Here is a 57,671-nt window from a genome sequence, read left to right as displayed (position 1 = left end):
TATTGCCATATTCGGATATTTAGCATGGAAGAAAAACTTAAACAGAAGCCCGGAGACCTTATTAAGGTAGTGCTTTTTGGCCCGGAATCTACCGGAAAAACTACGCTGTCCCGACAACTTGCAGCGCATTACAAAACGCTATGGGTGCCCGAATACATGCGCGAGTACCTGCAGGACAAATGGGATCGTGGGCACAAAACCTGTGAACCCCAAGATATGCTTTCTATTGCCGAAGGGCAAATGCAATCGGAAAACCGAAAAAGCCGGGACGCTAAAAAAATATTGTTCTGTGACACAAACCTGCTCGAACTACAGGTGTATTCGGAAGTTTATTACGGCGAATGCCATCCGATGATCCGGGAATTTGCCTTACATAATACGTACGATCTATACTTTTTAACGTATATTGACGTTCCTTGGGAAGAGGACGATCTGAGAGACAAACCGGAAGAAAGAGAGCAGATGTTCCGGTATTTCGAAAAAACACTCAAAAAGCACCGCAGGCCGTATGTTGTTCTGAAGGGAGATAAAGAAAAACGGTTGCGATCTGCGATTGCCCATATCGAACATTTAATACGCAAAAAACAACTTAGCACTTAACAAAAAAATACCATGTTTACTGAAAAAGATCATCAATTACTACGGGAGAAAGGCATTACCGAAAAAGTGGTAATGCAGCAAATAGAAATCTTTAAAGAAGGTATTCCCTACGTAAACCTTCTGGAATCCGCCACAGTAAACAATGGCATAACATCAGTGTCGGAGGCAGAAAAACAACGGTTGATATCGGATTATGACACTAAAAAGGACAGTCTCGATGTTATGAAATTTGTTCCCGCATCGGGCGCAGCCACCCGCATGTTCCGGGCCCTGTTCCGGTTTGTGGAGAATTTCAACCCCGAACGGGATACTTTCAACACCTATATAAATCGGGAAAAGGCAGAAGCCATGCAAACGTTTTTTATCGGAGTGGAAAAACTTCCTTTTTACGATGAGGTGATGCAACGCTTAAGACAAAAAGATGAAGGTTTTGACCGTTTGTCCGATGACAGGCAAAAATACTTGTTTGTCAAAGAAATGCTTTCCGAAGACGGTTTTGATTATGGCTCCTTTCCTAAAGGACTTTTGCCTTTTCACAAATACAAGACACATAGCGCAACTGCTTTTGAGGAGCATTTATATGAAGCTGCGCTTTATAATGTCTCCAACGGTGTTGCAAAACTACATTTTACCATTTCGGACCAGCATGCCAGCAAATTCGATTCGGAATTCAACAGGATAGAAGATTATGTGGAGGAGAAAAGCGGGGCTGCATTCCATATTTCTTTTTCTTTCCAGAAAAAATCTACCGACACGATCGCTGTAACCCCGGATGACAAACCTTTCCGGAATGAAGACGGATCATTGTTGTTTCGTCCCGCAGGACACGGGGCATTGGTAGAGAACCTGAACGATCAGAATGCCGATATTATCTTTATCAAGAATATAGACAACGTTGTCGTATACCGGTACAAACACGAAATGGCAAACTATAAGAAAATGCTGGCCGGAATATTATTACAATGCCAGGAGAAAGTATTTGCCTATGCCCGGATGCTGAATGAGGAACAGGTAAGCGAAGAGCAGATTAACGAGATAAAAGATTTCCTGCACGAGAAGCTCAACACCCTCACGGCTCCCGACTTTTATAAGTACACCCGGGAATACCAGGTAGAACACCTGATGGAAAAACTCAACCGACCGATCCGCGTCTGCGGAATGGTAAGAAATGAAGGAGATCCCGGAGGTGGACCTTTTTGGATAAAAGATGAAGACGGAAAGGTCTCGTTACAGATTATCGAATCTGCACAAATAGATAAAAGTAGCAGACGACAAATGAAAATCCTCAACGGAGCAACTCATTTCAATCCGGTGGATATCGTATGTGGGGTGAAAAACTATAAAGGAGAAAAATACCATCTTCCCGACTTTGTGAATCCGAAACAGGCCTTTATCACCTCTAAAACCAAGGAGGGTAAAGAGTTAAAAGCCCTGGAACGTCCCGGATTGTGGAACGGAGGCATGGCCTTCTGGAACACCGTGTTCGTCGAAGTTCCTCTCATCACCTTCAATCCTGTAAAAACCGTAAACGATTTGCTGAAACCGGCACATCAGGTCAAAGGTGAAGCATAGCCTGTAAGATAACAGCACTCCAAATTAAAAAATCCCGCGCACCAACATCCCTGCTATCGCGGGATTTTTTAGCTCCGTACATGGTATATACAGGTTACTCTTTCAATACATAATAATCCCGGGGCACGCCAAAAGCATAAATCTGGTGTACACAGGCGCACTGACGAAGTTTTACCTCTTGATTTTCAGCCCGAAACTGTGTAATCATTACACAAGATTGTATAGCATTCCAAATAATTCCACATATACGCACCTTTTTTTGGTATATTCAAAATAATGTAAAACACTATAAAACAACCACTTAAAACATTAACGCAAATCCCATTCAAAAAAGGCATTATAATTTCATAATACAAAACATAAGAATTCAAAAAATATAATAAAAAGTATAATCTTAAAACTCAGTATTATGAAAAAGTTAGTTTTTGCTTCAGTATTAGCGTTAGGAAGTCTTACCACAATTACAGCAACCACTCCGGTGCTTCACGATGGTATCATGGATGTAGTTCTTCAAGAAGAATATACAGAAGTTTCTGCGGATGACGTACCCCAGGCCGTTAAAGATGCTTTGGCTGCTGATTTCCCGAATGCAACTTTAGATAAAGCTGCCGTAAACGAAAACAAAGAGTACAAACTCGATATTACTGTAGACGGTACTGCCGCTGTATTATATGCCAGCGAAGACGGAGAGTGGATCCAAAAGTAAGAAAACAAGTCCCCTCTATATATACACTTGATTTAGCTGAAAGAAAGGTCTCTTCTGCCTGTAGAGACCTTTCTTTTCTTTTTTGCAGCTATTACGTAAGGAGCGTATATAAAACCCAGGTATCGCACAATTTCATTTTCCCCATAACAGGCCATATACTATCGACCGCTCCCGTGTCTTATCAGCAAAAATACGGATGATAAAATTACCTATTATTATTTGGATCCACAGGTACATGTCATCACGAATTATGTATAAAAGTTACACATTGTCCCCTTCATTACACATCATTATATTACACACTGCCTGAATAACTATTTCCCCGACTGACAACAAGCGTTTATTTATCAGCGATTTACACATAAGCAAATGGTTTTAGCACAGATTGGCACTATAATTTCATATAGTATATCAGATTGCAATACAATACCTCACTATAAAAATGCAAAGAAAGTTTCAGATCGGAATGTGAGGTTGTGATCCACGAAAAAGATTGTTATGCATTAAAAAACGGCAGGTAATGCCAATAATAACGGTGAGTGGATACGAAAGGAATTTTGTATCCTAGATTAGGTTGGTTAGTAAAAGGGACCGCGGAGGCGGTCTCTTTTTTTTATTTTTTTAACAGACGAATCCTTTTAAGTGTTTACTTTTGTGGTTTAGCAGGTTAAGGTAAAAGCAAAAAGAACCGTGCACATTACCGATACATATATTAAAAATGTATCTTTAAGGCGGCGATACCCTGATGTTAGACTACTTAATATAATACTTGATGCCCAATATCCTTATTATAGAAGATGATGTGGCCTTTTGCAAGGTTCTCGAAAAATTTTTGACCAAAAACGGACATGATGTAGCCACCAGCTTTTCTGCTGCGGAAGCTAAAGGTAAAATAGCGGAAAAAACATTCGACCTTATCATCACGGATCTGCGTCTGCCCAATTATGACGGGCTCGACCTGCTTGGAGAAATAAAACAGGATTTTCCGGCTACCCCTGTCGTACTGATGACCGGATATGCAGATATTAATACGGCGGTAAAGGCCATGAAAAAAGGGGCCTCCGATTATATATCCAAACCCTTTAACCCGGACGAAGTTCTTATCATCATCAATAAAGCCTTAAAAGAATCACAGGAAATACCAGTAGCGAAAAAAGAAGTAGCAGCCGTTAAAGAAAAAGCAGCTGTACCCGATACGCAGGAAAAATTCGTACCCGGGATCAGTGCGGCATCCCGGAAACTCAACCAGTATATAGACCTGGTGGGCCCTACAGATATGTCGGTACTTATCATCGGAGAAAGTGGCACCGGAAAAGAGGTGGTAGCAAAAACCATTCACGATAAAAGCGCACGATCCGGAAAAAACTTTATCGCAGTCGACTGCGGTGCTATACCCAAAGAAATCGCTGCAAGTGAATTCTTCGGTCATGTCAAAGGATCGTTTACCGGGGCAGTTAATGATAAAATAGGGCATTTTGAAGCGGCTAACGGCGGAACGATATTCCTCGATGAAGTCGGGAACCTTTCTTATGAAAACCAGATACAACTGCTCCGTGCACTTCAGGAAAGAAAAATTAAACGTATAGGAAGCAGTAAAGAAATCAAGGTAGACATCAGGCTGATCGCTGCCACGAATGAAGACCTTCAGGCCGCAGTGCGTAAGGGGGATTTCCGGGAAGACCTTTATCACAGGCTGAACGAATTCTCGATTAATGTACCGAGTCTGTCCCAGCGAAAAGACGATCTCATTCTTTTTGCCGAGCATTTTCTTCAACTGGCCAATAAACAATTAGGCAAAAGTGTACTCGGGTTTTCCCCGGAAGTCACCGAAGCTTTTCAGCACTACAGCTGGCCGGGAAATATCAGGGAATTACAAAATGTGATTAAAAGAGCTACACTGCTCACACCATCCGACTACATCCAGAAAGATGCACTTCCGCAGGAGATTTTCAAACCGGAGAACCAGCGTATGGAGTACAACTTCTTTAAGACCGAAAGCGAAAAAGAAATGATTCTCAATGCACTGAGAGAAACTAACAATAATAAGAGTAAAGCGGCAGAATTACTGAAAATGAACAGAAAAACCCTGTACAACAAACTCAAGCTATACCATATCGAACTGTAATCAGGCATTGTTGATTTCTCTACGGAGCGCCTCCATCACGGCAGGGACTTTCTTTTTTAAGGCCTCTGCATATTCCTGTGGGTTTTTCGAAGAAGGTTCCTGATCGTATACCTCAAGATCTTCCAGAATTTCTGCGACTTCCCAGGCTTCTATCTGCTTGAACATAGACAGCATTTTGTGTGCGGTATGTTTGACACCTTCCATATCGCCGGCATCGAATTGCCCGATAATGTCCTCCATATTCTTTTCCGTAGCCTCCATAAAAGTCTGAAGGATTTCCTTAAGGGATTCCTCGTCGTTTTGCAAAAGCTTCCTCAGGGTTTCCAGGTTATACAGCGCCCCGTTATCCGGTGCCTGTGCTACCGGAAGCGTCGCTTGCAGATTTCCGGTATCCGGATCGTAATCTTCGAGCAGGTCGGAGATGAGCTTGATCAATGCCCCTGGTGCAAAGGGCTTTTGTATCACTGCCGAGAAGCCTGCTTTGGTGTATTCTTCGGCATTCAGATCTGCCCTTCCGGTTATGGCAACGACCGGTTTTTCACTTTTCTGGAAATTTTCTTCATTCCGCAGCGCTTCAAGAAAAGTAAACCCGTTCATTTCCGGCATCTGAATATCGGTAAGGATAATATCATATTCATTTGCCCGGATGTAAGGCAGGGCTTCCGATGCCTTGGAAAAGCCTTTTACTTTGCAAGATTGTTGCCTGAGCACCTCTGAAGTCAGACTCAACACCGATTCGTCGTCATCGATCAGAATAGCTTTTACTTTTTTTTGCAGGGAAGGAACGGTTACCTTTTCGGGAGCGACTTGCCGGGGATGCTCTTCGGGTATCTCCAAAGGTATTTTTAAAGTAAAAATACTCCCCTCTCCTTCCTGACTCCGCAATTCCAACGTACCGTGAAGCAGGGATGCCAGTTTTTTTGAGATCGTAAGCCCGAGCCCGGTACCCCCATACTTCTTTTCGATAGCACTTTCAGCCTGTGTAAATTCGTTAAAGATAATTTCCTGTTTATCCTTACGTATTCCTATACCCGTATCTTCCACTTCTATCCGCACCCTGTATGTCGCACCGTATTTTTCAAGAACATCTGCAGCTATACGAATGTGCCCTTTTTCCGTAAACTTATAAGCATTTCCGATAAGGTTGGTAAGGATCTGTTTAATACGGAAAGGATCGCCGATCAGATGGTGTTTCAACCGCTCATCGATCTCAATGATAAGATCTATAGTTTTGGCCACATACAAAGCACGGGTTCCTTCCGCCGTATCCGTGATAATATTTTCCAGCGAAAACAGCGTATTCTCTATTTTTATTTTTCCGGCTTCCAGCTTATTGTAATCCAGCAGGTCATCCACAAGGTTGCTCACATACTCCGACGCATTTTTAACACGCGATACGTATTGCCCTTGTTTTGTCGTGATCTCCGTATTATGAAGCAGATCCGTATATCCTATGATGGTACTCAACGGGGTCCGGAGATCGTGCCCCACCGTGTAAATAAGTTGCTCCCTGGTTCTTAAAAGCTGTTCGGTAGTACTTTTAGCACTTTCCAACTGCTTCCGGTACGATTGGCTTTTCCAGAAATCATTTAGTATCAGATAGGAAAAGAAAATGGTGAGTAGCAATCCCAAAACAGCAGCTATGGTAATCACCCTGATCGTATTCTTGAGGGCGAGGTCTCGCTGACGGTTTAATGCATTGGAGGTACTGATAATCTCTCCTTCGAAGGAAGATAATATTTCGCGTAGCTGTTGTGAAATCGTGATATCGTTACGCAGCAGTTCATTTTCTTTTACCGTAAGCGACTTTTTGATATTGGTCGTTTTCACCTTCAGATCTTTAAGTAATTCTTTGGATGCCGCGAGCACGGAATCAGCTATTTTCTGTCGTTTCTCTACATCCGAAGAATCTTCACGAATATTCTCGTTCAAAAGGTTGACTAGGTCCTGGATTACGTTTTTCTGGTAATCCTGTAAATGGTCCGGATCGGCAAAATCCTGTATCTCCAATTTATCCGAATCAGATTCTATTTTGGCAATCTGTGCAATAGCTTTTTCCAGCGAAACATCAGTTTCATCACTTCTTTTCAGCGCACGGAGTTCCCGTATGTTATCGACTTTCTTATCCAGGAGCTCTTTGACACGTTCCAACTGCCCTCTTTGGTTTTCGTCTTCTATCAGGGGTTTTAGCGAATCGATCTCCCGGAACAATGTAGCCGTTTCATCCATAAAAGCACTGAAATCTTCGGAAGACGAAGACTGTAGTGTCATCCGCGCAAGACTTTCCGTCTCATAAAGGTGAGCGATAAGCGAACTGGTAAACAGCAACTTTTTGCTCTCGAACGTATTGGCATTCTGGTTCCTGGTAAATATCTGAAACTCTGCATACACAAACCATCCCACGGCTACGATGAGAATGGCAAGTGCTATATAGCTGAGTAATACTTTAGAGGTGATAGAGCTTTTGCGCGTGTTCATAAAACAAAAATAAGGATTGTAAGAGAATCAAAAACAATGCAGGTATAAAACCCGGGAACAAAATTTATATTGTGCTTGAAAAGATCTTTATAACCTCTTGCTAACAATCGCTAAAAAAGCGGGAAAAATGAGGAAAATACAGTTTTACCTCGTAGCTTTGTACCCAGAAATATCTCAAAGGGGTGCTTAAACGCTGTCGGACCTTCTATCGGAAGAGAAAAGCAGAAGCAAGCTGAGATCATACCCATGGAACCTGGAACAGGTAATGCTGTTTAGGGAGGGCCGAACACCAAGCATATATCCGACGGATATATCAAGTTCGGGGACCAGCCGGTGCGGTGGAAAATATCTGATATTAACTAAAGTCCGTCCAAACGGAAAAGATAAACCGGTATTCTCTTCCGCATCAAAGCCACATGTCCCCAAAGCCCGAAAAAACCATTTTTAATTACGGAATAACAGCCCCTTTTATTCGTGCAAAACTGTTACGAATGAATATATTTTACGATTTTTCAAAACTTTACAGGTTTTACAGGGTCAGGAGTTTTACGGTCGCCATGCTCCTGATCTGCACTGTTTATGCCAGAGCTCAGGAAGAGCAGGAAAAAGATTCGACGGTATCCGAGCTTGTCTCTCTTGATGAAGTCCTTGTCTCTGCAGTACGCGTCACCTCACAAAACCCGGTGACCTTCAGCAATCTCAGCAAAACCGAAATTGCTCCGCGCAACCTCGGACAGGATATTCCGGTACTGATGAATTATCTGCCCTCGGTAGTCACTACTACCGATGCCGGTGCCGGAGTGGGGTATACCGGAATCCGGGTACGGGGTAGCGATGCAACCCGTGTGAATGTAACCATTAACGGTATCCCTTATAACGATTCGGAATCTCATGGAACGTTCTGGGTAAACATGCCCGACTTTGCTTCTTCCGTAGAGAACCTGCAGCTACAGCGTGGCGTAGGCACCTCGACCAACGGAGCAGGAGCTTTCGGCGCCAGTCTTAATATGCTCACCGATGCGGTATCGGAAAACTCCAGCGGAGAAATTTCCAGTTCGTACGGTAGTTTTAACACCCGCAAACATACCGTGAAATTCAGCACCGGAAAGCTGAATGACCATTTCGAAATGGCCGGAAGACTTTCCGTGATCCGTTCGGACGGGTATATCGACAGGGCCTCATCCGATCTCAAATCCTATTTCCTGCAAGGAGCTTATGTAAGTGACAATACATTGATCAAAGCACTCGTGTTCGGTGGCCACCAGACTACATACCAGGCCTGGAACGGGATTGATGCAGAAACCATGAAAACCAACAGAAGGTACAACTCGGCAGGAGCATATACCGACGACCAGGGCAATCCCCGTTTCTACGACAATGAAGTAGACGATTATGCACAGGACCACGCACAACTACACTGGAACCAGAAGCTTTCGGATAAGTGGAGTACAAACCTCGCATTCCATTACACCTATGGCCGCGGTTACTTTGAGCAATATCGCGAGGATAGCGCTTTCTCCGATTACGGCCTTACCCCGATCATTGCAGCCAACGACACCATAAACAGTACAGATCTCATCCGCAGAAAGTGGCTGGACAATGATTTTTACGGTACAACTTTCTCCGTACATTATGAAGAGAAAAATATGGACGTGATCGTCGGAGGTGCCTGGAATAAATATGAAGGAGATCATTTCGGAGAAATCATCTGGGCCCGTTACGCATCGCAAAGTGACATCCGTGACCGGTATTATGATGACACGTCTCTTAAAACAGATTTTAATGTCTACGCCAAGATCAACTATAAACTCGATGCGCACTGGAGCCTTTTCGGCGATCTTCAATACCGGACTATCCGTTACAAAGCCAATGGTGAAGAGACCGGATTGGTCAACGACAATTTCAATTTCTTCAATCCCAAGGCAGGAATCACCTATACACTCAACCCCAACCATAATTTTTACTTTTCATATGCAAGAGCCGGGCGGGAACCTAACAGGAACGACTACGAAGACGGTAATCCCCGACCGGAATACCTGAACGACTTCGAACTGGGTTGGCGTTACCTTTCGGACAAGCTGAAGCTCAACATAAACGGGTATTACATGCGCTACAAAGACCAGCTGGTACTTACCGGACAACTCAATGACGTAGGAGCACCCATTCGTGCTAACAGCGGAGACAGTTACCGCCTGGGACTGGAAGCAGATGCCACCATATACCTGTCCGATCAATGGGTAATACGCCCCAATGCGGCACTGAGCGATAACAGAAATATCGATTTTGTATTCCAGCGCGACGGAGTTTTAGAGGATCTCGGCAATACCAATATTGCCTTTTCTCCTAAAATAATTGCGGGAAATATCCTAACCTTTCTTCCGGCAGACGCGCTGCAGGTCTCTATTTTATCCAAGTATGTAGGAGAACAGTACATGGGAAATATCGATTCGAAAAACTCGAAACTCGACGATTATTTCATCAATGACTTCAATATCCAGTACGAAATAAAAATGAATACCATCTTTAAATCGATCGTCTTAAACGGGCTGGTCAATAATATCTTTGATGTCAAATACGTCTCTAACGGGTATTTTTACACCTCAGATAATGAGGTTTCACCCGGACAGTATGTTACAGAAGAAGGAGCCGGTTATTATCCACAGGCCGGGATCAACTTCCTTGTTGGTGCCACATTGAAGTTTTAACCACTTGTATTTGTATAAACGGATCGCCCGGAAAACCTTGTAGTTCCCGGGCGATCCGTTTTTCAGCATATTAATTATTGTAGACCCTTACGGTACTTCCGCTCACCTGGGTCTGATAAAACAGCAGATCGTACATTCTTTCTTCCGTATCCGGACGGTTGAGCATCTGCCCGTTAAAAAGATTATATTCATAATCCTCACAGGGACATATACAATTGGTACCACCTTTAATCTCCATCGTAGAGCAGTCATTCGGAGCGTGGTTGGGACAACTTGCTTCCCAGGCATAAAAACCACCCCCGGTATTAATGACTATAATACCACGAAGTCCTACGCTGGCGTTACCGATATATACAGCATTTCCCGGAGTGTTGAGACTGTTGTACAGCGGAAGGTTAAGGTTGATATCAAAACTGAACTCTGTTTCCAGCAGGTAAGGATTTCGTTCCCTCGATTTATCATCACATGCACTTAGAATAAAAATAATAAAGGCGGTAATCAGGTATATTTTTGTTTTCACAGGTATGTTTTTTCAAGTCCTTCGGAACTTATTATTATTTTGAAATACAATTGTTTAAGCATCTACAAAACGCTTTACCGGTGTAAAGGTAAATAGTTTATGCCAATAAAACGTTACAGCGCCCCTGCTATTGTTATAGAGGTGAATTTAAAGTTATCCAAAAATTTGTATATTTGCTTGAATCCTCTCTCTAAAAGGGGATTTTTTGTATTTAAATGATGAAGTTATGAGTAACGTATCTTATTACACGGCAGAAGGATTAAAGAAGTTAAGGGACGAGCTTGATCACCTTAAAAGTGTGGAAAGACCCAAAGCATCCCAAGCCATAGCGGATGCGAGAGATAAAGGGGATTTGTCCGAAAATGCAGAATATGATGCTGCAAAAGAGGCACAAGGCCTCCTTGAAATGAAGATCTCAAAGATGGAGGAAGTCGTGGCCAATGCCAGACTTATAGACGAATCGCAGTTGGATACTTCCAAAGTACTGGTATTGTCTACGGTAAAAATAAAAAACCAGACCAACGGTATGGAAATGAAATACACGCTGGTCGCAGAGAGTGAAGCAGACCTTAAAGCCGGTAAAATATCCGTAAGTTCTCCCATAGGAAAAGGTCTCCTTGGAAAAAAGGTAGGAGATACCGCCGAGATCCAGGTGCCTAACGGGGTACTAAAATTCAAAGTACTGGAGATTACCAGGTAGCAATTCCTTTACAGAAAAAACAAATCCTTTTTTGGCATGTTCAGGAAAGGATTTGTTATTTTTAGACCGCAGGAAGACTTCTCCTGCTATTAAAAACATAATATGGCAACAATTTTCACAAAGATCATTAACGGGGAAATTCCTTGTTATAAAGTAGCGGAAGACGATAACTATTTTGCTTTTCTCGATATCAATCCTAATGCCAAAGGGCATACACTCTGTATTCCGAAAAAAGAAACGGATAAGCTGTTCGACCTGGACGAAAAAGCCTATACCGGTCTTATGGCATTTTCGAGAACGGTAGCATTGGCCCTGGAAAAGGCCGTACCCTGTAAACGTGTAGGAGTCGCCGTAGTGGGCCTTGAAGTACCCCATGTACATGTACACCTGATTCCGCTCAACGAAATGAAAGAAATGACCTTTCAGCACAAAGTGTCTCTGGAGCAGGAAGAATTCGAAGCAATCGCTTCAAAAATAAGGGAACAATTATAACGATCTGTTGTCTAACGGACATAATGGATTACGGCAAAACCCCCTGCAACAGCCACTACTATAACAAAGAGTAATGCAAGGGATAGCCCTGATAACCTTAAAGAAGTAGGTGCCGGGCTTATGGTTTTGGAATAATATTCCAGAACACTCTCTATCTCATCTGTCCATTTTACCGGGTAAATCGTAGAATTACACTTACTGCAACGAAGCGTGTTGGATACTTCTGCGGTTACTTTTTTGAACCAGCGGTTTTCAATCTGTTTCTGGTAGAACGTCAGGGTAAGCCCCGTAGCGTTATAGCATTCCGGACAATTATTAGTCAGAGATGCTTCTTTGATTGTTATCTGTTTTTCCCCGGAGGACATCGTATCGGATATTTGTTATTTGATCTCTTTATTTAACGCTAAAAAGCTATTTTTAGCATAATCTGCATTGTTGTCCCCTTTCCCATATCGGAATGCAATACCCGTACCTTGCCTTCATGATAATCTTCGATAATACGCTGAACCAGTGACAATCCCAGTCCCCAGCCCCTTTTTTTGGTGGTAAAACCGGGTGAGAAAATAGTTTTGTACTGGCTTTTGGGAATTCCCTTTCCGGTATCCGTCACCCTGATCACAGCATTCTTTCCCGATCTTTTTATTTCGACACGTAAACTCCCTTTGCCCTTCATCGCATCTATAGCATTTTTAACAAGGTTTTCGATAGTCCAGCTAAACAATTGCCGGTTGATCTTTACCATAAGTGCTTCTTCCGGTGCAGAAAACTCGAAATTGACAAGCCTGGAACTCCTTTGCTTCAGGTAATCGAACGTCGTCCTGGTCTCTTCGATAACATCCAGTGGGGTAAGTACAGGAACTGACCCTATCTTGGAGAAACGATCTGTGATCGTTTGCAATCTTGTAATGTCTTTCTCTATTTCGGTTACAATCGTCGGATCCGTATCCTGTGTTTTCAGAATTTCTGCCCACCCTACGAGAGACGATAGCGGAGTTCCGATCTGGTGTGCGGTTTCTTTTGCCATTCCGGCCCATAACTTGTTCTGATCTGATATTTTCGAAGTCCGGTAGAACAGGATGATCACTGTAATAAATAGCAGAATTATGAGGATAAGGGCTATGGGATAATACTTGAGCTTGGTCAGTACTTCCGAGTTACCATAATACAGGGTGGCGAGCTTTTCGTTTTTATAACTGATCTCAAGCGGCTCATTTTCCCGCGAAAAATCCCGGATCTTCTTTTGTATCATATCCGGATCTTTAATCATCTTATCACTCATATTACCCGGAGTGATAATACCGTTTACATTGACAAGTATCATGGGGGTGCTCGTATTGTTGGTAAGCACTTTCAGAGGAAGTTCACCAAGATCTTTGTCGAGGTCCGAAGTCTGCAACAGCTCGGCCTGGGCAGAAGCCCATATCTGCATCTTTATACGCTCTTCTTCTTTGAAGCGTTGAAAAAAAGCATAAGTGTTCCATAAAATAAGCGAGACGACCAATACAGACATCCCTATAAGGATCCATTTGGCAATATTCGTATGTCTGGCTGCAGTTAAAGGCATTCGTCAAATATCGTTTAAGTTATAAAGCGAAAGCTACAAATTTATTGTTTATACGGCAGAAAGATTTCATATCTCTATAGGTTTAATTACTTTTGTTTCTATAAAACGCGGTATGTATTCTATAGAGCCTAAAGACATTTCCACGGCAAAATTTCACGGATTGTTACTGGGTGCGGTAGCTCCCAGGCCTATAGCATTTGCCAGTACCATGGATGCGGAGGGGAACCCCAATCTGTCTCCTTTCAGTTTTTTTAATGTGTTTGGCGCTAATCCCGCTACACTTATTTTTTCACCGAGCCTTCGGGTACGGGACGGCAGTAGCAAACATACGCTGCAAAATGTACAGGCCACCAAGGAAGTTGTGATCAATGTAGTGAATTACGATATCGTACAACAGGCATCGCTGTCCAGTACGGATTACCCTTCGAAGGTTAACGAATTTGTAAAATCCGGCCTCACTATGTTGCGTTCCGATCTCGTACAACCATACAGAGTTGCGGAGTCGCCTGTACAATTTGAGTGTAAAGTAAACCGGATTATAGCAACCGGAGCCGCAGGAGGCGCGGGAAACCTCGTTATTTGTGAGGTTATGAAAATGCATATCCGGGATGAGGTATTAAATGAGGAGGGACAGATCGACCAGTATAAAATAGATCTTGTGGCCCGTGCCGGTGGAAATTATTACTCCAGGGCCAGGGATGGTTTTTTTGAAATCCCGAAACCACTGGCTACACTGGGAATCGGAATAGACCAGATCCCGGAACATATCCGTAAGAGCAAGGTACTCACCGGAAATGATCTCGGTATGCTGGGCAATGTAGAGCGATTACCCTCCAGGGAAGAGACGGAAGAATTCGTCAGGAATTCTGTACGGATCAAAGGTGTACTCAGTTCGGATGATGAAATAAAAATACACAAACGGGCGCAAAAGTTCCTGAAAGATAATGATGTCATGTCGGCCTGGAAACTTTTGCTCGCCGAAAGATACGATCATACCGACAGTCATACACAGGAGGATTGAACGTGTATAAAGATTATGTAATACAGGTGAAATAACGATAAAAGAGAGTTTTAATTATGGAAGTTCAAGGAAGAATCAAACTTATCGACGAAACCAAAAGTTATGGTAGTAACGGATTCAGGAAGCGCGAAGTTGTTGTAACCACGGAAGAACAGTATCCGCAACACATACTTGTGGAATTCGTTCAGGACAAATGTGACCTGCTCAATAGCTTTCAGGTCGGACAACAGGTAAAAATAGGAATTAACCTCAGAGGCCGGGAATGGGTCAACCCACAGGGAGAGACCAAATATTTCAACTCTATCCAGGGATGGCGTATAGAGCCTGTACAGGCAGAACAATCAGCTCCGGGTATGCCCCCCGTACCTCCGGCAGATGCCTTTGAGCCGGCTAACGATTTTAACGAAGAAGAGCACGACGATCTGCCGTTCTAAGGCAATCCTTATGCAGCATAAAAAACCAATCCCGGGCCATGGCCCGGGATTGGTTTTTTATCATATTACAGTTATGAAAAATAATAGGAGTGAGGCCGAGGTCTCACTCCTGTTCCGGAACCCCTTAATTTGATCTGGGATATCCGGGGTTTTGGTCTAACCCGGGGTTATTGGCCAATTGTGTTGATGGTATAGGATATAGCTCCCTGTTCGGATCGTTGGTAGGATCATGGTCCCACCAGGAAGCCGTAACAAACTTATCAAAACGAATAAGGTCAGTGCGTCGCTTCCCTTCAAAGATAAATTCTCTACCCCGTTCGGCGAGAAACTCGTCCATAGTCAAAGAGGCTACAGTATACCTGGCAGCAGGCCAGTCTTCTTCAGAAAACGCCCGCTTTCTGCTTTCATTGACGAGATCCACGGCCTCCTGCGTAGCCATTCCACCGTTCTTACGCATCAGCGCTTCTGCCTTATTAAAGTAGATCTCGGTAAGGCGATACAGGATATAATGATTTTCCTGATAGTTCTCGTCATCTATAGTCCCGGACTTATACTTGTGAAAACGTGCTCCGCTATTTTCTTCTCCCTCTGCCATACTTCCTTCACTGGTAGTATCCCCTTCACTTTCTCTTCTGATACTGTTTACATACACAAAGGGCTGATCGTTCCACTCTTCTGTTCCCAGAATAGGTTCGGTAGTACCGTACTTGTATTGCGGACCAAATAAAAACCACTCCTCTTTTCTGAGATCATTTTCGGCATAGGCATCAAAAGCGGAAGGTATGACTACAAAGGCATTCCATCCTCCATATCCCACATTCAACACTTCCTTAATATTATCGTATCCCATAAAAAAACCACCCCAGCTAAAGGTATTCCCACCTTCACGACTGTAGGCTAACTGAAAAAGATTTTCGGATGCATTTTTATTGGTATTGGAAAAGGTTTCAAGCAGATCGTCAGCCAATTGAGGTGCTCCGTTTATACCACCCGCTTCTCCGCTTATAATTTTGTCACAGGCAGCGATACATTCGTCCCACATGGCAGTTCCTACCCATTTTTCCGCATTGAGATATAACTCAGCGAGCATGGCATAGCCCGCAGTGGCACTGACACGGCCTACCATGGCTTCCGAATACGTCTGTAGCTGAGGCACATAAGTTTCGAGTTCTTCCTTTATAAATTCAAAAACCTCTGCTCTGGGCTGTGTCTTAGGATTGAGTGGTTCTGCTACTTTGACCACAATAGGAACATTGCCCCACAACTCCATGATCTTCATGTAATGGAATGCGCGGAGCACATAAAGTTCGGCAAGATATGAATCCATTTCTGCCGGCGTTATATCGAGAACCGAAGGATCTTCTATCGCCGTCAGATCTTCCAGAGCAGCATTAATATACCCCACTCCTGTCCATAAAAGTGTCCAGGCAGACCGCATTCTTCCTTCATTGCTGGTCCAGGTATGATAGTGTTGCCTGAAATGGTCTCCTCCATCATATCCATGACGCCCTTTCTGAGGCCATGCCAGCTGATCTGACGATAATTCGGAATGATAATAGTAACCGTTTTGTCCGGTGGGCGCAATCCATGCTGCCATATGTGTCATAGGCCGAAGAACAGCCTGCTGAACCTCAAGTTTATTTTTGTAAAAATTGTTCGCATACAATTCACTATATGCCGTTTCATCAAGGTCCGTACAGCCATTTACTCCGTATAATAATAATCCGCTTGCGAACACTAATATTGCTTTTCTTATATATTTTTTCATCATCGTCTTTTTTAGAATCCTACATTTAAACCTATCGTCCAGGATTTGGTCCTGGGATAAAAACTCCTTCCGTCGATTCCAGTGTCAAATCCGGTATCCTGAAGTTCCGGATCTATACCACTGTATCCTGTAAATGTCGCTATGTTTCTTCCGGTTATATATACTTTCAGGTGGCGGATATAATCTGTTTTCAGACGAAAATTATATCCCAGGGTGATATTATCCAGTTTCACGAAATCTCCTTTTTCCAGGTAATAATCGGAATATTGCGGATCATCATCGAGCTGATTGTTTCTGGTAATAGCACTTTTCAACAGGTTGTTGGGCAGCCATTTCTTATTTCCGAAGTACATATCTTTGGTATTGAGGATATCATAATCGAACTTTCCACGGAAGAAGATAGTCAGATCGAAATTTTTGTATGAAAACGTATTATTCAAAGATGCCTGATATCTGGGTACCCCGTTACCTATTATGGTGAGGTCGTCGTCATTCATCTCGGAAGCCAGTCCTGTCGAGCCGTCTGCCTTATGGAATAACCATTTTCCGTCATCGGTGAATCCGGCGAAACGCTTTCCGTAAAAATTTCCCACAGCCCCACCTTCTTCGAGCCGGATAGCATTCCCGAGGTTCCCCGGAGAAGGGAGTCCCCCGTATTCGAGCCAGGAAGCTTTAAAAACATCATTGGAAAGGCGTTCGAGTTTATTGACCTGCGAATTGGCGGCCAGATCTACACTCCACCTGAAATCTTCTTTATAGATCGGCGTGGCCGAAATTACAAGTTCTACCCCGCTGTTCTTTACGGTTCCCACATTGGTATAGATTCTATCCCGGACAAACGCAGGCTGTTGTGCCAGATAATCATTCAGCAGATCTACGGTACGCCTGTTATAGACATCGACCGATCCGGAAATCCGGTTATCCAGCAAACCAAAGTCCACCCCGAAATTCCACTCTTTCTTTTCCTCCCATTTAAGATCCGGGTTGGGATTTCTGGCAGCACCATACGTCTGGTAGTACACACCTCCCTGCGGATAGACTCCGCCGGTACTCAACGTCACCAGAGATTGATAATTGGGTATCCCCTGATTTCCGGTAACTCCATATCCGACACGCAATTTCAGATTGCTGATCTCCGGAATACGCTGCATAAACTCTTCCTCTCCAATTGCCCATCCTACAGATGCCGCCGGGAAGTTTCCCCACTTATGGTTTTTACCGAAACGGGACGATCCTTCACGACGGAGGATAAACTGCGCAAAATACCGTTCTTTAAAAGAATAATTGATCCGGCCGAAAAAGGCGATGAGTGTATTATCTTCCTTGAAGCTTCCCATACCCGGACGTGGCAACTGGGTGTTGTTTATTGCCGATCCCGAACCCAGGTTCCAATCCAGAAAGCCATCAGTGGTAAACCCATTGTTATTTACATAGAAGTTTTCCGTGGTTTCGTACTGGTAGCTGTATCCGGCCAGGGCCCCGATACGGTGTCCTTCACCGAATTCCCTGTTGAAGTTAATCGTAGACTCGAATGTTTTAGCCCAATTCAGATAATTGAATTTAGAAGCGTAAGCCATTCCCTGGTACTCCGAATTCTCTCTTTGGTCCCAGTCTTCGGTCGAACGGTAATGACGTGTATTATACATATTCCTGACATACGAACCAAAAGCAGAAATATTAAGTCCGTCCGTAATATCAAATGTCAGACGGGCATCACCTGAAAAGGTCTGCTGATTCCGTTCCAGTACGCGATTAACCAGTCTGGACAGGGGATTATAATTATTATATCCCTGTGTTTCATAAAAGGTCCCATCCTCATTGTAAATGGGGGCTGTGGGATTTCGTTGAATAGCCTGCTCGAAATCACTTCCTGTAGTACGCACCCAATCTCCGCTGCCCGACAATTCATATCCGCCCCCCAGCAGATTTGCTTTATTAAAATTGGCTGCCATATTAACCTGAAGGCTCAGCCTGTCTTTTAATCCCTTCTGGTTAATATTTATACGTCCTCCGAATTGTTCTCTACCGTTTTCTTTAGCAATACCGTTGGCGTCATTATAGTACAGGGAAGCTCTGTAATTTGTTTTTGCACTCCCCCCGGAAGCCGAGAAATTATGGTATTGACTCAGGTTATTTTTGTCTATCAGTTCGTCATACAGATCTGTACTGTATCCGAAATCCTGATTCTCCGAGATAATTCCCTCTGATATGAGTTCCCGAAACTCGGAAGCACTGAGGTAATCCGGTTTCCGGTCTACGAACTCTCGCTGAAAGTAATTGTTATATTCATAAACCGGATCTCCACTACGGCCTTTTTTTGTGGTAATAAGTATAACCCCGGCATTCCCCCGTGTACCGTAAATAGCCGCAGCTGATCCGTCTTTTAAAACATCGATCGATTCGATATCATCCTGCTGCAGAAGATCCAGGTTTCCCCCCGGTATCCCGTCTATAACAATAAGAGGTGTACGGGTCCCGCGGAGTGAAGAAATACCCCTGAGCTGAATAGATGCCCCCGAATTGGGATTATTACCCTGAGTACGCGTAATATTAAGCCCCGCTACTTTTCCCTGTATGAGATCCATAGGCGAACGTACCCCTCCCTGATTAAAGTCTTTTGCTTTTACCGAAGCAACTGCTGAGGTCACTTCCTTTTTTTTCAAAGTACCATACCCCACTACAATAACTTCATCAAGAGACTGCGTGTCTTCTTCTAAAGTAACATTAATACTGGTCCTCCCGTCCAAACGCACATTCATATCCTTATACCCCACATAAGTGATAAGCAATGTTGCATCCTCCGGTACGTTAGTAAGGGTGTACTGTCCGTCAAAATCGGTTTGTGTCCCGTTGGTTGTACCTTTTACAAGGATATTCGCTCCGGGCAAAGGCCCGTCTGCATCCGATACGGTCCCAGAGACCGTAATCTGAGCCTGTACTGCTCCGATACCCCAAAAAAGGGTCAAAAAGAGCATAAACTCTCGCTTTAGAATTGTCTTCATAATACATTAGTTTTAGTTGAAAAATTGATAAATATCTAAGGAAAGAAATCGCTAAAACGTTTTAGCTGTAAAACATGACTCGAGGGGTCAGTCGGTTTTGTTCGGTAAAACATCAGAAATTAACATTTCCTTAAGGCTTAGCTATTTTACTAAAAAAATAACATATACCAAAAAATAAAGTATAATTAACAATTAAATACTAATAATTACACTATTTATTTACACATAACACACTTCGACTTGATGAATGTATTCCACTGTTCTTCCCGAAGATTCCTGCTCTATGTCACAAAGAAATAATGCCTAATATCATTAAAGAGCATGAAAAATTATAACGGGAATATATGATGTATCAACACAAAGAGTTCCTGTTACAAAAAAAAGCTGCCCTTTTCAGAACAGCTTTTACCAACCGCTTCGTAAAGGACACCCATCCTTACTTATGAAGCGGCCCGCAGATCTTGTAAAAAGAACCACCCCGATTGGATCAGGCGGGACATAAGAACGTGTCCTCTACAATGACCGGCGTATCCAAACAACCTGCTTTTATATTGTTTTCCGGAGCCGGTAGTACGTCCTTTTTTGTGATAACGAAAACAAATATAAAGAAAAACTAACCATATATCGTTACAACCAGGTGTGGAAAATTTAGGAATTTCCACCTGTACTATGGATAAACAATCTTTTAATAATCTTCTGGGTGGCTTTATCCGGCGTAAACGGGAGGAAAAGAAACTTACACAATCCCAGCTCGCCTCAAGGGTAGGGAATAACTCCCAGAATATCTCTGCTATAGAACGCGGAAAGGTAAGTCCTACGATGTTCTGGTGTAGTGAAATCCTTGCACCCGCACTTCACATGACCTCTGCAGAATTCTTTACGGAATTCGACAAGCACCGGCAGAACTATTGATTCTATGAAAATACGATAGCAAAAAGGCCGTTCCCAACAGAAACGACCTTCATACGAATACGTCTTATGGAGTTGTAATTGTGCTTAACTCACTATTTCCACACCGCTTTCTTTGATGGCTCCGAAACCACCCGAAACATCTGCAAAATTGTGAATACCCCTGCTCTTTAAAATCGAAGCCGCAATCATGGAACGGTATCCTCCTGCACAGTGAATATAGAATCGTTCTCCCTCCGGGAATTCGGACAAATAATCATTGATATAATCCAGGGGAGTAAGGTGTGCTTTGGCTATGTGGCCGGCTTCAAACTCTGTTTCTTTACGAACATCGAACACCTCCACGTTTTCCTTTTCCCGAATATCTTTAAACGTTTCCGGACTTACGGAAGTGACAGTATCATAAGGTCTTCCTTCATTTTTCCACGCTTCGAACCCACCTTCAAGAAAACCCAGCGTATGGTCAAAACCTACACGCGATAACCTGGTTACGGTTTCTTCTTCCCTTCCCCTCGGGGTCACCAACAGTATGGGTTGGCGGGTATCCATGATCAGGGCTCCCACCCATGGGGCAAAGCCGCCATCGATACCTATAAAAACCGATCTTGGAATATGTCCCTTTTCAAATTCGGACTGGTGTCTTACATCGAGTACCACCGCGCCGGTTTCATTGGCCATAGCTTCGAAATCGGCGGGATTCAAAGGGCTTGCTCCCCGTTTCAGCACCTCATCGATATGAGCATAACCTTCTTTGTTCATCCTTACATTATCCGGAAAGTACTGCGGTGGCGGTAATAATCCATCGGTCACCTCCCTGATAAATTCTTCGCGGGTCATGTCTTCCCGGAGCGCATAGTTTACTTTTCTCTGATGACCCAGTGTATCCACCGTTTCCTTCATCATATTTTTACCACAGGCCGACCCCGCTCCATGTCCGGGATACACGATTACCTCGTCGTGCAACGGCATTATTTTTTGACGAAGACTGTCATATAGCAATCCGGCCAGTTCCTCCTGAGTCATATGTGCCGCTTTTTGTGCCAGGTCCGGTCGGCCCACATCTCCCAGAAAAAGCGTATCACCGCTGAAAATAGCATAATCTTTCCCTTCTTTGTCCCGGAGAAGATAGGTTGTACTCTCCATGGTATGTCCCGGAGTGTGCAACACTACAATAGTAAGTTCGCCCAGCGAAAATTCCTGCTGATCACGGGCTACCACGGCGTCAAATTCAGGTTTTGCGGTAGGTCCGTACACAATAGGCGCCCCGGTTTCTCTGGAAAGCGTGAGGTGCCCGCTTACAAAATCTGCATGAAAATGGGTCTCGAAAATGTACTTGATCCTCGCACCGTTTTTTTCCGCCTTTTCTATGTACGGATGTACTTCGCGCAACGGATCTATAATAGCGACCTCACCTTTGCTTTCGATGTAATATGCGCCCTGGGCCAGGCAGCCTGTATATATTTGCTCTACTTTCATATGCACAAATTTAATAGGTTGTTTTTAGTTCTGTTTACAAATGTGTAAATTCTTCGATAAGGATATAAACCGCCATAACCAACACAAACCAGCCAAACCCTTTTTTGAGTTTTTTTCCGTCTGCCCTGCCCGAAAGATAGCTTCCTGCAAATATGCCCAATACAGAAATCCCCGTAAAGGTCAGAAGTAGTGTCCAGTCGATTTCCATAACGCCGACATCCCCGGCAAATCCTATGATGGAATTTATGGATATGATCAATAGCGAGGTCGCTACGGCCTTTTTCATAGGGAGCCTCGCGAACAAAACCAGCGCCGGAATAATAAGAAATCCCCCTCCGGCACCGACAAAACCGGCTACGACACCTACCAGAATGCCTTCGAGAAAAAGAATATGGTAATGGTAGTTGGAAACGTTGGTAATGATGTTCCGCTTCTTGTTGCGAAGCATAGACACGGAAGTAATCAGCATGATAACAGCAAAAAACACCATAATCAGGTGATCTTTGGTGATCGCTATACCGCTTATGGAAAACAGGTCGTGCGGAATAGAAGGCATTACAAACCTTCTCATAATATACACCACCACAAAGGCAGGAAAGGCAAAAACAAAAGCTGTCCGTACCTGTACCAGTTTTTTCTTCATATTAATGAAGGCCCCGATGAGCGAAGAAACCCCTACTACAAAAAGTGAATAACCGGTGGCTGTGGCAGGGTTAACCCCCATAAGATACACCAGGACAGGCACTGTGAGGATCGAACCTCCACCCCCGATAAGCCCGAGTACTACACCTATGACCAAAGCTCCTGCAAAACCCGATATTTGGATGATATCCATAACCTTTATACTTATCTTATGACGCAAAAGTAGGATATCCGGAAAAGGTAATCGGTAACAAAGGTTACACGACACTGATGCAAATGCACACGTTGCCGAATGATCACCACATAGAGAAGGCTGCGGTATTAGAGGTCTATCACCTTGATACTGTTCCGGAACAATTGTATTTTCCCCTGGTTTTCCAGTTTTTTAAGTAGCCTGGATATCACAACTCTGGATGTATTGAGGTCTTGTGCTATTTCCTGATGTGTAGTCTGTATCACATCGTCCCTGGTGATCATGGCCTTGTCCCGGAGATGACGAAGTAGACGCTCGTCCATTTTCAGGAAAGCGATAGAGTCTATAGTATCGAGCATTTCCATAAGCCTGTCATGATAACTTTGCAGGATAAACTGGCGCCAGCTCTTATACGTCGCCATCCAGTTTTCCATTTTTTCTACCGGGATCATGATCAATGTCGTATCGGTTTCCGCAACCGCCCTGATCTCACTTTTCGCCATTCCAACACAACACGAAAGGGTCATGGCACAGGTATCGCCACGTTCTATGAAATAAAGTACCAATTCATTGCCTTTTTCGTCTTCACGAAGAATCTTTATGGCGCCATCCAGAATCAGCGGCATTCCTTTTATAGGTTCGCCGATATCCATAAGCTGAAAGCCTTCGGGCACTTTTTTCAATTGCCCGACATTGCTTATTCCCTCTAAAAGAGCGGGTTCGAAGAGGTAACCGTAATTTTGCTTCAAGGCTTCTATCATTTCTCTAATATAGGCAATAATCGGGTTTTCCGGCCAATGATTTTTTATTTGAATGCACTGAAACCGGTGATGTCCGCCCCTGTAATCAACAGGTGTATGTCGTGAGTTCCTTCGTAGGTAATAACGCTTTCGAGGTTCATCATGTGCCGCATAATGCTGTACTCCCCCGTAATTCCCATACCTCCGAGTACCTGCCTTGCTTCCCGTGCTATTTTTATGGCAATATCCACATTGTTCCGTTTTGCCATAGAGATTTGCGCCGTGGTCGCTTTTCCTTCATTACGCAATACCCCCAACCTCCAGGCCAGGAGCTGAGCTTTGGTTATCTCCGTGATCATCTCGGCCAGTTTCTTTTGCTGTAACTGTGTGGCTCCAATAGGCTTCCCAAATTGTACACGTTCTTTTGCGTACCGCAACGCGGTGTCATAACAATCCATCGCCGCCCCTACAGCACCCCAGGCGATCCCGTAACGTGCGGAATCGAGACATCCCAAAGGTGCACCGAGACCACTTTTTCCGGGTAAGATATTCGCTTTGGGGACCTTTACATTATCGAAGATAAGCTCCCCGGTAGCCGATGCCCGCAAAGACCATTTGTGATGGGTTTCTGGTGTGGAAAATCCTTCCATACCCCGCTCTACGATAAGTCCGTGAATCCGCTCCTGCTCATCTTTGGCCCAGACAATGGCTATATCTGCAAAAGGTGCGTTGGATATCCATAATTTGGCCCCGTTGAGCAATACATGATCTCCTTTGTCCTTGAAGTTGGTTACCATACCGGCCGGATTGGAACCGAAATCGGGTTCGGTAAGGCCAAAGCACCCCATAAACTTACCCGAAGCCAGTTTGGGCAGGTACTTTTTGCGTTGTTCTTCTGTTCCGTATTTCCATATCGGGTACATCACCAGCGACGACTGGACCGAAGCTGTAGACCGTATCCCACTGTCCCCTCTTTCGATTTCCTGCATGATAAGCCCGTAACTGATCTGATCCAGTCCGGCACCACCGTACTTTTCAGGAATATAGGGACCAAAAGCACCTATCTCTGCCAAACCACCAAGGAGGTGCTTCGGAAACTCGGCACGTTGTGCATAGTCTTCTATGACGGGAGATACCTCACGTTTCACCCATTCCCGGGAGGCCGAACGTACCAGTTTGTGTTCTTCGGTCAACAGGTCATCGAGCTGATAATAATCCGGGGATTCAAAGCGGTCTGATCTCATGTTCTTCGTATTCAATTACCTTTTCAAATATATCTAATCAAATATAACATTACAAAGGTTTATTGTTATATTTTAAATATTCACTCCATGAACGTTTGAAAATCATCTTTAAACGATCCGTAAGATACAACAATAAAAAAGCACCTCCCGTATTCAACTTCGGGAAGTGCTTTCCGACTATTCAACTATTAAAATTTCTGTTATCTGTACAGGTCTTCGCTCGGGGTGTCAGACATATAAAAAGTGAGTTTTCCGCCACCAAGAAGGTCTTCGTGCCTGAGAAACGGTTTCTGAAGCTCCTCGCCGTTAAATTCAACCTTTTGTACAAATACATTTTCTTCGGACTGGTTTTCTGCGGTAATTTCGAGTATGTTACCATTTTCCAAATGAATATTGGCATGCTTGACTGCCGGGCTTCCGAGCGCATAATCCTGGGATCCCGGCGCTACCGGATAAAAGCCCAGCGCACTGAAAATATACCAGGCGCTCATTTGTCCGAAATCGTCATTTCCGCCGAGACCATCTTCCCCGGTCCGGTACATTTTTCTTAGGATCATACGGATCTTGTCCTGTGATTTCCAGGGTGCATCCGTCCAGTTATAGAGATACACGACATGGTGCGAAGGCTCGTTACCATGTACGTAATTACCGATAATCCCTTCCCGGGTAATATCTTCTGTTTTTTCGAAGTACTTATCAGGTAATTCCATAGTAAACAACGAATCGAGGCGTTCGGAAAAACGGGCTTTTCCTCCCATCATATCGATCATGGTTGTCGGATCGTGCGGTACATACAAACTGTAATTCCAGGAATTCCCTTCGATAAAACCCTGTCCGTGCGTATCGAGCGGATCGAATGCTTTCTTAAAGCTTCCATCGCTGAGCCGGGGACGCATAAAGCCTGAAGCTTTATCGAAAACATTTTTATAGTTTTCGGACCTTTTGATAAATTCACGATAAACATCTTCTTTTCCCAGCTTTTTTGCGGCCTGTGCTATTGCCCAGTCATCATAGGCATATTCCAGAGTCTTGGATACGGATGCCCCGTTTTTATCTTCGGGCACATATCCCATATCCATATAATACTGTAATCCGTCGTAATATCTTGTACGTGCGGTCTGCACACAAGCATCCAGGGCATGATCTGCATCAAACCCGGTAGTATTTCCCTTCACAATAGCATCGGCAATGACAGACACACTGTGATAACCTATCATACACCAATTCTCATTGGCATAATGAGACCATACGGGAAGCATAGGATGAACACTCTGATCGTAATGCGCAAGCATGGACTGTACCATATCGCTGTTTCTCCGGGATTGTACCAGGTTGAACAGAGGATGTAAGGCCCGATAGGTATCCCAAAGCGAAAAACTGGTGTAGTTAGTAAAATTATCGGCCTGATGAACATTCATGTCCAGACCACGATATTTACCATCGACATCCATATATTCGGTAGGTCCCAGGAAAGCGTGATACATGGCCGTGTAAAAATTGACCATGTCTTCTTCGGAAACTGTCTCTACTACCGCTTTGTTAAGCTCTGTATTCCACTTTTCTCGCCCCTCTTTCTTCACTTTTTCGAAATCCCAATGCGGGATTTCGGTTTGCATATTATTTAATGCCCCCTCCGTACTTACGGGAGAGATAGCAAACTTTATCTTCACTTTTTCGCCCTTACCGGTTTTGAAATCGAAGTAAGTACGGAGCTTTTCGCCTGCCATTTCGGGGAAATTCTCATCCTGATCAAACTTTCTCCAGAATCCCTTGTACACATTGTCATCATACTTTTCCTGTCCGTACTTTACGAAAGGTTTACTGAACGACATCGCAAAATACACTTTCCTCGTCCGTGCCCACCCGTTGGTTTGCCGGAAACCGGTAACGAGCGTATCATTTTCTACACGCACGAATGTCCAGACATTCTTCTCGTCATAATTATAGATTCCTGCCATAAGATCGAGCACGATATGGGCTTCGTCCGACTCCGGAAATGTGTACTGATGCATCCCTACCCGGCTACTGGCCGTAAGTTCGGCCCGGATATCGTAATCCTGAAGGAGTACACTGTAATACGCCGGTTCTGCTTTTTCCGTATCATGGGAAAATGAAGAGCGATAACCGCGCTCCGGTTTGTCGGCAGTTCCCGGGTTTAATTGCAGTTTTCCCACCGTAGGCATGATCAGGAAGTCTCCGAGGTCGGAATGCCCGGTGCCGCTGAAGTGGGTATGACTGAATCCTACAATTGTCTTATCATCGTACTGGTACCCGGCACAATATTTATATACATCCGGATTGTACTTCCCATCCACAGCATACGGAATGGTATCGGTGTCCGGACTGAGCTGCACGCTTCCGAAGGGTACGGTAGCACCCGGATAGGTATGGCCCATTTTGGCCGTACCGATCATAGGGTCGACATAGCGTGCGAGATCTGCCACAGGGAAATTTTTTTCTTTTTTTACCGTTCTTGTTTCCTGCTTTTCCGCACAGCCGGCGATAAGCAATGAAGCGACAGTAAAAAAACCTGCCCACCCCTTTACGGAAAAGGGAGCGGACAGGGATTCTTTTTTAATTCTCACGTTTCGCAACATAGGTTCGGTTTATTGATTGGAAAGAGAATACGGAACATCCGTCTTCTTCACCCCTCTCGATTTATTGGGAGTATCCGACATCTCCATATCGATGACAGCACCTTTCATAAGCGCTTTATGGCTCAGCCAGTTTTTGGTATATTCCTTACCGTCTATATGCACCGTGTTGATATAACGATTGGTATCGCTGTTGGACGGTGCACTAATAATGATCTCCTTACCATTTTCGAGGGTCATCGTTATTTTACGAAACAAAGGAGCTCCCATCACATACTCGTCCGTTGCAGGACAAACCGGATAGAATCCCATTGCGGAAAATACATACCATGCCGAGGTCTGACCGTTGTCCTCATCTCCGCAATATCCGTCGGGAGTAGGCCTGTACATCCTTTCCATCGTCTCCCGGACCCAGTACTGGGCTTTCCAGGGTTCTCCGGCATAATTGTAAAGATAGATCATGTGCTGTATAGGCTGGTTACCGTGTGCATACTGCCCCATATTAGCTACCTGCATTTCGCGGATTTCATGAATCACCCCACCGTAATAACTTTCGTCAAAAACAGGAGGGAGCGAAAATACCTTATCCAACTGTCCGGTGAACTCCTTATTGCCCCCCATAAGATCTATAAGCCCTTGCACATCGTGGAATACGGACCATGTATAATGCCAGCTGTTCCCTTCGGTGAAGGCGTCTCCCCATTTAAAAGGATTAAAAGGTGTCATAAATTTGCCATCCTTATTCTTACCGCGCATCAGCTTGGTTTCCGGATCGAACAGTTTTTTGTAATTAAGGCTTCTCTTTTTGTATAATTCTATTTCCTTTTTGGGTTTTCCAAGTGCCTTTCCCAACTGATATATCGTAAAATCATCGTAGGCATACTCCAGCGTTCTTGCCGCATTTTCATTGATTCCCACATCATAGGGCACATACCCGAGCTTGCTATAATAATCTACTCCGGCACGACCTACTGCCGTAAGCGGTCCCGCATTATTGGCACCGTGTATAAGTGCTTCGTAAAGGGTTTCTATATCATATTTGTGCTTACCGTCTATTTTCAGGTAAGCATCGGAGACTACGGATGCGGAATTGTTCCCGATCATCACATTACGGAGTCCGGGGCTGGCCCACTCCGGCAGCCATCCGCTCTCTTTGTAGGCATTGGCCAGACCTTCCTGCATCTGTGCATTGAGTTCGGGATACATCAGGTTGAGAAAGGGAAAAAGTGAACGGAACGTATCCCAGAATCCCGTATCGGTAAACATGTATCCGGGAAGCACTTCTCCGTTATAAGGGCTGTAGTGTACTACTTCTCCGTTTTCATCATATTCGAAAAACTTTCTCGGAAATAATAAAGAGCGGTATAGACAGGAATAGAATGTCCGCATTTGTTCTACGGTACCTCCTTCTGCCTTGATACGTCCGAGTGCTTTATTCCATACGGCCCTTCCTTTTTCTTTTACGGTATCGAAATCGTCATTACCTATTTCCTCCAGGTTGCGAACAGCCTGTTCAAAACTGATGAATGAAGAGGCCACGCGTGCATTGACTGTTTCGCCCTTTCGGGTTTTGAACCCGATGACAGCACCTGCATGATCCGCTTGCATCTCCAGCGCATCCCCCAATGTATCACCATCGAAAGTCGATGTGATCTCAAAAGCTTTGTCGAATTCTATGACGAAGTAATTCTTGAAATTCTCCGGCACTCCTCCGCTGTTTCGGGTGGTATAACCGATTATTTTATTTTCTTCGGGGATGATCTTCACATACGATCCTTTATCAAAAGCATCTATAACAACATAAGAACTGTCGGTTTCCGGAAATGTAAAACGGAAACGTGCAGCCCGCTCGGTAGGAGCCAGTTCGGTAGTTACATCATGGTCGGCAAGGTAAACGCTGTAGTAATAAGGGGTTACCGTCTCCGCTTTATGCGAATACCAGCTTGCGCGTTCGTCTTCGTTAAAGCGCAGTTTTCCGGTAACAGGCATAATAGAAAACTGCCCGTAATCGTTCATCCAAGGTGAAGGCTGATGTGTTTGCTTGAATCCTCTTATTTTATCAGCGGTGTACATATACGCCCACCCGTCACCCATTTTACCGGTCTGGGGCGTCCAGAAATTCATTCCCCAGGGAAGGGCGATAGCCGGATATACATTACCGTTGGAAAGGCTGTATTTGGAGTCTGTCCCCATCAGCGGACTTGCCCAGTCTACGGGATTGTTCACCTTATCCACCATCACGGTCTGTGCCCGTACGGTATGGAACACAGCAAACACGGTGAAAAGAACTGTTGTTAAAAATATCTTCTTCATAGGAGGTTAAAAAATTTATTAAAAATACGGGTTATCGTCGAATTTACACCAATGTATTTCCCGAACTAAAAAACAAAAAAAAGCTGCCTGGTTTCAGGCAGCTTTTACTATGTATCTACCACCCGGTGTTATTGGGTAACAGTTTGGTGTTATTACTGATCTCACGTTGTGGAACGGGAAACAGCAAATATTTTTCCGTGAGCTTGGGTCCATAGGAAAACTCATGTCCTATGAAATCTTCCCATTGTCCGGTTTCGAGGTCGAGAACCTTTCTTCTCCTCACCATATCGAACCAGGTTTTATTCTCAAAAGACAGTTCGTGAAAACGCTCTGTCCAGATATCCTCCCGGGTTACGGAAGCATCGAAGTAAGGCAGGTCCGCCCTGTCCCTGATCTGGTTTACAGCATCCAGTACTTTAGCCGTAGGCCCATAGGCTTCAAACCCGGCTTCGGCATAGGTAAGAAGTACTTCCGCATACCGGAAAAACGTCCAGTTAAGATCGTTCTGAGCCGTATTCAGCGCAGCTTCCTCGTTAAAATACTTAAAGATATAGGATCCTCCGAAGTCTACCATAACATCCGGATTTTCGATCGACGGATATTCCGTAAAATAAAACTGTTGTTCCTCAACTCTTTTGTCTCCGGTCTCATGTGAGTTTATAAAAGCCTGAGTGGGGTACATTACACCGTACTCGTCTGAAAAAACAGATATTTTTTTCGATCTCGGAAGTAACCATGCTGTAAGTCCGTTGGTTATATTCGCTCCGGCCAAATACTGGTTCTGAAAAATAAATTCACCCGTATTTTCGAGCTTTTTATCATGCAACTCGGCATACGTATCAAATAAACGATAATCGAAGTTATCGATCACTTCCTCTGCTTTATCCGCGGCGAGCTTGTAGTACTCATCGCCCGCCTGTAAAGGATATCCTGCCATAGTGAGATACACGCTGGAAAGCAGTGTTTTTACAGCACCGAGGCTTACTCTACCTGTATTATCCGTGTCGGGCAGCCCTGCTTCCTCCGCATCTTTGAGATCCTGAACAATAACCTCATAAACCTGGGCCTGTTCTGTTCTTTCGGGATATAACAACTCAGAGTTTGCATCTACGGGCTCCAGAATCAATGGCACTTTCCCGAAGATACGCACCAGGTTAAAATAGTTGAATGCCCGCATAAACTTGGCTTCCCCTATCAATCGTTGCTTGTCACCTTCGTTCATGTCGATATCCGGTATGCGCTCTATAGCCAGGTTGGCATTGGCAACTGATTTGAATGAACGCTGCCACCAATTAATCAGGTAGTTGTTTTCGGCATTAGTGGTCAGGTTACGCAGATCCCTGTTCGCCTGACTTTGCCCTACTTCGGTATTGAGAAGCCCCGTAGGAAATTCGAGCATCATAAAAGGACTCTCTCCATAAGTTCCGGACCCATCCGATACAAAGCGTAATTCATAATAGAGGGTATTAATCGCTGCTTCTGCGTGTTCTGCAGTCTGGAAATAATTTTCCTGTGTGTAATCGGACTTGTTTTCTTCATCGAGAAAATCCGAACATGAGCTTCCCAATAGTAAGGCTGCACTACCAAGAGCTGCTATATAGGTACGTTTGTTTATAAATTTCATCATCGCTTCTGTTTTTTTGATTAAAAACTAACATTTAATCCTACGGTATAGGTTCTTGGCTTCGGATAATCGAAGAAAGTAATACCCTGAGCAAAAGAATCTCCATAAGTGGTTACCTCCGGATCGTATCCGCTGTAATCTGTGATCAGGAAGAAATTTTGCAAAGAAGCATACACCCGAAGTCGTCCGAGTTTCAATTTGTCCAGTACATCGGAAGGAAAATTATAACCGAGGATCAGGTTTCTTCCACGAATAAAAGATCCGTCTTCAACCATACGGCTGTCTACCGTTGATGTATAATACGAATTGGCCGGTCTGTTCTGGGCAACCATCGTATTCTGGTTATCCGGTGTCCACCCGTTAAGTACAGTCGCGTAACTGTTGGCCTGCCCTGTTCTATCCTCTCCGGAATGCCTGGACAGGTTGAGAATATCATTTCCGTACATAAACTGAAGGTCTAAGGTAAGATCGAAGTTCTTGTAACGGAACGTGTTAAACAAGGCTCCGAAACCATCTGCATAACCGTTTCCGAGTATCACACGGTCGGCATCATTTATTTGCCCGTCACCGTTAACATCCCGGTGTTTTATATCTCCTGGAAGTGCATTGTAGGTAGCGGCCTGTGCAGCTTCATCTGCACCCCATGTTCCTTCACGTACAAGTCCGTAAAAAGACCCGACAGATTCGCCTACACGCAGTACGTTGGTATTGGACAGGAACCAAGGTCCGGGAAATATATCATCATCAGCTTCACCCAGGGCGAGTATTTTGTTCTTATTCACCGAGATATTGAATGTGGTGGTCCAATCGAAGTCTTCGGTCTGGATATTCACCGTGTTCAGTGAAATTTCGAAACCTTTGTTCTCCATACTACCGATGTTGGTGTAAATACTGGAATAACCACTTGATGTAGGTACCGGAGCATTCAGCAACATATCGGTAGTCTTTTTGTAATAGAAATCGGTTTCCAGCTTGATTCGGTTATCAAAGAATCCGAATTCCAGTCCCGCATCGAACTGGGCTGTCTTTTCCCATTTGAGATCCGGATTGGAAAGTGTTCCTATACCAACTCCCGACGCTCTGTCGCCTCCGAGAATCGCAGTATTGGAAGACATACTGGCCAGAGACTGGTACACTCCGATCTCTGAGTTTCCGGTTTCTCCGTAACTTGTACGGAACTTCAGGTTAGACAAGCCATGACTGTCTTTCAGGAAATCTTCTTCTGAAATCTTCCATGCAAATGCCGCCGAAGGGAAAAAAGCTCTTTTCTGGTCCTGCCCGAATTTAGACGAACCGTCGAGACGGCCCGTTACGGTAAACAGGTACTTATTCATTAGGCTGTAATTCACCCTGGCAAAATAAGAGTTCATCGCCCATTTATAGGTTTCGGAAAAAGGTGTAAGCGGATTCGCCCCTACCTCAAGGTTGTTCCACTGGTAAAAATCATCCGTAAAACCTCTTGATCCGCCACGACTTCTGAAGTAGTCGTATTGTTGCCATCCCAAACCGGCAAGAGCTGTCAGCCTGTGGTTTTCATTAAATTCTTTGGTATAAGTCAGGTAGTTTTCAAACTGCCAGTAATTGGTCCTGGTATTTTGCACCCAGGCCTCTCCGTTGTAATCCGCACTAAGCTGTCGGAGATCCTTTCCGGAATAGAAGCTTTCCTGTATATTCTGGATGTTCATCCCCAGGCTGGTTTTCAATTGTAAACCTTCCGCAAGGTCCATCGTAGCACTGATATCTCCGAGCACACTTTGTGTTTTGAATATATCTTTCCTGTTTTTCAAAAGGTTCACAGGGTTTTCTCCACCTTCCATATTCGGATAGTCTGCATTACTCCCCCAGGTACCATCTTCGTACTTAACGGGAACAATCGGTAACGTCTCTACGATCATCCTTAAAGGCGTAAGTCCGCCAACTGCACCGTCGACCCTGTTTTCTTCGATATGGTTAAAGGTAATACCTCCACTGAGTTTCAACCAGTCTTTTACCTGGCTGTCCAGTACAAATCTTCCGGAATAACGCTTGAGGTAAGATTCCTTAATAATCCCCTCCTGGTCTGCATAGTTCAGGAATGCCCCGTACGAAGTATCTTCGTTACCTCCGGTGAATGACAGGTTATGGTTCTGGGTTACTGCAGTACGCATAGCTTCTTTCTGCCAGTCGGTATCATACAACGGATTTCCGTCTGCATCAAAAAGATTACGGTTGGTCCTGTAATCCATAGGATTGGTGTACTTCCCTTCATTCCAACCAGTCGGATCGTATTTCTGGGCGTTATTATAAGAATTCATTTCCACCTGTAAAAACTCCTGGGCGTTCAGCACATCAAGTCTTCTGGAAAGTTCTCCTATACTCAGGAAAGTATCGTAACTTACACGTCCCCCGTCTTTACCTCCTCTTTTTGTGGTAATGATGATCACCCCGTTAGCTCCGCGAGCTCCGTAGATAGCAGTGGCAGAAGCATCTTTCAATACTTCCATAGATTCGATATCGTTTGGGTTTAAATAGTTGATCGGACCTGCACCGATGACACCATCTACTACATAAAGCGGACCATTACTGGCATTGATAGAGTTATTACCACGTATCCTAACATTGGTATTACCACCGGGACGACCGGAATTGGTAGATACATTAACACCGGCTGCCCTACCCGCAAGTGCCTGCTCGGGGTTGGTCACCGGGGCTTCCTGAAGCGATTTGCTGCTTACCGTCGAAACCGCACCGGTAACATCAGACCTTCGTTGCGTTCCGTATCCGACGACGACAACTTCATCCAGGGCCTGTGTATCTTCCTGAAGCGTTACGTTTATCGTGGTCTTCCCGGCTACAGATACCTCATTATTCTGATAACCGATGTAACTGAATACCAGGGTAGCATCCTCGGGCACATCTTCCAGGGTGTAATTTCCGTCAAAATCGGTCTGGGTTCCATGAGTAGTACCTTTTACCACAATGTTCGCCCCCGGCAAAGGCCCCATACCATCGGATACGGTTCCGGAGACTGTCACCTGGGCCTGCAAGGCTCCTACAGCACAAAACAAAGCCGCAAAAAGCACAAGCTTGTTCATTAAAATTGTCTTCATAAATGCTGATTTAGTTTAGAATTAAGTTTTTTGGTTACAAACCATTGTTAAAAACACATTTTTATTGAAAATGCTAAAACGTTTTAGCATTTCAGCAAAAAATTTAGCACCTTTTTAAGCATCATCTTATGATACGGGTGCCAGAACAAAAAATTAACAGTTTATTAGCAAGGTGCTAATTTGCGAAAAAAAATCTATCTCGCAAAAAAAGACTTGTTTATTTATGAGTTTCATAAAATCTCCGATTCGGAACTAACGTTTCCGCTTTTTGAGATTCACATCCCCAATATCACCACGCAAAGTTTCTTACCGGAAAGATTATCACATCCATATACCCGCTCACTATCCAAAGAAAAGCCTGCTACAGACATGGGTCTGCAGCGGGCTCCTACACAACAATCTAAAACATGAAGGTTTTTTAAAAAATCGGTCTGTACATTTTTTCAGACCTCATAATTATCCCAATTCATGATCTCTCCGCGATCTTCGGGTTGTATACTGTTTTTTAACATTTTCTCATCGTATGCCATTCCGTGTTTATCCAATACATCCTGCGGAACCCCATCCCAAACATTGGGAGTATTCCCGACATACCCCAGGTCTTTAATACCGAGCTGACTGGTATAAAAGCCGGTAGCTACAAGATTCCGGATCCTTGAAAAGAACACTGCCCCCTGCTTGAGTTCAGGGGAGACTTCTTCGGGATAGGCGATATCTTTTACGATAGCTTCCCGCTCTCCGTCCGAACAGGAAATAAATTTCTTATCGTACCGCAAGGCACTTTCCCGGTCGAGCCACATCAGTCCTCCACGAAGCGGAATCTGATGCTGTGGAATATCCTTTACTATAAACTCTATAAAATCGGGAACCCCGGCTTCTGTGGCAGAACCGGAAGTATCGTCTTCAGGAATGATAATATCGGCAAGAACAGCTATGGTAGCCATCTCGTGTTCGGTAAAAAATGTTTTACTTTTCAGCTCCGTATCATGCGCAGCTTCTTCGGGCGTACGTCCGTACCCCTCACCGTCATGTTTAGGCTCAACACCTACAACTTCTTTTTTATCCTCAGCAGGGACACAGCCATGTAACATCAACCCGGATGCCACACCACCTATAACAAGGGTTTTTATCGTCTCTCTTCTGTCCATTTCTTCGTTATATTATAAAGGAGCAGATATGTTTACCGAAGGATTATTGCACTGCAAAATCCGATACTTATCTTCTCCTGGTCTGCTTTTTAAATATTCATTTTCTTCATCTCTTCTTTGAGGTAATCCGATGCCCTCCAGGCCAGAGCCAGGATGGTCCAGGTCGGATTTTTATCGGCCTGAGATACAAAAGGTCCGCCATCTACCACAAACAGGTTAGGAACATCATGCGCCTGGTTAAACCTGTTCACTACGGAAGTTTTCGGATCATCACCCATACGTGTCGTCCCCACCTCATGGATAATCCTGCCAGGATTTTCCAGGCCGTAATCGGTGTCCGCCCCCGGTCGTTGTCCCAGTGCTATTCCTCCCATGGAATGGATGACCTCCTCGAAAGTATCGTGCATGTGTTGCGCCTGCTTACGTTCTTCATCGGACCATTTGTAATTGAATTTTAGTACCGGGATCCCGTATTTATCGACAACATTCGGATCTATTTCGCAGAAATTCTCTTTTCGCGGGATACTTTCACCTCTACCGGCCATACCGAATGTAGCTCCGTAAAATCGCCGGATATCATTTTTAAAATCCAGCCCGTAACCCCCGGCCTTTTTCTTTTCTCCGTTCTTCCCGGGAAGCTGCCCGTTGATATTCTCCATGTTAAAACCAAACCCATAGGCCGGCATGCCCATACCTCCCCAGTACTCGATATGATACCCCCGCGAGAACCCGAGATTTTTACTATCGTTGAGCCACCACGGGGTGTACAGGTGCATTCCACCTACTCCGTCTTCGTTATAACGCTTTCTGTCCAGCAGATCCGGGATCAATCCCATCCGGGATGCCCCGGTAGAGTCATGGAGGTATTTCCCGACAACATCGCTTGAGTTGGCCAGTCCGTTCGGATGAGCTTCCGATTTGGAATTGAGCAGTATCCGGGCAGAACTACAGGCACTGGCAGCCATAATTACAACCCTGGCTTTAACTGTATACTCCTGAAGATCTTCCTTGTTTACGTACGACACTCCGGTCGCCTTTCCTTCCTCATCAGTAAGCACCTTACGCACCATGGCATTGACATAGAGGTCTACATTGCCAGTTTCCATAGCCGGATTTACCAATACGGAAGACGACGAAAAATCACCATATACACTACAGGAACGGGAACATTGGCTACAGAAAAAACAAGCTCCTCTTTTGTTATTTACCCTTTTGGTAAGAATGGACAGCCGGGACGGAATCATAGGTACACCTATTTTTTCCGCTCCCTTTTTGATGTACAATTCATGCAACCTGGGCTTCGGAGGCGGAAGAAAATAACCATCGGGTTCATTAGGAATATTTTCTTTGGTACCAAATACCCCGATCATTTTATCGACCTTGTCATAGTACGGTTGTACATCTTCGTACCCTATCGGCCAGTTATCTCCCTTTCCGTCAAAATCTTTTCTTTTGAAATCGAGTGGCCCGAAACGCAGGGATATACGTCCCCAGTGATTGGTACGCCCCCCAAGCATTCTGGAACGGAACCAATCGAACTCCGTCCCATCTTCCTTGGTATAAGGCTCTCCATCGATCTCCCAACCTCCGTAGGCCATATCAAAATCACCGAAAGGCCGGGAAGTTCCTGCCCCACGCCTTGGCGATTCCCACGGCCAGCGAAGTTGTGTACGCTGTTCGGGATTGGCCGGATCGAAATGCGGTCCGGCTTCCATAAGCGCTATTTTAAATCCGGCTTCCGAAAGGACATGTGCTGCCATACCCCCTCCGGCACCGGAGCCTACAATACAAATATCATAGGTCTTGGTTTGTTCTTTGATCTGAAACGACATTCTTTATTTTTTACGGGTCTTCAATTAAATCAATTTATAAAGTTTCCTGAAGGTCAAGTGGTCAACGTAACGGATCGCTTTTTACGCCTTCATCGGTAATTTTTACGGGACGGATAAGACCATCCTCATCAAAATGCATTTCTTCGATACAGGTTTCCCTCGAGTTCCGGTCCGTCTCCCCCAAAGGTCTGCGGTGATACACAATATACCAGCGGTCTTTTTCCGGAACTTTAATTACGGAGTGGTGTCCGGCACCCGTAGCAATATCCATATCCTGCTGAAGAATTTTACCGATACGCTTAAAAGGCCCCATAGGAGAATCGGCTATAGCATAGGCCACACTGTAATCCGGACCGGTCCAGCCACCTTCGGACCACATAAAATAATATTTACCGTCGCGTATAAACATAAAAGGACCTTCTACATAATTCTCGGGGGTGACCTCCCGGAACGTCTCTCCGTTATCAAAGGGAATAAAACCGGTAAAATCTTCGTTCAGCTTTGCAATATTGCAGTGTTTCCATCCCCCGTAAATAAGGTAGTGCGTACCGTCGGCATCCCGGAAAACAAACTGGTCTATAGGTTGCGCGCCATTGTAGAACTTATCGATAAGCGGCTTGCCAAGGTGATCCCGGAAAGGTCCCTCCGGCCGATCGGCAACGGCAACACCTATACCGCCGTACTCCTCATTACTCTGAATATCATTGGCTCCGAAAAAAAGGAAGTATTTTCCACCATTCTCTATGATGGAAGGGGCCCAAACTGCTCTTTTAGCCCATTTCACATTTGCAGTATCCAATACTTTTTCGTGCTTGGTCCAGTGCACCAGGTCAGGTGAAGAAAAGGCATCAAAAAAGACCTGCTTTTCATAAGGAGCGGAGTATGTAGGATAAATCCAGTATTGATCCCCGAAAATAATCCCCTCCGGATCGGCATACCACCCTTCAAAAACAGGATTGTTATTTTTATCTGATTGTTGTGCGTACCCAGAAACTAAGGTCGCAAGAAGAATTCCCGAAAGTAAGATATGTTTCAAAACTGGTTCTGTATTTGGTTTACACTCTATACCCGATAAAACGCTGTAATCTGCCAGTCTGAAATTCTCACAGATGTCGACCTCCTGATATCAAAAATGCTAAAACGTTTTAGCATGATTACGAAAAACCCAGTAAATTCGGGGGTTTTCCATGTTTTTTATCAGTGCTTTTCCGCAGATCATAACAGAAAACTGAGTATTTATCGCGCTATTTTACGAAAAAAAATCTATACTGCAAAGTAGCTCTATTTTTTTTACATAAAAACCAATAAAACACAACAGGAAATGAAAAATATATAAAAACGGCATTTTCACGAAAATTGCAACCACTGATCGGGTATGAAGAACACGCTTACCCTACGCTACTATTTCTGCTTTCCGGCAGATGATCCGCGGACCACGAGACGTGCGGACAATTCGATTTCCTTTCCCCGGATTTCTCCGGGGCCGTCCTTCTGAACCAACTGCTCCAGTATACTATCTACAAGACAGGTCGATATTTCTTCCATGGGCTGTGTTACCGTGGTAATTGCAGGAGTATACATCCGGAAGACCTCACTATCGTCGAACGCAACAACCCCAATATCACCGGGAATAGACAGTCCTTTTTGCCTTATGGCTTTCAGGCCGCTGACCCCAAGATAATTCGAAGAAAAAAACAGGCTGTCAATATCCTCATTCTCCGAGAGAAAACCAACAATCGCATGTTCTATCTGCTGTTCGGAACACCCGTAGGGTATCCGTAAAACATATTCGGGCAGGTCGTGCACCTCCATAGCGCGCGCATACCCACTGTATCTCCCCGACATCTGGGTTTGCCGGGAATCGAGCGTCACAAAACCAATACGCTGATACCCTTGCCCAACAAGGTGTTGTATAGCATTATATGTACTGTCTTCATTATCTATAACCACATATCCCGTAGAAAGTCCGGTAAAATAGCGGTCGAAAAGCATCACGGGAATTCCGTTATTTACAAGCCCTTCCACCTCCTTTTCTATCCCTTCGGTTGGCGTGATAATATAAGCATCTACTCTGCGGTCTCTGAACGTCCGGATCAACTCCCTGGTCTTTTCCGCATTGTTCTCCGTACTGCAATACACGATCTTGTACCCGCTGTTGTTGGCTCCGTCTTCTATAAGGCGTGCTATACCGGAAAAGAAGGGATTTGAAATATCCTCTGCCATAAAAGCTATGATCTTGGATTTTCCATTTCTCAAACTTCTCGCAAAATGATTAGGCCGGTAGTCCACTTCCTTGACAAACTTCAGGACGCGGTCAATAACCTCCTGACTTATTCTGTTTTCCCGCGCTTTACCATTGAGTACCAGCGAAACCGTGGTTATCGACAATTGAAGTTTATCGGCTATATCGCGGATGGTTTGTTTGTTTTTCATTACTTTTATTTATCAGCTGCTGAAAAGAGTAGACACTTTCTTACCGGCATATTTTTTTAACAAGAGTGCCACAAATATATTAAAAACAACAAACAGACCTTGGTTCCGGTACAGAAAGGAGACTACATATTCAGGTAGAAGTCGCGGGTAAGCTCTATATAACGATCGGTATACCGGTGTCTTTCTTTTTCGATAACCAGCTCATCAGATTTCAGGTCCTGCGCTCCAAAGGCGAATGAAAGGAGCGACCTCTTCATGTCGTTCTTTTTCTCTTCGGTTCCTGCAACCCTTGTCATCCTGTAGGGATACAGCCTGCGGGCTGCAGCCATCTCCCTAAACTCCAATTCTTCTTTGAATGGCAATATTACATGGAAACTACCTGTTTCCGAAAGCAGAACAGCGACAGCATCCAGCAAATCCGTAAAAGACAGTGCCTGAGTTGCTCTTGCCAGGTCGCGTTGCTTATTGCCCGAAGAAACATTTTCGGTATAAAAAGGCGGATTGGAAACGATGAGATCATACGAATCCTCGATTTCCTCGGCAAATTCCTGCAAGGAAGCATGGTAACAGAACAAACGGTCGTTCCACGGGGAGTTTTCGAAATTTTCCACACATTGCCCATGAGCCGGTCCATCGATCTCCAGCGCATCGATCAGTTCGGCGTTACTGCGCTGCGCGAGCATCAGGGCAATCAGTCCGGTCCCTGCACCGATATCGAGCACGGAAAACGGATTCCCCGAAATATCGGCCCATGCACCAAGAAGCACACCATCCGTCCCCACTTTCATAGCACATTGATCCTGAGCTATGGTAAATTCTTTAAAACGAAATGGCTTGTCGGACATATCTAATTATTCTGAATATCAAATCGCCCGGGATCACCGGGTCTCGGAAAAAATACCGGGTACGGGTATTTACAAATACAGATCGATAAGTCCCGCAGGAGTTCGTACCAGAATCGTTTTCGTATCACGGTCTACTTTTTCGATAAACTCATCATTCATGGGGATAAGAACTTCTTTTCCTTCCCGGTCTATCTGAAAAAGAGCCTGCGCCGTAGTATCGTTGACACCTTTTACCACGCCTACTACTCCGAAATCGGCATCCTTAACGGTGAACCCCACTATTTCGTGAAAGTAAAATTTATTCCCCGAGAGCCTGGGCAATGCCGTAAGCGGCAGGTATAATTCGGCCTTCATCAGTGCATCGGCTTCTTCTTCCGTAGACACATCTTCAAGACGCAGCCTGAGAAGGTCTGATTTATGCAGGGACGATTCTTCAATAAAAAAAGGAACCAGGTCATGGCCTATGGCTATGAACACTGATTCCAGATTTTCGTACAAATCGGGTTCATCGGTATCAAGTTTCACCAATACCTCCCCCTTAAAGCTGTATTTTTTAACAATTTTTCCGAGATAGAAGCAATCTTCTTTCTTCATCCCTTCTAAATTAACTACTCTGCAGCTTCTTTGTTTTCTTCAGCAGACTCTTCTCCAGCTTCCGCTGCAGCTTCAACTTCTGCTTCGGGAGCAGCCTCTTCAGCTACTTCCTCTTCGGCAGTCTCTGTTTGAGCAGCTTCTGCCTTACGCTTTTCGCTGATTTCTTTTTCTGCCTCTAAAGCTTTTGCTTTAGCTTCTTCTTTGGCTTTTGCAAGACCTTCGCTTTTCTCAGAAACCTTACCGGTTTTCTCTTCCAGCCAGGCTTCGAACTTAGCCTCTGCCTGCTCTTGTGTCAAAGCTCCTTTAGTAACTCCTCCGAGTAAGTGCTTCTTAAGCAACACCCCTTTATAAGAAAGTATTCTCTTTGCAGTTTCTGAAGGCTGAGCTCCGTTTTGTAACCATTTTACAGAACCGTCCACATCGAGTTCTATCTGAGCAGGGTTAGTATTGGGATTGTAAGTTCCGAGTTTTTCCAGGAATTTACCATCTCTTTTTGCGCGGGAGTCCGCAGCTACGATCCAATAAAAAGGCTTGCCTTTTCTACCGTGTCTTTGCAATCTGATTCTTACAGGCATAATACATTAATTATATGGGGTTCCCGACCCCGGTTATTAATAAATAATCTCCTTCCGAAAAGGAGGGTGCAAATATAATTATTTTTTGACGTTATACATCTTTATAATTTATTTTCTTTTAGCATCTTAATCGATATTCTTCCGAAAAAATATAATTTTGAACACTCCGCTGCCGGGATCAATAAAAACGAGACACTTGAAAACAATAAAAATAATACACTTAGACAGTAATCACCCCATTCTTTGGGAGCAACTGCAAGCATCAGGTTTTGAAAACCATGAAGATTACACATCTTCCAGGACACAGATCGAAGAAAAAATAGGCGAATACCAGGGAATTGTTATCCGAAGCCGTTTTAAAATAGACCGGGACTTTCTCGACAAGGCCCATCAGCTGCAATTTATAGCCCGTGTAGGGGCAGGACTGGAGAATATCGACTGCGATTACGCACAGCGCAAAGGCATTCACCTGATAGCTGCTCCCGAAGGCAACCGGAATGCAGTAGGCGAACATGCACTGGGCATGCTGCTGTCTCTCTTTAACAATCTCAATAAAGCCGATCGAGAGATCAGGGAGGGCCAATGGCTTAGAGAGGCTAACAGGGGGCATGAACTCGATGGTAAAACAGTGGGCATTATAGGGTATGGTAATATGGGAAAGGCTTTTGCCAGAAAACTTCGAGGGTTCGACTGCAAAGTTCTCTGTTACGACATAGCCCCGGGTGTAGGCGACGAAAATGCAGCACAGGTATCTATCGACGAATTCCGGCGCGAAGCCGATGTCGTAAGCCTGCATACACCTTTCACCGAACTTACGGAAAATATGATAAACATCGATTTTATCAACAGTTTTACAAAACCTTTCTGGTTTATCAATACGGCAAGAGGAAAGAGTGTCGTTACCAAAGACCTGGTAAAGGCCTTACAGGATAAAAAAATAACCGGGGCCGCACTGGATGTTCTGGAGTATGAGAAAACTTCTTTCGAATCGCTCTTTTCCGAGGACCGTATTCCCGAGGCTTTCCGGTACCTTCTGGAATCGGACAACGTGCTGTTATCACCCCATGTTGCAGGCTGGACTTTTGAAAGTCAATTAAAACTCGCACAAACCATAGCAGACAAGATCAGATCCTATTACAACCTCTGATCCGGTGAAGCAAAAGCAAAATTGCGCTGGATAAAAAAATGGTCATTACCGATTTTTTTTATATTTTTAACTTATTCAAAACCGAAATAATTTCAATCATGAACGAAGAAAACAAACACGAAAAGAGCTTTTCGGACAAAGCCAGGGAAATGGGCGAAGAAGCTAAAAAAGCGGCCAGGGACTTAGGTGAAGAAGCCAGAGAAAGTGCCGATGCATTCAACGACGGTATCAACCAGACTGTTCACAGCCAGGAAAACAAAAAAGTTCTCGCAGGTGTATTAGCTATCGTTGTCGGATCTTTTGGTGTTCACAAGTTCATCCTCGGGTACAACAAAGAAGGGATTATTCAGATCCTGTTGTCCTTCCTTTGTGGCATCGGTGGTATTATAGGCCTGATCGAAGGAATTATCTACCTGACCAAGTCCGACGAAGAGTTCTACAACACTTACCAGGTAGGCAAGAAACCCTGGTTCTGAAATCTTCCCGGTATCCCGATCCCGATTGCGATACCCGACATCCCCGGACATGCTCTCGTTTTTGAACAAAACTCAAAAGGGCAAAAACCCTGTAAACCATATTTCAGGAGCAGCCGGATTCTCCGACTGCTTCTTTTTTTTATTACACTTCTTTAAGGCGCTTAAAAAAACGATTCCCGTTTTCCGGTTTACACAAAGCCATTATCTTTGTCCGAAACCCTCGTATCTGTTAAAAATGCTTGACGTTAAAAATATTTCATTCCGGTTCACAGAAAAACCGGTACTGGACACTCTGAGTTTCAGCGCCGAACCCGGACAAATCGTGTCGGTCATCGGGGAAAGCGGCTCCGGAAAAAGCACCCTACTCAAAGCTATTTACGGGCTTTACGACATGGATCAGGGAGAAATCTACTGGAAAGACAAGCAGATACTCGGCCCCGCATATAACCTTGTCCCGGGAGAATCCTACATGAAATACCTGGCCCAGGATTTCGATCTTATGCCTTATGTATCTGTCCGGGATAATATCGGCAAGTTCCTGTCCAACTTCTACAAAAAAGAAAAGTCGGAGCGAATAGACGAACTTCTCGACATGGTAGAATTACAGGACTATGCCGACGAAAAGCCCGGCAACCTGAGCGGAGGACAGCAACAACGTGTGGCCCTGGCCAGGGCTATGGCCCAAAAACCGGAAATACTGCTATTAGACGAACCTTTCAGTCATATCGACAGTTTCCGGACCAATAAACTCCGCAGAGACCTTTTTGCTTTTCTTCGCAAAAAGCAGATTACCTGTATCATTGCCACGCACGACAGTGTGGATGCTTTATCGCATGCCGACAAGACACTGGTGATGAAAGCGGGAAAAATTATCAGGGAAGATCAGCCCGAAAGGCTCTACAACAATCCGGAAAGCAGATACACCGCATCGCTTTTCGGAGAAGTTAACGAAATTCCGATCCGGGCACTTGTACCGGAGGCAGGTTATCCCGAAAATCAAAGAGTACTGGTGTACACGCATGAGTTACACCTCACGGAAAAATCCGGCTTCCGCGTACGGATCAAGGAATGCTATTTTGAGGGAAATCATTACCTTATAAGAGCCCTTTACCGCGGAGAGCCCCTTTTCTTCGAACACCATTCCCCCGTTCCCGAGGAAACAACCGTATCGCTTGCCATCGATGAAAAGGTCGTTAAAGAAAGAATAAAAAACCAGAAGTAAAACCTTCAATACATTCATTAACTTATATTTGCGGCAAAAAACAACTACAGCTAAACCGTATTGGCTAATTTTGTGTTATGAAAAAAATTCTGTCCTATCCGCTTTCGGCATTATACTATGTATGTTTCGGGCTATGCCTTGTGATATTTCATGGGATTCAGTGGATATGCCTTAACCTTTTCGGTTATAGTGCTCATAAGAAAAGTGTTTCCATTCTCAACTTTTTTCTCGTTCGTTGCACCAATATTCTGGGCACAACATACGAGTTCGAGAACCGTCATCTCATACCAGAGGGTGTTCCGCTTATCATTGTGGCCAACCACCAAAGTATGTACGACATTCCCGCCATTATATGGTATCTTCGTAAGTTCCATCCTAAATTCATCAGTAAAAAGGAATTGGGCAGAGGTATTCCGAGCGTATCTTTCAACCTGCGTCACGGAGGTTCTGTTCTTATTGACCGGAAAGATCCCAAACAGGCTTTACCGGCCATAAAGCAGATGGCGGAATACATCGAAGAACACAACCGTTCCGCTGTTATTTTCCCGGAAGGCACCAGGAGCAAGGACGGGAATCCGAAGCGTTTTGCAGAGAACGGATTGAAAATTCTCTGTAAGTATGCAACATCTGCCTATATTGTACCGTTAAGTATAAATAATTCGTGGAAAATTGTTAAAAATGGTAATTTTCCATTAACTTTGTGTAACCGGGTAACCTTCACAGTACAACAACCTTTTGCCATCCGAAATGTTCCTTTTAACGAAATAATAGAGAGAACGGAAAACGCAGTAAAACAAGGAATAATCATATAAATTTATTTATGTCTATAAAAAACGTGCGGCTGGAAGTTATGCAGCTTCTGGAAAAAGATATCGATACTTTTGTGGATAAATATTTAATCCCTGTGGACACCATTTGGCAACCCAGTGACTTTTTGCCGGATTCGGAAAATGAAAACTTTCTCGAAGACGTCAGGGAACTGAGAGAACTGGCCAAGGAAATGCCCTATGATTTCTGGGTAGTACTCGTCGGAGACACGATTACAGAAGAAGCACTCCCCACCTATGAGTCTTGGCTCATGGATGTGGAAGGCATAGACCAGGTGGAAAGAAACGGATGGTCCAAGTGGGTACGACACTGGACCGGAGAAGAAAACCGCCATGGTGACGTTCTCAACAAATACCTGTACCTTTCCGGACGGGTAAACATGAAAGAAGTAGAGCGTACCACACATCACCTTATCAATGACGGATTTGACATCGGTACCGATACCGACCCGTATAAGAATTTTGTATACACCAGTTTCCAGGAGCTGGCTACCTATGTCTCTCACAACCGTGTTGCCAAACTGGCAAAAAAATACGGTAACATGAGACTCTCCAAAATGTGTAAGATCATTTCCGGGGATGAAATGCGACATCACCAGGCCTACAGCGAATTTGTAAAACGTATATTTGAAGTAGATCCCAGCCAGATGATGCTGGCCTTCCAGTATATGATGAAGCAGAAAATCACCATGCCCGCACACTTCCTCAGAGAATCGGGGCAAAAACTCGGTGAGGCATGGGAACAGTTCTCGGATTCGGCACAACGAATCGGAGTATACACTTCTCACGACTATGTAGAGATCATTCAGAAACTTATTGCCAAGTGGCAGATCGACAAGATATCCGATCTTTCGGACGAAGCCGAAAAAGCCAGGGACTACCTGATGAAACTACCCGAAAGAATGCTCCGCATTTCCGAACGCATAAAAATACCGCAGGAGTCGCACATCTTTAAATGGGTAGAACCCGCAACGTCGAGATAAATCAAAAAAAACATATACAAAAATCCTTTCTTCAACACGAAAGGATTTTTTTTACCACTTTATTTTTTATGAAAAACCCGGAAATTATACCTGCTACTATCGCTTTTGTAAAAAGCGAACTGGCTAATGCAGAAGGAGGCCACGACTGGTTTCATATCGAACGTGTATACAACAATGCCTTGCTCATCGCACAACATGAAGACACCGATCTTCTCGTAGTACAGCTCGGCGCCCTTCTACACGATATTGCAGACAGTAAATTTCACAATGGCGATGACACCATAGGCCCCAGGGTTGCACGGTCTTTCCTGGAAAAACAGGAAGTACCCGAAAAAATCATCGATCACGTAGTGAAGATCATAGAGAACATCTCTTTTAAAAGCAGTTACGGTCATTCCGGGTTCAGCTCTCCCGAACTCGATGTAGTACAGGATGCGGACAGGCTCGATGCCATAGGTGCCATAGGCATAGCAAGAACCTTTAATTACGGTGGTTTTAAAAACAGGGCATTGTATCATCCGGATATTCCTCCACGGACCTATGAGAGCAAGGAAGAATACAAAAAAAGTACGGCACCTACCATCAATCATTTCCACGAGAAGTTATTGCTGCTCAAAGACAAAATGAATACCGGAACCGGAAGAAAAATCGCGCAGCAAAGACATGAGTTTATGGAAATATTCCTCGAACAGTTTTATGCCGAATGGAACGGGAAAAAGTAATTTTCACTATCTTTATATAGCACAGGTATAACCAAATCGAAAAATTCATGAAAAATATAATGTTACCGGTACTTGCAGCCTGCCTTTTGTTTTTATCGTGTAAGGATGAAAAAAAGGCAGATAAGCAAGACAAAAGTCTTCAGGAAGAAATACAAACTTCGAATCCTCCGGAAAGCATGGACCTGTGCTTTCTATCCACAGGAAAAGCTATCCAACTGGAAGACCGGGTTCTACGGGACTCTACCATCCTCACCCTACATATAGACCAGAAAAAGGTAAGAGGAATATTCAACTGGCTTCCTGCCGAAAAAGACAGGAGGAGCGGCACCCTTGACGGTACCATAAAAAATAATGTGATATCCGGCAAATACACGTTCAGCCAGGAAGGAATGACCGAAACCCAGGATATACGGATAGAAATTACGGACAAGGAAGCAAAAATCATGACCAATCCCGGAAAAGAAGGCTCATTCGTACTCACTGCCGAAAAAACCGATTGCCCGCTCTAAAAAAGCTTCAACTGACCATCTTTAAAACTTTCGTGCAATGAAGTATTGAGGTGGGGATATGACGTATCTGCAAAGTACTTTTTTCCGGCCACCTGAAAAAGGCTGTGAATTTGCTGCGCAATCTTACCTTCTCCTGTCATGCGCAGGCCATAACGACTGTCATTGAGATTCCCTCCGTGACAATCCTCTATTTGACGGAGTACTTTTTCTGCCCGGTCGGGCATTGCTTTCCGTATCCATTCGGAAAATATTTCTCCTATAGCTCCATTCAGCCTTACTATGGTATGAGCTATGGAAACAGCTCCATTTTCTGCTGCGGCCCTGGCCAGAGGCAGGATCTCGTGACTGTTGATAGCCGGTATTATCGGCGCGATCATTACGTTTACCGGAATGCCATGCTCCGACAGTATACGCACGGTTTCGAGCCGCTTCTTAATGCTTGCCGTACGGGGCTCCAAAACCCTTCTGGTTTCTTCCGATAAGGACGTGACCGACACATTGACCACGACCAGATTATCTTTGGCCAAAGCCTTGAGCACATCCAAATCACGGATAACCATGGCATTTTTGGTTATAATCCCTACAGGATGCCTGTATTTCAGAAAAACTTTGAGACACTTACGAGTGATCTGAAAGTGCTTCTCCGCAGGCTGATAACAATCCGTATTTCCTGATAAAACTATGGGGTGCGCTTTCCATCTTTTACTCCTGATCTTGTCTTCCAGCAACTGCGGTGCATTCTCTTTTACCAGTATCTGTCGTTCAAAATCGAGCCCTGCACTATACCCCCAGTATTCATGACTATTTCGTGCATAACAATAAATACACCCGTGTTCACATCCCTGATAAGGGTTCATGGAATATCCCATCCCTACATCGGGGCTCTCCACTTTATTGACTATGGTTTTAGGAAAGACTTTGAGATACTGTGTTTTGTCCGGATCGGCCTCTTCGCCTTCAAGACGGCAATATTCGAGGAAGTCGTTGCGCATTTCATGCGACATCTCATGGAACCTGTTCTTCACATTGGCCTGCGCTCCCCTTCCTTTGATATAGGATTCCTTTTCCATAATTTAAAGGTACAAAACAGGAATTTCCGAAATTGTTAAAGGAAAAAATGGTTATCAACAACCGGCTCCGGGTACACCGGAAAAAGAAAGCAGAGCCCCTGTAAAACCCGAAAATATGAGAAAAAATAAGATAAAAAAATATTGTAGAACGTACTGTCCCGGCCTGTAATAAGCCAGGACATTGTACATTCTACAATATATAACAGAGGGACTATATACAGATAACTGCAAACAGGGCCCTTTATTGTGTTCAGACTGTTTTTTCCGCTTCGTCCATCCGCATCAACCACGTACGTATATCGGTTTCGCGTGCGATAATACCGCGAAGCTCCGAGATAGAAACACGCTGCTGTTCCATGGTATCACGATGACGGATAGTTACCGTATCGTCTTCGAGTGTCTGGTGATCAACAGTGATACAGAAAGGCGTGCCCGCAGCATCCTGTCGTCTGTAACGACGCCCCACGGCATCTTTATCATCGTACTGTATCATGAAATCCCACTTGAGATCGTCGACGATCTTACGCGCCACTTCGGGCAGCCCGTCTTTTTTGAGTAAGGGCAACACTGCAGCCTTGGTCGGTGCAAGTACGGCAGGGATCTTCAAGACGGTCCTGGTGCTTCCGTTTTCGAGTTCTTCATCCCGGAGTGCATTAGAGAATACGGCGAGGAACATACGATCAAGCCCTATAGAGGTCTCTACGACATACGGCACGTAACTCTCATTGAGTTCCGGATCGAAATACTGTAATTTTTTACCGGAAAATTTCTCGTGGTTACCCAGGTCGAAATCTGTCCGCGAATGAATACCTTCCAGCTCTTTGAACCCGAACGGGAACCTGAATTCTATATCAGTGGCCGCATCTGCATAATGCGCCAGCTTTTCATGATCGTGAAAACGATAATTATCCTGTCCCATTCCGAGGGAAAGATGCCATTTCAGGCGATTCTCCTTCCAGGTTTCGTACCACTTCTTCTGCTCGCCGGGACGAACAAAAAACTGCATTTCCATCTGTTCGAATTCCCGCTGACGGAATATAAACTGCCGTGCCACGATCTCATTACGGAAAGCTTTACCGGTCTGGGCAATTCCGAAAGGGATCTTCATCCTTCCCGTCTTCTGTACATTAAGAAAGTTCACAAATATTCCCTGTGCGGTTTCCGGACGCAGGTATAAATCCATAGCACTGTCGGCAGAAGCCCCGAGCTTGGTTCCGAACATCAGGTTGAACTGCTTGACATCGGTCCAGTTTTTCGATCCTGTCTCCGGATCGGCAATCTCCAGCTCATCGATAAGTGCACGTACATCGGCCAGGTCCTCATTTTCCAGGGACTTCCCCAATCTTTTCAGGATGGTATCCGCTCTTTCCTGGTATTCTATAACTCTACCGTTTGTAGCCAGGAACTGTTCTTTATCAAACGAATCGCCGAAACGCTTTTGTGCCTTGGCTACTTCCTTTTCTATTTTAGCCTCGATCTTCGCTACGTAATCCTCGACAAGGACATCGGCACGATATCTTTTCTTGGAATCCTTATTATCGATCAGCGGGTCATTGAATGCATCGACGTGGCCGGAAGCCTTCCAGGTTGTAGGGTGCATAAATATGGCAGCATCGATACCCACGATATTTTCGTGCATCTGTACCATGGCTTTCCACCAGTACTCCCTGATATTTTTTTTGAGTTCGGCTCCGTTCTGCGCATAGTCATATACCGCACTGAGTCCGTCGTATATTTCACTCGAAGGGAATATATAGCCGTATTCCTTTGCGTGAGCAATTACTTTCTTGAAATGTTCATCTTGATTTGCCATAGCGCAAAAATAGAATTTTTAACGGCAATTCGTAAGACATTCTCATCGAAAAAAGAGCGTTTTACCATTATTTTTTGTTACGAAGACCACGGTTACGGACTTCACCGAAAACCGCTCCGGCTCTTTTCTCTGTTCTGTTTGCGAAGTAATACTTAAATTTGAAAGAATCAAATCTTTAGCAGTGCTACGACCGGCCCGTATTCTGAATGACATTTACGACCTTTTCTTCCCGGTAATGTGTCCGGGATGTGCTACCCGGTTGTCTCCGAACGAGCAGGTTATCTGCACGGAATGCAGGCATCGCCTCCCGGAAACCGGGTACCACAGGACCAAGGAGAATCCGGTAGAGAAAATGTTTTACGGCAGAGTAAAGATAGAATCGGGGACGGCTTTTTTACTATTTCATAAAAAAGGAATTACCCAACAGCTCATCCATCACCTCAAATACAAAAAACGTGAAAATATAGGTACACTCCTCGGCATGTGGTACGGACACCTTCTGTCCGAAAGTGGTTTCGGAAACACTATTGATATGGTGATCCCGGTTCCGCTTCACCCCAAAAAACAGCGAAAAAGAGGATACAACCAGGTATCGGGATTCGCCAAATGCCTTGCCGGGGCGCTACGAGCTGCATATCGCGAGGATATCCTGGTAAAAACCGATGATACCGGCGGACAGACATTCAAAAACAAAATGTCGAGGTGGAAGGAAAGTGAAAGTATCTTTGGCATCAACCCCGACATACAACTCCCGGCTTGTCACATCCTGCTGGTAGATGATGTTATCACTACAGGCGCTACACTGGAACGCTGTACACGTACATTGCAAAAACACAAGAATGTTAAAGTAAGTGTTGCCACGATGGCTATTACCGTATAATTTTTAAAATAATCGTTACTTTGCCAGGCGATAAATACGTTCGTTTACATGAAACAAAAGGTATTAAATACAGGATTGTTCCTATTTATTTTCTTGACACTGCTCAATTGTGCCAAAAGGGGTTCTCCCACCGGGGGAGAGAAAGACACCACCCCCCCGAAAATGGTATTAGCTGAGCCGGACACTTCGAGCATTCACTTCAAAGCCAAAAAGATACGCATCTATTTTGACGAATATATCAAACTGAAAGACTTACAGAAGCAGCTCATCGTATCGCCCCCGATGAAAACAACACCCCAGATTACCCCTCAGGGTAGTGCCAGCAAATATATAGATATCAAAATCAGCGATACCCTCCGGGAAAATACCACCTATGTTTTTAACTTCGGGCAGAGTATAGTGGACAATAATGAAGAGAATCCCTACTCTTTTTTCAAATACGTGTTTTCAACCGGAGATTATGTAGACTCCCTGACCGTAGACGGATATATCACGGATGCCATCCAGAAAAAGCCGGATAATTTCGTTTCCGTTATGCTTTATGAAATAGATTCTACCTATACGGACTCTATCGTGTACAAACAGGTCCCTACCTATATTACCAATACACTCGATAGCGCCAATACTTTCCAGATCACCAATATCAAGGCCGGGAAATATATGCTCATCGGGCTGAAAGACAATTCCAATACCAATACCTATGTACCCAAAACCGATAAAATAGCCTTTTTAAAAGATTTCATAGAAGTCCCTACGGATTCTGTTTACCGATTAAATCTTTTTAAGGATAACTCTTTTTACCGCGCGGCAAGACCTTCACTCGCCGCGAAAAACCGTATTATTTTCGGATATGAAGGTACGGCAGACAGCCTGGATATTACACTGCTGCACCCCTCGCCCCCTGCAGATTTCAGATACAGGATCCTCAAAGACAAGGAAAAGGACACCATGCATTACTGGTTTACCCCCATAGAAGCGGATTCTCTGATCTTTAAAGTCACCAATCCTGTGGCCGTAGTCCGCGATACATTTACCGTAAAAATAAAAGACCTCTATAAGGATTCACTCTCCTTATCAGCGGAACAGAAGGGAAGCCTATCCTTCAAAAAGCCTTTTTCCATAGGAGCCAACATCCCGCTGAGTGCCATACACAAGGAAAAAATCTCTCTGCTCAATAAAGATTCCTTAGCGGTAAATTTCACTCAGGAAATCGATAAAAAGAAAAACATGGTCCGGCTGGACTGGGAAAAACTGCCCAATGAGAAGTATAGGTTATTACTGATGCCCGGTGCTATAGAAGACTTTTTCGGTGAGGTCAACGATACCCTGAGTTATAACCTGAGTACGAAAAGCTTTGCCGATTACGGTAACCTCAGAATGATCCTTCACCATGTAGACTCCTTCCCGATAATCATTCAGTTAACCACGGAAAAAGGAGAGGTGAAAGACGAAGTGTTTGCGAAAGAAGCGCAGCCTCATTACGACTTCAATTATCTCGATCCGGGCAAATACCTGCTTCGGGTTATCTACGACCAAAACGGCAACGGCAAATGGGATACAGGCGATTACCTGGAGAAAAGACAGCCGGAAAGGGTCAGCCATTACCCGGAAATCCTCGACATCAAGGCCAACTGGGAAATTGAACAGGATTTTACCCTGAAAGATCCCTCTGCTCCCATACCCAAAAAAGCTCCGGCACAAGACAGTATTCCCGGGGCCCCGGAAGAGGAATAATTACCGGAACAAGGTTGGATGGGTTAGATGGACTCCGGAAAGTATAGTAAGCATCAACAAAACAGCCCTTTATTCGTTTATCCAAACCGGATCACAACCTTTTCGGAAGCTATCACGAAAAAGATATAATGTCCTAAAGAAGCTCAAAATCATCCCGGTCATCCAGGAAACGCAGTTTCTTTCTATAATGTGTAATTTTCTGTTTATCAAGGGTCACATACACCGTCTCTTCTTTTTCCGAAAAAGCCAATTGCTCCCCCAATACCCCGTAAACCGCAGAATGTCCGGGGTACTGATGTCCGTTATGGTCTTCACCTACCCTGTTTACCCCTATACAGTAGCAAAGGTTTTCGACTGCCCGGGCCTGCAAAAGGATATCCCAGGAACTGATACGGGGTAACGGCCAATTGGCTACATACAACAGCATATCGTAATCTTCGGTATTTCTCGACCAGACCGGAAAGCGCAGATCATAACATATCAACGGACATATTTTCCAGCCTTTATACACAACAATAAGTCTGTCATTTCCGGTATCGTAAACCTCATCTTCCCCGGCGAGGGAAAAGGCGTGCTTTTTATCGTATTGTTCCACAGTTCCTTCGGGATGAACAAAGAGCAGACGGTTATAGAACCTGTCCTGTTCCGTGATGACCACACTACCGGTGATTGCGATATCAAACTCCCGGGCAGTTTCCTTTATCCATCGGAGGGTCTCTCCGTTCATCTCCTCGCTAACTGCTTCCGGAGTCATAGTAAAGCCCGATGTAAACATCTCCGGAAGAATAACCAGGTCCGTATCCGGATCGAGCTGCTTTATTTTCTGCCGCAGCATGTTCCTGTTGGCCTCTCTGTCTTCCCAGAATAGCGAAGTTTGTATCAATGCTGTTTTTAGCATATCCTGCATACCATCGTATTTTTCAGATTCTCTACGAAGTTAGGGATTTTCCATAAGTTTTCCGGAAACTGCCGATTACCGTATTCCAAGCCCTTCTACTTCATCCACTGGATATGTTTCCCACTCATCTTCCCGGAATACGTTAACGGGAACCGATACCTCCGGTTTTCTTCGCAGTGTTTTGTCCATCCCCCAGTTTTCTCCTCCAGGAAGCCCTATTTCATCTATAACCATTCCGTTTTTCATCAACACAACCCGGTCATCTCCGTTAAAGCCCAGTACTCCGCCGTGGGTTTCCGCTATATTTCCCATGAATATCTCAGCTCTCGGATGGGCATACACTAATAAGCCTCCGGGTTCCAGGGTACCGGACAATTCCAATGTGTACCGGGTATAGTCTCCGTCTCCGTTATAATCACGGGCCAGTTGATATCTCCCGAGATCAAGCATTACATCCGTGGCGTTATAGATCTCCAGGTATTTATTATATCCCGAACCTTCCACATATTCGGTAATCATCAGATCGGTCCCCCCGAGACAATCCCGGTAAGGCCGGTTGAACTTCACATCATCGGGACTTCGCAAAACCAGGCAATAAGCATCCTCATATCGGGAAACGATACCGAAAATACTTCCGCTCCCGTCATGTACCTGCGTCTCCGCAAAAGAAGCGCTTTCGGGGGTATATACATGCAGAGCATCCGAACAATCAGTTATGATACGCACACCGGAATAAACACCCCCCGGGGTCGCGAAACTGACACTGTCCAACCGGACCAGTCTGCTCTCATAATTTCGGAGATCACCGGAAAGATCAGGGTACGCCGGCTCCGGTTCCTGCTGCGATTCCAGAAATCTGATGTGATCCGGCGGAAGATCTTTAACATGCAACAACCCTTCTTCCTCTTCCAGTACGGCACTGCGTAACAGAATTTCTACCCGGTCTCCCGAATTTAAGGAATGTTCCGCCGTAAAGGCACAAACAATCCCTGCCGTGCTATCCTGAAGCACCAAAAGATGCTCTTCTATATGACCGGATTCCCTGTCCGAAATAACAACGCCTGTTATTTTGATATTCTCCGGGATCTCCGTTTTCCTTCCGTTAAACTTACTTCTCACATAAGCGATGGAAGCGTCGGCCTCTCCGGTATCGCACGAAAAAACAATCCCACCACATCGTTCTCCGCTAAGATCGACATCCGTGGTATCACGAATAATAAGCTGATAGCTGCTGTAATACTTGCTAAGCACCCCGGTAACCCTACCATAACCGACAGGTAGTTCTACCTCATGAAAATCGGCATATCCACTGTTCTTTAACATCACCAGGTCTCCCTCACAACTTTGCAGCCCCCTGTCGGTGCGGCTCTCTCCCGCAATAGCATAGGGCTTGCAGACCTCTTCAGGAACCACTTCCAGTCCCTCCAGGGTGACCAGCGTATTGAGCATGTCATCGTTCAGCGCATCTGCACGTACCGAAACAGGAAGCACATCAACCCTATCATCACAAGTAGCAAAAATATGTTCCCAAACTTTAGTCGCAGGTAGTCTCCCCACGGATCGATTTCCGCCCACGCTGGTGAATATACCCCCGATCTTAAACACTTCATGCGTTTTTCCGAGGAACAATCCTTTCAACCGGACCCTGATCTTTTTTCCTACCGGGTATAACAAATGATAATCGCGTATATCCACATCGATCTGCAATCCTCCCGAAGGATTTTCGGGGGTATCCTGTATATGCAGCGTACCGTAAAAATTTCCGGTACGGTCACTGGAAATCACATAGCCCTCTATAACCATGTCGTCATATATTTCCATTACTTCCCCCTCATACAACGCCTTCAGTTCTGAAAATGTCATGTTGGGTTCCATCCCGTCCTGTCCGCAATTCGCTGCCGGAGCATCATACGTATGGTTTACACAGGCCCATAGCAAAACCATTGCAACAAGGCTAAAAAACCGATATCTTCCCATGTCAGAAACTTATAGCGATATTTATGAAATATGTCCTCCCGAACCCGTACCAGTACCTGGGTCCAAATGAAGGCATCCCTCTGGCCGTATCGGATTGTAACTGGCCGAAATTACCGTTACGGCTCTGTTCGTAACCTCCTGTGCGATACAATACATCAAACACATTATTCACGCTCAGAAAGAGACCTATGTATTTCCCGTTGACTAACCAGGATTTACCTGCAGTAAGGTTCAAAAGATAAAAATCGTCGAGTTTTTCCTGTCGCCTCAGCGCTGAGACCGCTTCTTCCGTCGAACCTGCAAAGCGGTCTCCCGTATCGGGGTTTATATAAAAACTATCGGTCCGGATAATCTTGGAAACATCCACATAATTATCCGTCAGGTAATTTGCGGTCATCCCTACCCACCAATAGTCCGGGTCCCGATACTCTATTCCGGCGGAATAAGCCTGCTGAGGGCCTGTCGCCAACCGGTATCCTTTAATCGACGTCTCTCCGAGATCAAGAAAACCATCAGGGTTGATCAAATCCTCCTCTCTTCCGGCCGTATCGAAGTTAATGGCCACATTCGCATTATCGGTATAGGTAAATTTACCGTATGCCCCCACCGCAGAGAGCTTTACTTCCGGAGATACCTGGTAAGTAACTCCCAGCTCTCCACCGGCATGGAGCTTTTGTATGCCGCTTACACTTTCCTGCACAAAATCACTCCCCACACCGGCATCTACATAAAAGAAACTGATATCGGTCGCGTCTTCGAACCGGGTATAATATCCATTTAACCTCGCGGTGACCCCGGCCAGACGAAGGGTATATCCTATATCCGCACTGGTCACGGTCTCAGCGACCAGGTTTTTAACGATCTCCTTATTTTCTCTGGGATTGACAAAAGTGTTTTGCAACAGGGGAGCCCTTTGGATGTATCCTGCGTTGATATGTACGGCATGACGACCGGTAATATGATAGGTGCCGCCCGCTTTCATCCCGTAATCCGTAAAGCTAACCGGGTCACTCTTTCCCAGTGAATTGTCGGGAAAGCGTTCGTTAAGGTAGTGTCCTTCCCGCTGATACCTGGTATATCCGGCATGAACAGCCAGGAAGGCTTCCCATTTTTTACGCACTGTGCGCAGCTGTACAAACCCCTGGCCTTGTCCGGCAAACATCGTATAATCGTAACCAAACCTGTCGCCCTCGGATTTTCGCACCTCACCAGACAGATCGTTACGGGTATCGGTAAACGGATCTATATCTTCGTGAAAACTTCCACCGAGGAGATCGGTAATACCGGCGTAATTGCGGGTTATTGAATTTTTGTAAAACACCCCGGCATTTACGGTTATCTGGTTTCCGAAACGGAAAAGCGCGGAAGTGTGGAATGTCGTTGCGGTCTCCTCCGCCTGATCGTCATAAAGTATATAAAAGCTTTTTCCGGACTGCACGGGGCTGGTATTTATCCGGTACAAGGTACTCCAGTTG

46 protein-coding genes (2 of these 46 running past the window's edge) are annotated in these 57,671 nt (G+C 44.7%); 20 read left to right on the top strand and 26 right to left on the bottom strand.

Annotated elements, in window-relative coordinates; all coding sequences use genetic code 11:
• The 5 genes from pnuC to BT112_RS05345 all read left to right on the top strand — a co-directional run.
• Positions 1-70: the 3' portion of a nicotinamide riboside transporter PnuC gene (gene pnuC, locus BT112_RS05360; RefSeq protein WP_072316341.1), read on the top strand. It extends 569 nt beyond the left edge of the window; only the last 70 of its 639 coding nucleotides appear in the window; its start codon lies beyond the left edge, outside the window; it ends in the stop codon at positions 68-70.
• Positions 25-600: an AAA family ATPase gene (locus BT112_RS21475; RefSeq protein ID WP_083564800.1), complete on the top strand. Its 576-nt coding sequence runs from the start codon at positions 25-27 to the stop codon at positions 598-600. The genes pnuC and BT112_RS21475 overlap by 46 nt, the downstream gene beginning before the upstream one ends.
• A 12-nt stretch (positions 601-612) precedes the next feature.
• Positions 613-2,172, top strand: a complete 1,560-nt coding sequence (locus BT112_RS05355; RefSeq protein ID WP_083564799.1) for a DUF4301 family protein — start codon at positions 613-615, stop codon at positions 2,170-2,172.
• A 409-nt stretch (positions 2,173-2,581) separates the two neighbouring features.
• Positions 2,582-2,878 (top strand): hypothetical protein, encoded by a 297-nt coding sequence (locus BT112_RS05350; protein WP_072316340.1) that lies wholly within the window; start codon positions 2,582-2,584, stop codon positions 2,876-2,878.
• Between the two features lie 772 nt (positions 2,879-3,650).
• Positions 3,651-5,003 carry a sigma-54-dependent transcriptional regulator gene (locus BT112_RS05345; RefSeq protein WP_072316339.1) on the top strand — a complete coding sequence of 451 codons (1,353 nt, stop codon included), beginning with the start codon at positions 3,651-3,653 and terminating at the stop codon, positions 5,001-5,003.
• Here BT112_RS05345 and BT112_RS05340 read toward each other — a convergent pair whose 3' ends face one another.
• Positions 5,004-7,481, bottom strand: coding sequence for an ATP-binding protein (locus tag BT112_RS05340; protein WP_072316338.1), 2,478 nt, complete (start codon positions 7,479-7,481; stop codon positions 5,004-5,006).
• 491 nt (positions 7,482-7,972) lie between these two features.
• Here BT112_RS05340 and BT112_RS05330 point away from each other — a divergent pair, with 491 nt between their 5' ends.
• Positions 7,973-10,186, top strand: a complete 2,214-nt coding sequence (locus tag BT112_RS05330) for a TonB-dependent receptor (RefSeq protein ID WP_072316374.1) — start codon at positions 7,973-7,975, stop codon at positions 10,184-10,186.
• A gap of 70 nt (positions 10,187-10,256) precedes the next feature.
• On the opposite strand, the gene BT112_RS05325 is transcribed toward BT112_RS05330, so the two are convergent.
• Positions 10,257-10,706, bottom strand: coding sequence for a Rieske (2Fe-2S) protein (locus BT112_RS05325; RefSeq protein ID WP_072316336.1), 450 nt, complete (start codon positions 10,704-10,706; stop codon positions 10,257-10,259).
• Between the two features lie 226 nt (positions 10,707-10,932).
• Here BT112_RS05325 and greA point away from each other — a divergent pair, with 226 nt between their 5' ends.
• Positions 10,933-11,406, top strand: a complete 474-nt coding sequence (greA, locus tag BT112_RS05320; protein ID WP_072316335.1) for a transcription elongation factor GreA — start codon at positions 10,933-10,935, stop codon at positions 11,404-11,406.
• Between the two features lie 102 nt (positions 11,407-11,508).
• Positions 11,509-11,898, top strand: coding sequence for an HIT family protein (locus BT112_RS05315; protein WP_072316334.1), 390 nt, complete (start codon positions 11,509-11,511; stop codon positions 11,896-11,898).
• Between the two features lie 11 nt (positions 11,899-11,909).
• On the opposite strand, the gene BT112_RS05310 is transcribed toward BT112_RS05315, so the two are convergent.
• On the bottom strand, positions 11,910-12,263 hold the full coding sequence (locus BT112_RS05310) for a hypothetical protein (RefSeq protein WP_072316333.1): 354 nt from the start codon (positions 12,261-12,263) through the stop codon (positions 11,910-11,912).
• A gap of 38 nt (positions 12,264-12,301) precedes the next feature.
• Positions 12,302-13,462 carry a sensor histidine kinase gene (locus BT112_RS05305; RefSeq protein WP_072316332.1) on the bottom strand — a complete coding sequence of 387 codons (1,161 nt, stop codon included), beginning with the start codon at positions 13,460-13,462 and terminating at the stop codon, positions 12,302-12,304.
• 112 nt (positions 13,463-13,574) lie between these two features.
• Between BT112_RS05305 and BT112_RS05300 the strand changes: the two genes are divergently transcribed.
• Positions 13,575-14,483, top strand: a complete 909-nt coding sequence (locus BT112_RS05300) for a flavin reductase family protein (RefSeq protein WP_072316331.1) — start codon at positions 13,575-13,577, stop codon at positions 14,481-14,483.
• A 56-nt stretch (positions 14,484-14,539) separates the two neighbouring features.
• Complete coding sequence (locus tag BT112_RS05295) at positions 14,540-14,917, top strand: DUF3127 domain-containing protein (protein ID WP_072316330.1); 378 nt, start codon at positions 14,540-14,542, stop codon at positions 14,915-14,917.
• Positions 14,918-15,041: 124 nt separating this feature from the next.
• Here the strand turns inward: BT112_RS05295 and BT112_RS05290 are convergent, their stop codons facing one another.
• A complete protein-coding gene (locus BT112_RS05290; protein WP_072316329.1) occupies positions 15,042-16,685 on the bottom strand; it encodes a RagB/SusD family nutrient uptake outer membrane protein in 1,644 nt (547 codons plus the stop codon).
• A gap of 11 nt (positions 16,686-16,696) precedes the next feature.
• Positions 16,697-19,687 (bottom strand): SusC/RagA family TonB-linked outer membrane protein, encoded by a 2,991-nt coding sequence (locus BT112_RS05285; protein WP_072316328.1) that lies wholly within the window; start codon positions 19,685-19,687, stop codon positions 16,697-16,699.
• A 639-nt stretch (positions 19,688-20,326) separates the two neighbouring features.
• Between BT112_RS05285 and BT112_RS05280 the strand changes: the two genes are divergently transcribed.
• Complete coding sequence (locus BT112_RS05280; RefSeq protein WP_072316327.1) at positions 20,327-20,599, top strand: helix-turn-helix domain-containing protein; 273 nt, start codon at positions 20,327-20,329, stop codon at positions 20,597-20,599.
• Positions 20,600-20,683: 84 nt separating this feature from the next.
• Here the strand turns inward: BT112_RS05280 and BT112_RS05275 are convergent, their stop codons facing one another.
• The 15 genes from BT112_RS05275 to BT112_RS05205 all read right to left on the bottom strand — a co-directional run bounded on the left by BT112_RS05275 (position 20,684) and on the right by BT112_RS05205 (position 41,938).
• Entirely contained in the window at positions 20,684-22,072 is a 1,389-nt protein-coding gene (locus tag BT112_RS05275) for an MBL fold metallo-hydrolase (protein ID WP_072316326.1), read from the bottom strand.
• A gap of 34 nt (positions 22,073-22,106) precedes the next feature.
• On the bottom strand, positions 22,107-22,907 hold the full coding sequence (locus BT112_RS05270) for a sulfite exporter TauE/SafE family protein (RefSeq protein ID WP_072316325.1): 801 nt from the start codon (positions 22,905-22,907) through the stop codon (positions 22,107-22,109).
• 128 nt (positions 22,908-23,035) lie between these two features.
• Positions 23,036-23,668 (bottom strand): Crp/Fnr family transcriptional regulator, encoded by a 633-nt coding sequence (locus BT112_RS05265; RefSeq protein WP_072316324.1) that lies wholly within the window; start codon positions 23,666-23,668, stop codon positions 23,036-23,038.
• A gap of 44 nt (positions 23,669-23,712) precedes the next feature.
• Positions 23,713-24,891, bottom strand: a complete 1,179-nt coding sequence (locus BT112_RS05260) for an acyl-CoA dehydrogenase family protein (RefSeq protein ID WP_072316323.1) — start codon at positions 24,889-24,891, stop codon at positions 23,713-23,715.
• A 200-nt stretch (positions 24,892-25,091) separates the two neighbouring features.
• Positions 25,092-27,488: a GH92 family glycosyl hydrolase gene (locus BT112_RS05255; protein ID WP_083564798.1), complete on the bottom strand. Its 2,397-nt coding sequence runs from the start codon at positions 27,486-27,488 to the stop codon at positions 25,092-25,094.
• 9 nt (positions 27,489-27,497) lie between these two features.
• Positions 27,498-29,798, bottom strand: coding sequence for a GH92 family glycosyl hydrolase (locus tag BT112_RS05250; protein WP_072316322.1), 2,301 nt, complete (start codon positions 29,796-29,798; stop codon positions 27,498-27,500).
• A 115-nt stretch (positions 29,799-29,913) separates the two neighbouring features.
• Entirely contained in the window at positions 29,914-31,425 is a 1,512-nt protein-coding gene (locus BT112_RS05245; protein WP_245776986.1) for a RagB/SusD family nutrient uptake outer membrane protein, read from the bottom strand.
• Between the two features lie 17 nt (positions 31,426-31,442).
• The gene (locus tag BT112_RS05240) at positions 31,443-34,511 is read right to left on the bottom strand and encodes a SusC/RagA family TonB-linked outer membrane protein (RefSeq protein ID WP_072316321.1); all 3,069 of its coding nucleotides are present in this window, start codon (positions 34,509-34,511) and stop codon (positions 31,443-31,445) included.
• A 443-nt stretch (positions 34,512-34,954) separates the two neighbouring features.
• Positions 34,955-35,659, bottom strand: a complete 705-nt coding sequence (locus tag BT112_RS05235) for a gluconate 2-dehydrogenase subunit 3 family protein (protein ID WP_072316320.1) — start codon at positions 35,657-35,659, stop codon at positions 34,955-34,957.
• Positions 35,660-35,748: 89 nt separating this feature from the next.
• A complete protein-coding gene (locus BT112_RS05230; RefSeq protein WP_072316319.1) occupies positions 35,749-37,491 on the bottom strand; it encodes a GMC family oxidoreductase in 1,743 nt (580 codons plus the stop codon).
• Between the two features lie 61 nt (positions 37,492-37,552).
• Positions 37,553-38,527, bottom strand: coding sequence for a glycoside hydrolase family 43 protein (locus BT112_RS05225; protein WP_072316318.1), 975 nt, complete (start codon positions 38,525-38,527; stop codon positions 37,553-37,555).
• Positions 38,528-38,892: 365 nt separating this feature from the next.
• Positions 38,893-39,924: a LacI family DNA-binding transcriptional regulator gene (locus BT112_RS05220; protein ID WP_072316317.1), complete on the bottom strand. Its 1,032-nt coding sequence runs from the start codon at positions 39,922-39,924 to the stop codon at positions 38,893-38,895.
• 122 nt (positions 39,925-40,046) lie between these two features.
• Positions 40,047-40,769, bottom strand: coding sequence for a tRNA1(Val) (adenine(37)-N6)-methyltransferase (locus BT112_RS05215; RefSeq protein WP_072316316.1), 723 nt, complete (start codon positions 40,767-40,769; stop codon positions 40,047-40,049).
• A 69-nt stretch (positions 40,770-40,838) separates the two neighbouring features.
• Positions 40,839-41,363, bottom strand: coding sequence for a ribosome maturation factor RimM (gene rimM / locus BT112_RS05210; protein WP_072316315.1), 525 nt, complete (start codon positions 41,361-41,363; stop codon positions 40,839-40,841).
• A 14-nt stretch (positions 41,364-41,377) separates the two neighbouring features.
• A complete protein-coding gene (locus BT112_RS05205; protein ID WP_072316314.1) occupies positions 41,378-41,938 on the bottom strand; it encodes a 30S ribosomal protein S16 in 561 nt (186 codons plus the stop codon).
• Positions 41,939-42,143: 205 nt separating this feature from the next.
• Between BT112_RS05205 and BT112_RS05200 the strand changes: the two genes are divergently transcribed.
• The 7 genes from BT112_RS05200 (at position 42,144) to BT112_RS05170 (ending at position 47,824) form a co-directional block, all read left to right on the top strand.
• Entirely contained in the window at positions 42,144-43,085 is a 942-nt protein-coding gene (locus BT112_RS05200; protein WP_072316371.1) for a 2-hydroxyacid dehydrogenase, read from the top strand.
• A gap of 98 nt (positions 43,086-43,183) precedes the next feature.
• A complete protein-coding gene (locus BT112_RS05195) occupies positions 43,184-43,561 on the top strand; it encodes a TM2 domain-containing protein (RefSeq protein WP_072316370.1) in 378 nt (125 codons plus the stop codon).
• Between the two features lie 235 nt (positions 43,562-43,796).
• The gene (locus tag BT112_RS05190; RefSeq protein ID WP_072316313.1) at positions 43,797-44,783 is read left to right on the top strand and encodes an ABC transporter ATP-binding protein; all 987 of its coding nucleotides are present in this window, start codon (positions 43,797-43,799) and stop codon (positions 44,781-44,783) included.
• A 77-nt stretch (positions 44,784-44,860) separates the two neighbouring features.
• Positions 44,861-45,595 carry a lysophospholipid acyltransferase family protein gene (locus BT112_RS05185; RefSeq protein ID WP_072316312.1) on the top strand — a complete coding sequence of 245 codons (735 nt, stop codon included), beginning with the start codon at positions 44,861-44,863 and terminating at the stop codon, positions 45,593-45,595.
• Between the two features lie 8 nt (positions 45,596-45,603).
• Entirely contained in the window at positions 45,604-46,593 is a 990-nt protein-coding gene (locus BT112_RS05180) for an acyl-ACP desaturase (RefSeq protein ID WP_072316311.1), read from the top strand.
• A 68-nt stretch (positions 46,594-46,661) separates the two neighbouring features.
• Complete coding sequence (locus BT112_RS05175) at positions 46,662-47,315, top strand: HD domain-containing protein (protein WP_072316369.1); 654 nt, start codon at positions 46,662-46,664, stop codon at positions 47,313-47,315.
• Between the two features lie 47 nt (positions 47,316-47,362).
• Positions 47,363-47,824, top strand: coding sequence for a hypothetical protein (locus BT112_RS05170; RefSeq protein ID WP_072316310.1), 462 nt, complete (start codon positions 47,363-47,365; stop codon positions 47,822-47,824).
• Here the strand turns inward: BT112_RS05170 and BT112_RS05165 are convergent.
• Entirely contained in the window at positions 47,821-48,894 is a 1,074-nt protein-coding gene (locus tag BT112_RS05165; protein ID WP_072316309.1) for a PA0069 family radical SAM protein, read from the bottom strand. The genes BT112_RS05170 and BT112_RS05165 overlap by 4 nt on opposite strands.
• A gap of 250 nt (positions 48,895-49,144) precedes the next feature.
• Positions 49,145-50,707, bottom strand: coding sequence for a glycine--tRNA ligase (locus BT112_RS05160; protein WP_072316308.1), 1,563 nt, complete (start codon positions 50,705-50,707; stop codon positions 49,145-49,147).
• Positions 50,708-50,888: 181 nt separating this feature from the next.
• Between BT112_RS05160 and BT112_RS05155 the strand changes: the two genes are divergently transcribed.
• Entirely contained in the window at positions 50,889-51,587 is a 699-nt protein-coding gene (locus tag BT112_RS05155) for a ComF family protein (RefSeq protein WP_245776985.1), read from the top strand.
• A 48-nt stretch (positions 51,588-51,635) separates the two neighbouring features.
• Positions 51,636-53,321 (top strand): Ig-like domain-containing domain, encoded by a 1,686-nt coding sequence (locus BT112_RS05150; protein WP_072316307.1) that lies wholly within the window; start codon positions 51,636-51,638, stop codon positions 53,319-53,321.
• Between the two features lie 133 nt (positions 53,322-53,454).
• On the opposite strand, the gene BT112_RS05145 is transcribed toward BT112_RS05150, so the two are convergent.
• The 3 genes from BT112_RS05145 to BT112_RS05135 all read right to left on the bottom strand — a co-directional run.
• The gene (locus BT112_RS05145; RefSeq protein WP_072316306.1) at positions 53,455-54,228 is read right to left on the bottom strand and encodes an amidohydrolase; all 774 of its coding nucleotides are present in this window, start codon (positions 54,226-54,228) and stop codon (positions 53,455-53,457) included.
• A 66-nt stretch (positions 54,229-54,294) separates the two neighbouring features.
• Entirely contained in the window at positions 54,295-56,196 is a 1,902-nt protein-coding gene (locus tag BT112_RS05140) for a DUF5689 domain-containing protein (protein ID WP_072316305.1), read from the bottom strand.
• Between the two features lies 1 nt (position 56,197).
• Positions 56,198-57,671: the 3' portion of a TonB-dependent receptor gene (locus tag BT112_RS05135; RefSeq protein ID WP_072316304.1), read on the bottom strand. The gene runs 1,271 nt beyond the window's last position; 1,474 of the gene's 2,745 nt are visible here — the last part of the coding sequence; its start codon lies beyond the right edge, outside the window; its stop codon occupies positions 56,198-56,200.

Origin of the sequence: Sinomicrobium oceani, from assembly GCF_900119185.1 — a bacterium.
Lineage (GTDB): Bacteria > Bacteroidota > Bacteroidia > Flavobacteriales > Flavobacteriaceae > Sinomicrobium > Sinomicrobium oceani.
The sequence above is the reverse complement of the archived record's forward strand: the minus strand, read 5'-3'. Positions and strand labels throughout refer to the sequence as shown.

Excerpts from the sequence above, each read along its gene's own strand:
- BT112_RS21475 (WP_083564800.1), top strand. The coding sequence starts at position 25 with ATGGAAGAAAAACTTAAACAGAAGCCCGGAGACCTTATTAAGGTAGTG.
- BT112_RS05355 (WP_083564799.1), top strand. The coding sequence starts at position 613 with ATGTTTACTGAAAAAGATCATCAATTACTACGGGAGAAAGGCATTACC.
- BT112_RS05350 (WP_072316340.1), top strand. The coding sequence starts at position 2,582 with ATGAAAAAGTTAGTTTTTGCTTCAGTATTAGCGTTAGGAAGTCTTACC.
- BT112_RS05345 (WP_072316339.1), top strand. The coding sequence starts at position 3,651 with ATGCCCAATATCCTTATTATAGAAGATGATGTGGCCTTTTGCAAGGTT.
- BT112_RS05340 (WP_072316338.1), bottom strand. The coding sequence starts at position 7,481 with ATGAACACGCGCAAAAGCTCTATCACCTCTAAAGTATTACTCAGCTAT.
- BT112_RS05330 (WP_072316374.1), top strand. The coding sequence starts at position 7,973 with ATGAATATATTTTACGATTTTTCAAAACTTTACAGGTTTTACAGGGTC.
- greA (WP_072316335.1), top strand. The coding sequence starts at position 10,933 with ATGAGTAACGTATCTTATTACACGGCAGAAGGATTAAAGAAGTTAAGG.
- BT112_RS05315 (WP_072316334.1), top strand. The coding sequence starts at position 11,509 with ATGGCAACAATTTTCACAAAGATCATTAACGGGGAAATTCCTTGTTAT.
- BT112_RS05310 (WP_072316333.1), bottom strand. The coding sequence starts at position 12,263 with ATGTCCTCCGGGGAAAAACAGATAACAATCAAAGAAGCATCTCTGACT.
- BT112_RS05305 (WP_072316332.1), bottom strand. The coding sequence starts at position 13,462 with ATGCCTTTAACTGCAGCCAGACATACGAATATTGCCAAATGGATCCTT.
- BT112_RS05300 (WP_072316331.1), top strand. The coding sequence starts at position 13,575 with ATGTATTCTATAGAGCCTAAAGACATTTCCACGGCAAAATTTCACGGA.
- BT112_RS05295 (WP_072316330.1), top strand. The coding sequence starts at position 14,540 with ATGGAAGTTCAAGGAAGAATCAAACTTATCGACGAAACCAAAAGTTAT.
- BT112_RS05290 (WP_072316329.1), bottom strand. The coding sequence starts at position 16,685 with ATGAAAAAATATATAAGAAAAGCAATATTAGTGTTCGCAAGCGGATTA.
- BT112_RS05285 (WP_072316328.1), bottom strand. The coding sequence starts at position 19,687 with ATGAAGACAATTCTAAAGCGAGAGTTTATGCTCTTTTTGACCCTTTTT.
- BT112_RS05275 (WP_072316326.1), bottom strand. The coding sequence starts at position 22,072 with ATGAAAGTAGAGCAAATATATACAGGCTGCCTGGCCCAGGGCGCATAT.
- BT112_RS05270 (WP_072316325.1), bottom strand. The coding sequence starts at position 22,907 with ATGGATATCATCCAAATATCGGGTTTTGCAGGAGCTTTGGTCATAGGT.
- BT112_RS05265 (WP_072316324.1), bottom strand. The coding sequence starts at position 23,668 with ATGATAGAAGCCTTGAAGCAAAATTACGGTTACCTCTTCGAACCCGCT.
- BT112_RS05260 (WP_072316323.1), bottom strand. The coding sequence starts at position 24,891 with ATGAGATCAGACCGCTTTGAATCCCCGGATTATTATCAGCTCGATGAC.
- BT112_RS05255 (WP_083564798.1), bottom strand. The coding sequence starts at position 27,488 with ATGTTGCGAAACGTGAGAATTAAAAAAGAATCCCTGTCCGCTCCCTTT.
- BT112_RS05250 (WP_072316322.1), bottom strand. The coding sequence starts at position 29,798 with ATGAAGAAGATATTTTTAACAACAGTTCTTTTCACCGTGTTTGCTGTG.
- BT112_RS05245 (WP_245776986.1), bottom strand. The coding sequence starts at position 31,425 with ATGATGAAATTTATAAACAAACGTACCTATATAGCAGCTCTTGGTAGT.
- BT112_RS05240 (WP_072316321.1), bottom strand. The coding sequence starts at position 34,511 with ATGAAGACAATTTTAATGAACAAGCTTGTGCTTTTTGCGGCTTTGTTT.
- BT112_RS05235 (WP_072316320.1), bottom strand. The coding sequence starts at position 35,659 with ATGGACAGAAGAGAGACGATAAAAACCCTTGTTATAGGTGGTGTGGCA.
- BT112_RS05230 (WP_072316319.1), bottom strand. The coding sequence starts at position 37,491 with ATGTCGTTTCAGATCAAAGAACAAACCAAGACCTATGATATTTGTATT.
- BT112_RS05220 (WP_072316317.1), bottom strand. The coding sequence starts at position 39,924 with ATGAAAAACAAACAAACCATCCGCGATATAGCCGATAAACTTCAATTG.
- BT112_RS05215 (WP_072316316.1), bottom strand. The coding sequence starts at position 40,769 with ATGTCCGACAAGCCATTTCGTTTTAAAGAATTTACCATAGCTCAGGAT.
- rimM (WP_072316315.1), bottom strand. The coding sequence starts at position 41,363 with ATGAAGAAAGAAGATTGCTTCTATCTCGGAAAAATTGTTAAAAAATAC.
- BT112_RS05205 (WP_072316314.1), bottom strand. The coding sequence starts at position 41,938 with ATGCCTGTAAGAATCAGATTGCAAAGACACGGTAGAAAAGGCAAGCCT.
- BT112_RS05195 (WP_072316370.1), top strand. The coding sequence starts at position 43,184 with ATGAACGAAGAAAACAAACACGAAAAGAGCTTTTCGGACAAAGCCAGG.
- BT112_RS05190 (WP_072316313.1), top strand. The coding sequence starts at position 43,797 with ATGCTTGACGTTAAAAATATTTCATTCCGGTTCACAGAAAAACCGGTA.
- BT112_RS05185 (WP_072316312.1), top strand. The coding sequence starts at position 44,861 with ATGAAAAAAATTCTGTCCTATCCGCTTTCGGCATTATACTATGTATGT.
- BT112_RS05180 (WP_072316311.1), top strand. The coding sequence starts at position 45,604 with ATGTCTATAAAAAACGTGCGGCTGGAAGTTATGCAGCTTCTGGAAAAA.
- BT112_RS05175 (WP_072316369.1), top strand. The coding sequence starts at position 46,662 with ATGAAAAACCCGGAAATTATACCTGCTACTATCGCTTTTGTAAAAAGC.
- BT112_RS05170 (WP_072316310.1), top strand. The coding sequence starts at position 47,363 with ATGAAAAATATAATGTTACCGGTACTTGCAGCCTGCCTTTTGTTTTTA.
- BT112_RS05165 (WP_072316309.1), bottom strand. The coding sequence starts at position 48,894 with ATGGAAAAGGAATCCTATATCAAAGGAAGGGGAGCGCAGGCCAATGTG.
- BT112_RS05160 (WP_072316308.1), bottom strand. The coding sequence starts at position 50,707 with ATGGCAAATCAAGATGAACATTTCAAGAAAGTAATTGCTCACGCAAAG.
- BT112_RS05150 (WP_072316307.1), top strand. The coding sequence starts at position 51,636 with ATGAAACAAAAGGTATTAAATACAGGATTGTTCCTATTTATTTTCTTG.
- BT112_RS05145 (WP_072316306.1), bottom strand. The coding sequence starts at position 54,228 with ATGCAGGATATGCTAAAAACAGCATTGATACAAACTTCGCTATTCTGG.
- BT112_RS05140 (WP_072316305.1), bottom strand. The coding sequence starts at position 56,196 with ATGGGAAGATATCGGTTTTTTAGCCTTGTTGCAATGGTTTTGCTATGG.